The sequence below is a fragment of the Cohnella sp. GCM10012308 genome (assembly GCF_042649185.1).
Taxonomy (GTDB): domain Bacteria; phylum Bacillota; class Bacilli; order Paenibacillales; family Paenibacillaceae; genus Cohnella.
This window is the reverse complement of sequence record NZ_JBHRYU010000050.1, coordinates 1-43064: the sequence shown is the minus strand read 5'-3', so window position 1 is coordinate 43064 and position 43064 is coordinate 1. Positions and strand designations below refer to the sequence as shown.

Here is a 43064-nt window from a genome sequence, read left to right as displayed (position 1 = left end):
AACCTACACACCTCTACAATAGGAGATTTTTTCATGCCTATCCACGAAAAAAGTAACACGAAATAGAAAATATAGTAATTTATTGATTAAAAATTTAATGCGTTAGTTTTAATGCAACACTAGTGACCGTACAGCCGCTATCGAGAGGAATGGCAGGCCAAATAGCCGAATTCGATTGAAGTAACGGATCGTGTGTCCGGAATAGCCGACTATTTGCGGTTCTTGGGTGGAATAACGGATTCTGTGTCCGAAAAAATCCAACTATTCGCCGTTCCCGGATCTCATGTCCAACTTAATGCCCTGCCCCGCCACGCAACGTCCCGCCACCCAACGTCCCGCCACCCAACGTTCCGCCACCTAACGTCCCGCCACCCAACGTTCCGCCACGCAACGTCCCGCCACCTAACGCCCATCAACTAACGCCCGCCACCCAACGCCCCGCCACTCAACGCTTCCCCACGGTTGACCCTATCAACTTAAATCGTTACGTTATATCTAACGTATTGGACGACTTTACGCGGCGGGAGATGATCGCATGTTTTTGCGCAGTCTGACGATGATGACCGGTGCAGGCGGGTCGGATCAGGAAGGCTACCCGTTCGATATACCGGCGATTCGCGGGCTTGCGTCGCTCGCATTCGAATCCAACGTGACCTTTTTTGTCGGAGAAAACGGGTCGGGCAAATCGACGCTTCTGGAAGCGATCGCTTACCAGTGCGGGTTCAACGAAGCGGGCGGCGGCAGAAACAACCAGTATGAGGTGGAGGCTTCCGGCTCGGCGCTCGGAGACGCGATTCGGCTGTCCTGGATGCCCAAGGTGACCAACGGCTTTTTCTTGCGTGCCGAGACGTTCTACCAGTTTGCCTCGCATCTGGATACGGTACCGGAGAGTTACAATGCCTATGGCGGAAGGTCGCTGCACCGGCAATCGCATGGCGAGGCTTTTCTGTCGTTGTTCAAGCACAGGTTCGGCAAAAGAGCGCTCTATTTGCTGGACGAGCCCGAGGCGGCGCTCTCTCCCGCCAGACAGTTGGCGCTTATGCGAGTCATTAAGGATCTGGAGAAGGACGCGCAGTTTATCGTCGCTACGCACTCGCCGATCCTGCTCGGCTATCCGGGAGCGCGTATCCTGAATTTCGACGAAGCGCCGATCCGGGAGATCCGGTACGAGGATACGCTTCACTATATCGTGACCATGCGTTTTTTGGACAACCGGCACAAGGTGCTGGACGAGCTGTTCGACGACGGGGAGAACGATCGATAGGGAGAGGAGAGGCAGCGCATGTCGTATGAAGTTCACGACCAGCTTCGCGTCACCGTGTTGAACGTGACGAAGGTACAGTACAAATCCAGGATCATTTTCGACTACGTCCAATCCTGTTATACCGTCTCTTATATTCAAAAGGGAGAAGTCATCACGACCCTCGAGGACAAGGAGTTCGTGGCCAAGACAGGCGATGTCATGATTCACCGGCCGCACAAACCGTTTAATGTCATCTCCCAAACAGACGGCGTGCATTACCTGTTTAACGTCGATATCAAGGTCAAGGGGGAACAAGACTTTTTCGACGTATTCCCGCTCGGCAAGGTGGTCAAGGTGCGCGATCCCGGCCTCTATGAAAAAAAGTTCGACGAGCTTCGAAGCCTGTGGCTGCAGGAGGACGACGACTTTCGAACCGTGCAGACCGGCTTTCTCGCCTTTTTCCTGCTGCATGAGATCCTGGAGAGCACGAAGCTCGGGGAACGGCGGTCCTCGCGGGACCCGATTATCACGGACCGCTTCAACAACGCGCTGCATTATATCGAGAACGGGCTCGAAGAAGACATCTCCCGCGAGGAGCTCGCCCAGATTTATCATATGAACCCGGTCTACTTCAGCCGCGCGTTCCAGAAAATCTACGGGATCACGCCCATGAAGATGCTGAAAAAGATGCGGCTGCAAAAAGCCAGGCAGATGCTCGAAAATACGGAGCACACAATCGACCATATCGCCCAGCAAAGCGGTCATTACGACGCGGCGCACTTCAGCCGGGCGTTTCAGAAGGCATTCGGACAATCGCCGACCGATTATCGCAAAAGTATCAAAATTACAAGAAGAAGCATCGTCCCTACATGGCTCGATTATCAAATCTAAATTAACATGAACTTCAAGAACGCTTGCTGTAAGCGCCTGCAATCGCTGAGAGCAAGGGAATCTTGAAGTTTTTTGTTCTGCGGATCCAACCAAATCAGAGGGGGATTATCGTTGAGAATGAAATGGAAGCATGCAGGAGCGCTCATGTCTATAGCGCTAATCGTACAAGTGATGTCAGCTTGCTCGGGGTCTTCGAACAACGGGCCGAGCAGCGAATCGGCAAGCTCGCCGTCCGCATCCGCCGACACGTCCGCCAGCCCTTCTTCCTCGTCCTCGGCCGCAGCGCCGTCCTCATCGTCGGGCGAGCAGGTCACGCTCCGAATCATGGACTGGGCCGACAGCGAAAAGTCCTACCGCGAACAATTCATCAAAGACTTCGAAGCGAAATACCCGAACATCAAGATCGAATACACGCTGCTGACGGTCGACCAATTCCAAAATACGATCCTGACCGCCATCAAATCGGGCGACGCGCCCGACCTGTTCCCGATCCCCGCTACGATGAAGCTGAGTACGGCGGTGAAGGAAGGCTGGTACCAGCCGCTCGACGCCTATATCGACGACGCGTTCAAGAGCAGCTTCGTGGACGGGGCGTTCACCGAAGGCACGACGATGCTGGACGGCAAGATCTATTCGATTCCCGCGCTCACCGGCGTACCCAGCACGCTCGTCTTTTACAACAAGAAGCTCTTCCAGGAAGCCGGCCTCGACTCGAGCAATCCGCCTAAGACATATAGCGAATTCCGCGAGGCTGCTAAGAAAATCACCGCAGCCGGCAAAGGCAAGTACTACGGCATCATCGAAGGCGGCAAGCAGATCGGCCGCTGGAAGCTCGCCGCGACCGAATGGTCGGCGCTCGCCGGCAGCGGCTTCGCCTCCGAGTCGCCGGTCAGCCTGAAGGACGGACAGGCATCCTACGATTCCGAAGCGATGATCGGGGTGTTCGACCTGTTCAAGGGGCTGAAGCAGGACGGCAGCTATCACCCGAAGACGATGAGCCTCTCCGCGCCGGAAGCCCGCGCCCTGTTCGCCGAGGGACAGGCCGGATTCATCGTTCAGGGCGAATGGAACGTCGGCACCTGGACGAAGAACAATCCGGATCTCGACTTCGGCGTCATGGCTCCGCCGGTGCCGGACGCCGGCCAGAAGGGGTATCTGCCGCGCTCGACTTATGGGCCTTGGATCGGCATGTCCGCCGCCACCAAGCACCCGAAGGAAGCCGCGATCTACCTGAAGGAATATTTCAGCAAGGACTATCAATCCGTCCTCGTCCAGAACGGCGACCGCTTCTCGATTCTGAAGGACGTGAACGAGTCGGCCGCGGAAATCCCGCAGTTCAAGCAGTACTACGAGATCGTGCAGCAGTACTCGCGCCTCGTGCCGAGCGTCGCGGTGCGCAACCCCGGAGCTTCGGCCGTCATGGCTAGCTTCAAGGACCCGAAGCCGGGCCTCGGCGATATTCTCCAAGGCGTCGTCGCCGGATCGCTCAAGGATCCCGCGGCGCCGCTTGCGCAGCTGTCGGGCCAGATCGACAAGGCGCTGGATGCGGCGATCGAGCAGGCCAAGGCAGGGGGCGCGAAGGTCGAGCGCAGCGATTTCTCCTTCTCGAATTGGAGCATGGACAAGGATTTTTCAGCCGAAGACTATCAAGCGCTGAAGTGACGACCGCTCAGCAGATGTGGAGGACAACATGGGACGGACTGGAGAAACCAAGAAGTCGCGCCGGAAGACGCAGGCCTGGTGCTGGCTGTTTCTAACGCCCACGCTGCTGTTATTCCTGGCGTTCCAGGCCTGGCCGATCTTGGCCGGCATCTACTACGCCATGCTGGACTGGTCGGGTCTGACGTCGGACTCGACCTTCGTGGGCACGGATAACTTCGTTAGCGTGGCGAACGATTATTACTTCTGGAACGCGTTCAAAAACAGCTTCAAGTTCATGCTTGGCGTCGTGCCGCTTCACCTGATCGTACCGCTCATCCTCGCCGTCATCCTGAACCGCCCCGGGCTCAGGGGCGCGAGCTTCTATCGCACCTTGATTTTTCTGCCCGTCGTCACGACGACGTCGATCGTCGGGATTATCATGGTGTTCATCTGGGGCAGCGACGGCGCGGTGAACGGCGCGCTGCACGGCATCGGCCTGCTCGACGAACCGATCGACTGGCTGGGCGATCCGAGCTGGTCGATGTTCACGGTCGTCATCGTGTCGGTATGGAAAAACCTCGGCATCAACATGGTGTATTGGCTGGCCGGGCTGCAGAGCATCCCGAAGGAGCTCTACGAGGCGGCGGAGATGGACGGCGCGCGCGGTTCGAAGCTGTTCTTCCGCATCACCGTGCCGCTGCTCTTGCCCATAGGGGCGGTCATCCTGCTGCTGAACGTCGTCAACTCGCTGAAGGCGTTCGACCTGATCAAGACGATGACCAACGGAGGGCCGTTCTTCGCCACGGACGTCGTATCGACTTACATTTACCGCTATGCGTTCTCCAGCGAGATGGGGCTGCCGCAGCTCGGCTACGCCGCCGCCGCGGGCATCTTCTTCGCCGTCACGATCTGCGTGCTGGCCGTCGCGCAGAACGTGATCACCAAGCGGATAAAGGGGCGATCGTCGCTATGAGGCAGCTAAGAAAATCGCTATTTCACCTGATCATGGTCGCGTTCTGCTTCATTTGGATCTACCCGTTCCTGTGGATGCTGTCCGCCGCCTTCAAGACGGATGGAGAGTTTTTCTCGAACGGCCTCAAGCTGATACCGGACCGCTTCAAGCTGGATAACTTCAAGCGCGCCTGGGAAGGGGCGAACTTCGACACCTACTTCCTGAACAGCGTCGTCATCTCCGCAAGCACGATCCTCCTGGTTCTCTTCGCGACGGCGACCTGCGGCTACATCATGGGCAGGCATTCGTTCCGCGGCAAAAAGCTCGTGTTCGCGCTTCTGGTGGCCAGCTTGTTCGTGCCGATGGAATTCGCGATCATCCCGATCTTCGACCTGATCAAAAATCTCGGGCTCATGAACAATCTGCTCGGGGTCATCCTGGCGGAGGCGGGCGGCAACCATATCATTTTCATCCTGCTGTTCGCTACGTTTTTCCGCGAGATTCCGAACGAACTGGAGGAAGCGGCCGTCATGGACGGCAGCGGGTTCTTCCGGACGTTCGCGCAGGTCATGCTGCCGCTGGCCAAGCCGGTCGCCGGGAGCGTGACGATCATGCAGTTCATCTGGTCGTGGAACTCCTTCATGCTGCCGCTCATTCTAACGCTCAGCAAGCCCGACCTGCGTCCGCTCGCCGTCGGCCTCTATGCGCTCCAAGGCGAGAACGTCGTAGACTGGACCGGCATCGCGGCGGGCGGCGCGATCGCGATCCTCCCGATCGTCGTCATCTTCCTGCTGCTTCAGCGCTTCTTCGTAGACGGGGTCGCCGGAGCGGTCAAAGGCTAAAATCAGCAAAGGCAGGTACCGCATAATGAGAATTTTATATCTCGATCTTGACTCGCTACGTCCCGATCATCTGGGCTGCTACGGCTACCATCGCGACACGTCGCCGAACATCGACGCGATCGCGGGGGAAGGCGTGCGCTTTACGAATTACTATTGCTCCGACGCGCCTTGCTTGCCTTCGCGCTCGGCCTTGATGTCCGGCCGGTTCGGCATTCACAATGGCATCGTCGGACACGGCGGCACCGCGGCGGACATGCGCCGGGACGGCGAGACGCGCGGCTTCAACGACAGGCTCGCGATAGAGAGCCTGCCTGCCGTCCTGCGTCAAGCGGCGATGAAGACGGCGTCTATCAGCACGTTTTCGGAGCGGCACTCGGCCTGGACGTTCAACGCCGGCTTCAACGAAGTGTTCAACGTCGGCGGCAAGGGCGGGGAGTCGGCAGAGCAGGTGCTGCCGGTCGCGCTCAAGTGGCTGGAGGACAACGGAGCGCAGGACGATTGGTTCCTGCACCTGAACTTCTGGGATCCGCATACGCCGTACCGCGCGCCGGAGGACTACGGCAGCCCGTTCGCGGACGATCCGTTGCCGGACTGGCTGACCGAGGATGTATTCGAGCGTCATCTGGCGAAGAAGGGCCAGCACAGCATCGAGGATATGAACGCGCTCGCCAAGTCGCATTATTACCGTCATCCTCGGCACGGCAAACCGATCGAGAAGCGGGAGGACCTGCGGGAGATCCTCGACAACTACGACGCCGCGATCCGCTACATGGACGAGCATGTCGGCAGGGTGCTGGCCAAGCTCGGCAGTCTCGGCGTGCTGGAGGATACGGCCATCCTGATCAGCGCCGATCACGGGGAAAATATGGGCGAGCTCGGCATCTACTCCGAGCACGGGACTGCGGACCAGGCGACGTGCCGCATTCCGATGATCGTCCGCTGGCCGGGCGGCGCGCGGGGCGCTGTCGACGAGGGACTGCATTATCATCTCGACCTGGGACCGACGCTGGCCGGACTCCTCGGTATCCCGGGTGCGCCGTCTTGGGACGGAGAGAGCTACGCCAACGCAGTGCTGCAGGGCGAATCCGAAGGGCGCGAGTACCTCGTCGTCTCGCAGTGCGCGCACGTGTGCCAGCGCAGCGTCCGCTTCGGGGACTGGCTGTACATTCGCACCTATCACGACGGCCATCACGACTTCCCGCGGGAGATGCTGTTCGATCTGAAAAACGATCCGTTCGAGCAGCATAATCTGGCCGGAGAGCGCCGCGAGATTTGCAAGGAGGCCGTCTATCTGCTGAACGAGTGGCACGACGGCATGATGGCTTCAATGCCGCACGACACGGATCCGCTGTGGACGGTCATGCGCGAGGGCGGGCCGTATCATGCGAAGGATTATGCGAAGAAGTAGAGAGATGGAATCGCCAAGAAGCCGCCCGGATCGCCGGGCGGCTTAAAACATTTTGCCGCCAAGCGTTAGTGGCGGTACTTTCCCGTACGATTGCCTTTGCCGGACGAAACGCAAACGGATCCGGGCTGCCGAAAGGGGCAATTTGCGCTTTAAAAAGATTCATCCGGAAGACACGCTGAGCAACCATTATATCGTCTATACTTGGGGAAGCAGCGATTTCTCGCTAAGCGACTTTGATTTGCGAGAGCATTAAACCAACCGAAGACGCTCAGGATTGAATCGGATGAACGGCATCATGAACGGCAAACCGAGTGAATGGAGAGGAAGGCTTTTATGAGAAAAATCAATTCTTTCGCGGAAGCGGAAAGCTTCGCAGGGGAAGGGATCGAGGCGATCCTGCATGCGTCGCTCGTGTCCCCGGAAGCGGCCGGCATCGCATCGGCCGGCGATAAGCCGGAGAAGGAGGCATCCATTACCGCCTACGTTCGGGAAGGCCGGGAGACATCGGCGCATTATGTGCTAGACTGCCGCTCCGTCGACGGACAATCGTATTTACTTTGCGTTCATGTAGGAAACGGGCCATCGGTGCAGCACTTTAACGAGGACGATTGGCTGTCCTTTCAAGAAGCTTGCGAGGATGAAAAGATCGCGTTGCATGGCAAGCCGGTGCTGGCCTATACGTTTAAAGGTTTAGTGAGGGTGCTATAATGGCCGGATTCGCCATTTTGCTCGCCTTTAATTTGCTGGGATTGGTTGCTGAGCACGTATTGCATATGCCGATCCCGGGCAATGTCATCGGCCTTATTCTGTTCACTGCCGCCTTGTTTCTGCGTATCGTCAAGCTGGAGTGGGTGGAGCGCTCCGCCGAGCTGCTGACGCGGCATATGATGCTGTTCTTCGTGCCGTATATCGTCGGTACGATCGCCTTCCTGCCGGTGCTGAGGGAGAACGGGCTCGCGATTGTCGTCAGTCTCGTGGGCAGCACGTTGATCGTCATGCTGGCTGCCGGGAGCGTCGCCGCCCGGGTCGGCCGCAAGGCGTCGCCGGCGCCCGAGTCCGAGCAGGGAAAGGCGAGCGCCGGCTTATGAATTTGCAAGAGATCTATGAGCACCCTTTGTTCGGCGTGACGGTTACCGTCGGCGCTTATGTAATCGCCCTGAAGGTGCAGGGCAAGTGGAAGTCGATCCATCCGCTGTTCGTCTGCTCGGGCGCGATCATCGCGCTGCTGCTTATGCTTGATATTCCCTATGGCGATTACCGGGCAGGCGGCGATCTGATCACCTTCTTCCTGGGACCCGCGACCGTGGCGCTGGGCGTCCCGCTCTACAAGCAGCGGCACTTTCTGCGTCGTTACTTCGCCGCGATCCTATCCGGGGTTACGATCGGATCGGTGAGCGGCATCGCCGGCGCCGGGCTGCTCGTCTGGCTGATGGGCGGGACGCGGGAGCTTATGGCGACCATGATGCCCAAGTCCGTCTCCAGCGCGATCTCGGTCGAGATCGCCCGCCAGGCCGGCGGCATACCGGAGCTCGCCGCCGTTTTGACGGTCCTGACCGGACTGCTCGGCAGCATGGTGGGCCCCGCGCTGCTGCGCCGGGCGGGCATCTCCGGCGATATGCCGATCGGCGTCGCCATCGGCACCTCCTCCCACGGCATCGGCACCGGCCGCGTGATCCGTGATTCCGAGCTGCAGGGCAGCGTCAGCGGCGTGTCCATGGCGCTGGCCGGCATCGTGACGTCGCTGCTATTTATTCCGTTGTACAGCTGGTTCCATTAACGCGAACGGCGAGAACTGCCTTTGCGGCGGGCGCCGCGGCGGTCAGTCTCGTCGCTCGGATGGCCTCATCCTGCGCCGCACGCACAGCCTTATTCTTGGCGGTTCAGACGGCCTCATCCCCGGACCGCGCATCGGCCCCATCCGCCCGGCGCCCCGCCAGCGTCAGCACGACCTTCGTCCCGCGTCCGGGCTCGCTCTCCAGCCGGACGCCGCAGGGCTCGCCGTATCTGAGCCACAGCCGGTTGTGCACGTTGCGGACGCCGATATGGCCGCTCGCCTCCGCATTCTTGCTCGCGAGCGACGCCATCATGAGCGCCAAGCGATCCGGCTCGATGCCCACGCCGTTGTCCTCGACGGCGATCTCAAGCCGTCCGTCCGCGTTTTCCGCGGCGCAGATGAGCAGGACGCCGCCACGGCCGCGGGGCTCCAACCCGTGTCCGAGGGCATTCTCGACGATCGGCTGGACGATCATCCGCGGCACGACGATGTCCCGAAGCCCCTCCGGGCAGATGAGTCTGAACGTCAGCCTGCCGGGGAACCGGCCCTGGTGGATCTTGACGCAGGCTTCCGCGATTTTCAGCTCGTCCGCAAGACGCACCTCGTCTTTGCCCTTAATGCTGTAGCGCAGCATCGAGCTGAGCGCCGTCGTCATCTCGAAGATGTCCCGGTTCCCTCTGACGATGGCGATGCCTTTGATCGAATCCAACGTGTTGCTCAGGAAGTGCGGATTGATCTGGCTCTGCAGGTAGGCGTATTCGGCCCGCTGCTTCTCCAGATCCACCCGGTAAAGCTTCGACGTCGCGTCTACCAGCTGCCCCGTCAGATCGTTGATGCGCGTCATCATCGTGTTGAATTCGCTCGAGATGACCTCGATCTCCGCATAACCCTTCAGGTCAACTTTATCGTGGAGCACTTCCAGATTGCCGCCCTTCAGCCGCTTCATGAACCGCATGAGCCGGGTCAGCGGCCTTAAGATATTCACCATGAGCATCGCGTAAGGGACCGAGACGACCAGCAGCGTGACGGCTAGCAGCCAATAGCTGGTCTGGCGCAGACGCTCGAGCTCCTTCATCAGATTGTGGATCGGGACGGCCGTCACGATCTTGCCCGAGATCTCCGGCAGCGCGAACGTCTGAACGGCGTATTTCTTGCCGCCGATCTTCCGGACGGACGATTTGCCCGCTTCCGCTGTTTGTACCTTTTCGCCCTCATCGTCAATCCCCATACTGCCCAGCATGCGCTCCCATTCGCTGCCGTTCGCGTAGATGACGCCTTTGTCGTCCATCATGAAGAAATTCGTGCCCGCCAGCCGAGGATAACCCTCGAACGCCGAATGAATGGACTGGATGTCGAGGATAACCAGGATGTAGCCGATCTTCTCGCCGTAGAATTGGGTATCGTCCGAAGCGAAGATGTTCATGCCGAACAGCAGCTTGCCTTTATCGAGTACCTTGTCGGGCGGGCTATACCCGCGATAATGGACGGTGCCGTCCCCGTCCGCCGTCGCCATCAGCTCCTGAATATGCTGGGTTCGGCCCGCCAAAGACGTATACGAGCCTGAACGTCCGACCGCCACGATGTCGAGAATATCCTGGTTCGTATTTCGCGCGATGCTCATCAGGCTCTCGACCTTCTGCGACAGATCGTACAGCTTGAGCTTGTCGGTCTCGAGGAGGAACTTCTGAAGGGTCCCGTCGTAGCCGAGATTCATCATAAGCGCCGACACGTTGGCATAGTTGGCCGATACCCGTTGCTTGAGGATGGAGACGAGCTCCGTGTTGTATTCCGTGTTCTGGTCGATGATTGTCGCGCTGGACTGCTGGTAGACGCGCACGATGACGAAGGGGATGATGGCGACGATAAGGGCGCCGATCAGGAGCACCTGCGTGCGGATGGACAATCTGCCGAAGGACTTCATGACCGCTCCCGGTATTGTGTCGGCGTCATTTTACGGTATCTTTTGAAGATTCGGGTGAAATAGAAGTAGTCTTGGAATCCGCACTTTTCCCCTACCTGATAGATGGATAAATCGGTCTCCTCCAGCAGCTTGCAGGCGTATTCAATGCGCTGCCGCGAGATGTGCTCCACGATCGTCTCGCCGACCTCCCGCTTGAATAGCTGGCATAGATAATTCGGGCTTAAATAGAACTGCTCCGCCAGGCTTTGAATGGAGAGCTCCTGATTGAAGCGGTTGCGGATGTAGAGGACGATCTCCTTCACCTTCTTGTGGGAGATCCGGCTTTCCGCCGTTTCGACGCTCTCGGCGAACGAGTCGAGCGTCATCGTCGTCAGGTCGTCCACCATCGCCTCCGCGGTTCCGTACCGATAATAGAGCTGCTCGTAGCCTTCGAAAAAGCGTCCGCTCGGCCTGGAGCCCTCCCGCGGGAACAGATACAGCACCGACGTATAGAGCACGTACGCTTCCTTGATCGTGAAGGCGCCGTTGCGGAATCCCGCCTTGGCCGACTCCATGGCCGCGATGAAGCCCAGCCTGTCCTTGCGTTCGAGCGTCCTGGCGATCTCCCTGAGCTGCTCCTCGATCGGGCGTTCCGAGGCGGACGCCGGATAGATGCCGGGCCGCCCCGTCGCGAACATGCCGTAGGCCGCAAGCGAGGCAGCCTCGAGGGCTGCGTCCAGCTCCGCGACGTCCGAGAGGGATGGACCGACGCCAACGCCGAATTCGACAGACCGTCCGCCGCCGCTCATCCCCTGGAGGAATGCCGCCTTGCGGCGCTCCTCCATTAAATAACCGTGCCGCCTGCTGCTCATGGGAAACGACAGGCATACGCCCCCCGGCACGGCGGGCGGCGTATGCTGGCCCTGCACCACGACCGGGACGAGAGGCGTCCCAATCGATACCGGCATGCCGCTCTTGTCCAGGAGCCGGCCGATCCGGTCCAGATCGCCCGCGCAGACGGCCTCGTAGAGCTCGTAGGAATGGGCGGGCGTCGCCTTCTTTTCGCTCGATTCGAGATGCTGCGCGATCCGCGCGAGCATCCCGTGGATCTCGTCGATCTCGAAGGGCTTCAGGCAGTAGCCGAAGGTGCCGTAGTTGATCGCCTTTTGCGCGTATGCGAACTCCGCGTGTCCGCTGAGCACGACGAACAGCGTGTCCGGAGAGACGGCTTTGCCCCGCTGGATCAGCTCCAGGCCGTTCATTGCCGGCATCTTGATGTCGGTGAAGACAAGCGTCGGGCGCAGCGCCTCGATCAGCGCCAGCGCCGCCTGTCCGTCCTCGGCGTCCCCGATCACCTCGAAGCCGAACTTGCCCCAGTCCACCGCCGCTTTGATGCCTTCCACGATCCATGGTTCGTCGTCGGCGATTATTGCTGTATGCATGCTCATGCTAGCCCTCCCGAATCGCTTTTTGCTCCCGCTTAAGGTTCATCCTATCGGCTCCCGCCAGGCACGGGTATGGACGATCTTACGTTCGCTATGTCCGATCCTCCGAACCTGCCGTCCCCTGCGCCGTCACGTATGTAAAGTCCACATCTGCGGATTGAATCCTCTATACTCGGCCGCTTTTGCGCTCCTTATAATTTAGCATATAAAACGCTTACTTGGCGCCAAAGACAACATGGAAGGCGGGGAGACGGTTGGCCGATCCGACGACGGCCCGGGCTCCGAAGCGGAGATTGGGCAAGACGATGCTGCAATACAAGTACTTCTATTTAATGGTGCTGCCGATTCTGGTCTGGTACGCGCTGTTCAGCTACGGACCGATGTACGGCGTGACGCTGGCGTTCAAAACCTTTAATTACAGCAAGGGCATATTGGGCAGCCCCTGGACGGGATTAGACAACTTCAAGGAGCTCCTGACGGACCCCGAATTCCGCACGGCCTTCTTCAACACGATCATCATCAGCGTCACGAAGCTGATCGTTCACTTCCCGATGCCTATCATTCTGGCGATCGTCCTGTACGAATTTTCCCGCAACAAAGCCAGGCGCTTCTTCCAGACGATCCTTACGTTTCCCCACTTCATCTCGTGGGTCGTGCTCGCGGGGATTATCACGAACATCCTGAGCAAGGACGGCATCTACAACCAGATCGTGATGCTGTTCGGCGGCGAATCGAGCTCGCCTCTCGTGGACGAGGGCGCATTCAGGCCGATTCTGTACATCACCCACATCTGGCGCGAGATTGGCTGGGACTCGATCATCTATCTGGCGGCGCTGGCCGGGATCAACCCCGAGCTGTTCGAGGCGGCCGAGGTGGACGGCGCGAACCGGTTCCGCAGGCTGCTGAACATCGCGTGGCCCGGCATCAAGAGCACGGTGGCCGTACTGCTCATCCTGCATGTCGGTCAGATGCTGACGCAGGGAGCCAGCTTCGAGCAGATCTTCAACCTGTACAGCTCGCCGGTCTATTCCGTGGCGGATACGATCGATACGTACATCTACCGGACGTCCTTCACCGTCGGCGGAGACTTCGGCTATATGACCGCGGTCGGCGTCGTCAAGTCCGTCATCAGCCTCGTGCTGCTGTGGGCCGCCAATACGTTCGCCAAGCGAATGGGAGAGCAGGGGCTCTATTGATGAAAACAACAGCGAAGGAGGACCGCCCATGAGCGCCCTGGCAGCCGTGAAAAAGAAAAAGTGGAGTCCGTTCGATATCGGGGCGTTTATCGTCCTGGGACTGCTGACCGTCGTTACGTTCTTTCCGTTCTACAATGTCCTGATCGTCTCGGTCGCTAGATTCGATGCGATCAGCAAAAGCGACTTTTACATTTTGCCGCTCTCGTTCGACCTGTCGGCCTACAAACTGCTGGTCGAGGACACGAAGTTCTGGACGTCGTTCCTGAACTCCGTCATCGTCACCGTCGCCGGCGTCGCCTTCAGCATGGCGATCTCCGTGGCGGGCGCCTACGCCTTGTCCAAGCGGGGCATGCCGGGTCGCAATGCCATGCTGAGCCTGATCTTGTTCACGATGTTTTTCAACGGCGGTCTCATTCCCTTCTATCTGATCGTGAAGGACCTGGGTCTGGTCAACAATATCCTGGTCATGATTATCCCGGCCGGCTTGAATACGTTCTACCTGATCATCATGAAAAACTATTTCGCCGGCATCCCGGAAAGCCTGGAGGAGTCGGCCAAGCTGGACGGGGCGAACGATCTGTACATTCTCTACAAGATCATCCTGCCGATCTCCGCCCCGTTCATGGCGACCTTCGCGCTGTTCTACGCGGTAGAGCGGTGGAACGAATGGTGGTACGCGCTCATCTTCATCAGCGACGCCTCCAAGGCTCCGCTGCAGATCTACCTGCGGGAGACGCTGATCACGTCCAATTCCATGCTGAGCCTGATGGCGCAGACGCTCGCGGAGCAGCAGCAGTCGGCCAAGGTGTATACGCCGGCGCTTCAGATGGCGGCGATCGTCCTCTCAAGCGTACCGATCATCGCGGTCTATCCGTTTTTGCAGAAGCACTTCGACAAGGGCATTATGGTCGGCTCGATCAAAGGCTAAGGGGATAAGAAATTTTTTAATTATATTAAATGATTATCCTATAATGATCAAAGGGAGGATTCATAAACATGGTCAAAAAATTCACGGCAGTCGCATCGAGCCTGGCCCTGTCCGCGGCATTGCTCGCCGGATGCGGCGGCAACGACAACAACAATCAAGCGTCTTCGGCGGCACCGAGCGCCGGGTCGTCCGCGGGTGCCTCGGCGGCGGCCGACAATCCGTACAAGGACCCGATGGAGATCTCCGTCGCGTTCTGGGACGCGGACGCCGAGATCGCCAAGATTGCCAAGGACCCGATCTCTCAGGAAGTGCTGAAGAAGTTCAACGTCACTCTCAAGCCGGTCAACACGACCTGGGACGACTACGCGCAAAAAATTCAGATGTGGGCGGCTTCTGACCAGCTGCCGGACATCTTCGCCATCGATGCGATCGGCACGCAGTATCAACGCAAATGGGTCGAGCAGGGCGTCGTCAAAGCGCTGCCTGATCTGTCCAAATATCCGAATCTCGCCGCATACTTCGAAGCGCCGGATATCAAGGGATTGAGCGTAGACGGCAAGTATTATACGGTGCCGCGGAGAATGTTCCCGAGCGTCGACTGGAGCGCGCTCGACCGCGTCGTCCTCTACCGTTGGGACCTCGCCCAAAAAGCCGGCATCACGAAGGAGCCCGAGACTTGGGAGGAGTTCGAGGCGATGCTCGAAGCGATCACGAAGGCGGATTCGGAAGGCAAGCATATCGCCGGTCTGACGACGACGCAGACGAAGCTGCTCGGCGGCCTGTTCTGGCTGTACGGCAACCCGGTCGCCACGAGCGACGGCAGCGGCAGCGACTTCAAGTGGATCGAAGAGGACGGCAAGCTCATCCCGGCGGTATTCTCCAAGAAAGCGCTGCCTGCGCTGCAAAATATGCGGGCGATGTACGACAAAGGCCTGATCGATCCGGACATCGCGCTCGCCAAGGGTGCCGATTCCTACGATAAATTCGTGTCCGGCAAAGCGGCGGCCCTGCTGAGCGGCGGCGGATTCGTCAATTTTAACGGCGATATCTACGAGAAGCGATGGAAGACGGCCTATCCGGATACGGACATCACGCAGAGCGTTAAGGTGCTGAAGCCGCTCGTCGGCCCGGACGGCGAACGCACGCATGCGATCTTCAAGACGTACTGGTCGGAAAGCTACTTCAGCAGCAAGGTCGACGACAAGAAGATGGATCGCATCATGGCGCTGTACGACTATATTCTGTCTCCCGAAGGCAAGGATCTGTTGATCTACGGCAAGGAAGGCGTCGACTATAAGGTCGAGGGCGGCAAAAAGGTCATGATCGAAACGGGCTCGCTGAACGAGAAGTATCCGGCCCGCAACTTCCTGCGGCAGCTGGTCGCCTACGAGACGTCCGACAGCTACGACATGAACAACCCGCTGATCGCCAACGAGTCGATTCGCAAGGAAGGCGTCGACTACATCGACTGGGTTCTCAAAAACACGAAGGTGCCGGACTACGACATCCGTCTCACCTATATGTCCACGCCGACCAAGGATAAGTTCACCGTCCTCGACCAGGATGACCTGCTGAAGGTCATGCTGTCCAAAGAGCCGGTCGAGCAGGCGTGGAACGACATTCTGAAGAGCTACAAGGCCAAGGGCCTAGACAAGATGATCGAGGAAGTGAACGCGAAGGCCAAAGAAGAGGGCATTCAGTAATACCGTCTTGACCGCAGGGACTAAGCCCCATCGGGCTTGATCCGATTCGAACAGCTTCCGGGGTCCCGCTTGCGAGAGTAGGTCGTCCGGAGGCTGTTCGTCTCTATAGCACCGAATCCAAAGGAGGAATATTCATGAAAGCGCAACATTGGATGTACGGCTTCGTCATTCTTTTGGCATGTCTCTTCGTGAACGGAACGGCGCATGCGGACAACCAGACGTATTACGTAGACGCGACGGCGGGCAGCGACAGCAATACCGGGCTCTCGCAGACGGCCGCATGGAAGACGCTGGCCAAGGTAAATGCGACGACCTTCGGCCCGGGCGACAAGATTCTGCTGAAGGCAGGAGGGACGTGGACCGGCACGCTGCAGCCGCAAGGCTCGGGCGCGGCCGGCAACCGGATCGTGGTGGACCGGTACGGCACGGGCGCGGATCCGCGGATCGACGGCCAGGGGGCGAACGCGGTCGTGAGGCTTTACAATCAACAGTATTGGAGCATCGGCCATCTCGAGATCACGAACCAGACCGCGACGCAGGGAACGACGGCCCGCAGCGGCGTGCTCGTCGTCGGCGAGGACTATCAGGCGGGTTCGACGAGCGATATTGTCAACGTCGCCGTACTGCACGACATCCACCTGCACGACCTGTACATCCACGACGTCAACGGCTTGCATACCAAGTCGGTCAACGGCAGCGCAGGCATCAACGTCGTCGTGCGGGCCCGGTCCGACGGCTCGCCGAACCGCGTCACCAAGTTCGATCAGGTGCTGATCGAGAACAACAAGATCGAGCGCGTCACCCGCACCGGGATCATGGTCAACTCCGAATGGTACGACCGCGACCAGCAGGGCGGCGTTCGCAACGCGAACCGGCCGTGGACGCCGGCGACCGGCGTCGTCATCCGGGGCAACGAGGTGCTCCATGTCAGCGGCGACGGCATCGTCCCGCACGTATCGACCGGCGCGCTCGTCGAGCACAACCGGGTGGACGGTTACAACGAGGCGCAGGTCGATTACAACGCGGGCATGTGGACGTACAACGGCGACTATACGGTGTATCAGTACAACGAAGTATCCGGCGGCAAGACGATCAAGGACGGCATGTCCTTCGATTTCGACAACGGCACGAAGGGCCTCGTCTTCCAGTACAACTACAGCCACGACAACGAGGGCGGCACGGCGCTGATCTGCCAGAACGAGACGGGCGGCTCGGTGACGGACGGCATCTTCCGCTACAACATCAGCCAGAACGACAAGTATCAGATGATTACGGTGTGCAGCGGCGCGAATTACAGCAACATGCAGTTTTACAACAATGTCTTCTACGTCGGCAGCGGCCTCGCGAACAATCTGCTGGTGAACCAAGGCGGCAACGGCGGCGCCTCGTTCAAGAACAACATCTTCTACAATCTGGGCACGGGCGGCTATACGAAAAAGACGACCTGGACGTACGACGGCAACGTGTTCTACGGCAACAACGTGCCGACGACGGCCGTCATTCCCGACGCCTATATGCTCACGTCCAATCCGCTGTTCGTGAGCCCCGGGACCGGGACGGGAATCGGCGCGCTGGACGGCTACAAGCTGCAGGCCGCCTCGCCGGCGATCGACCGCGGGGTCGCGATCGCGGCCAACGGAGGCAAGGACTTTTGGGGCAATGCGCTCTACGTCCAGAAGCCCGATCGCGGCGCGTTCGAGCATCCGTCGGTCGTGAACGCGGCGGCTGGCAAGACGCCGACCTCGGGCAGCTTCGTCAATAATGCCGCCTATGCGACGGACGGCGCGACCGGGGACAAGAATTTGTACGCGGGACTGGATCAGGGATTGCAGTACCTGCAGCTCGACCTGGGCGCGAGCTACGCCGTGAACCGCCTGAAGCTGTGGCGCTTTTACGACAACCGGATCTACAGAGACGTCATCGTGCAGCTATCGACGACGGCCGACTTCTCCTCGGGCGTGACGACGGTGTTCAACAACGACGCGAACAACAGCGCCGGCAAGGGCGCGGGCACGGACGCCGAGTATGCCGAGACGGCGGCGGGCAAGGAGATCGTCTTCAATCCCGTGACGGCAAGGTACGTGCGGATCTGGTCGAACGGCAGCAGCGTCAACGCGTGGAATCACTACGTGGAGACGCAAGTGTACGGCGTTCCGCTCTAAGCGCGGGAATGAGAAGAACGGGCGCATGCCGCAGCGGTCGAATGAGCGGGCAAAGAACCTGATCGATGCAGGATGCGAAAATAAATAAGCGGCAGTCCAGGACGCGTTTTTCTCGTCTTGGGCTGCCGTTTATTTTGTCCTGCGGACTGACTTAGGATCGCCGGGCGCGGACATCCCCTCCGTCTACCAATTCGCCTGCCGCACGGGGAGGGGGTCTTGGTCCCGGATCATGCGCTGCACGAGCAGCTCCATCATCCGGCGGCGGAGCTCGCGGCTGTCCGGGTCATCGAACAGGTTGCGGTTCTCGCCCGGATCTTCCTGCAGATCGTACAGCTCGCCGTATGCCTCTCCGGCGAAAACGACGAGCTTGTAGCGCGGAGTGCGCAGGCACTTTGCGCTTATGCCGCGGTCATGGGCGTCATAGGCCGTCATGGCCGAGTTCCGAACGCCGGCCGAGCTTCCGCGGAGCGACGCCATGAGCGATACGCCCTGCAAGCCGGAGGCGCGTTCGAGACCGACGGCGTCCAGCAAGGTCGGCACGATGTCGACGTGCTCCATCAGCGCGGACACGCGTTGTCCGGGAACGATGCCCGGTCCGCGAACGATCATCGGAACGCGGGTCAGCCCTTCGTAAAACCAGGGCCCCTTGTACAGTAACCCGTGATCGCCGAGGAGCTCGCCGTGGTCGCTGGTGAACAGGACGAGCAGCTCCTCGTCCATGCCCTTCAGGCGCCAAGCCTGGCGGATGCGGCCGATCTGTTCGTCGACGAAGGTGATCATCGCGTAATAGTTGCGGATCAGCCGCCGCATCTGCGCTTCGGCGAGCGCGTGTTCCTCGCCTCCGCCGGGCCAATAGCCGCGCTTGCCTTTGCGCAACAGGTGCTCCGGACGCCGTCTCAAGTCGTCCGGACCGACGGCAGGCAGCGGCATATCGACGCCCTCGTACAGCTCCGCGTAGGCCTTCGGCGGATCGAACGGGTGATGCGGATCGACGAAGCTCGTCCAGAGGAACAGCGGCCGGTCAGCGTCGTGAGAGAGAATCGCCTCGATGCTCCGATCGGCTGTCCAGTACGTCTGGTGCAGCTCCGGCGGGAGCTCGCTCTCCCACACGTCGCCGTCCGCATCGGCGGAGGCATAGCGATCCCGTTCGAATCGTTCGGCGACGGCGGGCGCTTTCGCCCGCAGCCAATCCAGATATTCGCCGGTCGCGTTGTCCTCGGTCACGCGGCGCTCGTCGAAGCCGAAGTAAGTGCCGTCCGACGTCCGGCCCTTGTCGCGGAAGAGCGGATCCTCCGGCTCGTAGGAGAAGCCCGGCTTGCATTGCGGGCGAAAATGCATCTTTCCGATGCCGACCGTCCGGTAGCCTGCCGTCTTCAGAAGGTCGGCCAGCGTAATTTCGTCTTCCTTTAACGACAGCCCGATATTCCATGCGCCGTGAACGTGCGGATACCGGCCGGTGAAGATCGAGGCGCGCGAGGGCGTGCATACGGGGCTCGCGCAATAGGCGCCCTCGACGACGGCGCCTTCGGCAGCCAGCGCGTCAAGGGACGGCGTGCGCACGGCCGAATTTACGATACCCAGCGCATCCGCCCGCATCTGATCCGCGGTAATCAGCCAGATATGCGTCTTCTTTGCCATCCGATTTCCCTCCTCAGCGCGATCGCGCGACGCGAAACCCGCAGTTGCCGCCGGAGCTGTCCGGCGTATTCGAGCTGCGCGCGGCGACCCGATACCGGTTGCAATAAGAGCGGTGGCACAAGTAAGAACCGCCTCGCATCGACCGCTTGTCCGTCGGCTGGTCGAATCTTGGATTCGACGCGGCGGTAACCGTATGATAGGCAGGCGTGAACCAGTCCGCGCACCATTCCCACACATTGCCGGCCATATTGTAGAGGCCGTAGCCGTTCGGCTCGTAGGCATGCACGGGCGCGGTGCCCGCATAGCCGTCGCTCTCGCTGTTTTTCACCGGAAACTTGCCCTGCCAGATGTTGCAGCGATGCTCGCCGCCCTCCTTCAGCAAATCCCCCCAAGGATAAGTCTTGCGTGCGAGGCCGCCCCTGGCCGCATACTCCCACTCCGCTTCGGTCGGCAGCCGTCCGCCTGCCCAACTGCAGTAAGCGGCGGCGTCGTGCCAAGTCACATGAACGACCGGATGGTCCATCCGGCCTTCAATGCCGGAGTCCGGTCCTTCGGGCATGTCCCAGCGCGCGCCGTTCACGACGTACCACCAAGGCGTCGATTGCGGCACGATGCGGACATCCTGTCTGACGGCTTCGGAGACGAACAAGTGGAAAACGTAGGACCAGCCGAAGCGCTCCGCCTCGGTGACGTACCCCGAATCCTCGACGAACGCTTGGAATTGCGCGTTCGTCACCGCATGGGCCGACAGGTAAAAGCCGTCGACCTGAACGGAACGGGGCGGGCCTTCTCCGTCCGCGGGGAAGCCGTCGGCCGCATCCGTTCCCATCACGAACTCGCCGCCCGGAAGCCAAACCATATTCGCTTCAAGCTCGGGCCTTGGAGGCTTAACGCCGTCGATACTTGCGACGGATTCAAGCGAGGGGGCGGGTGAGCCGGCCATATCCGCTTGCACGGAAGCTCTGCGCGCAGCGCAGCAGGGAGGGACTTGTTCTTCCAAATGGGTTCGCTCCATTCGCTTGGGAATCAAAAATTGTCGGATAAGCCCCGGCTAACCGTAGAGCGCGATGCCAACCAATCCGGATAATAGGATTACGACAAACGGATGCTTGTGCAAATAAATCAGCGCGAACAAAGAGCCGGCGAATATGGCGAGCTGGCACCAGGTCCGCCAGTCCGGCGCCGCCGTCCACATGCCGGCATGCTGCGCGAACGATACGGCTGCGTACGCGATCAGTCCGACGACGACCGCCCGCAGACCGTAAAATGCCGCTGAAACCCGGCGATGATCGCGATAGCGGAGAAAAAGCTTGCCTGCCGCCAGAATCAGCGCGAACGAAGGCAGCACGACCGCGATCGCCGCCACGGCGGCCCCGAGCAAGCCGGCTTTTTGATAGCCGACGGCGACCGCGATGTTGGTGGCGATCGGACCGGGCGACATGCCCGCGACCGCTACGATGTCCGCGAGTTGTCCGGCCCCCATCCATTGATGGCGATTCAGGATCTCTTCCTGAATGAGCGGGATCATCGCGTAGCCGCCTCCGAAGGAGACGAGCCCGACGAGGAAGAACATGGCGAACAGGGGGATCAGCATGTCTAAAACCTCATTTGCTCAAATTATATCATGTAATCGAAAACAGGCTCTTTTTCCCTTCCCTTCGGTCGTTTGCCCGTGATCACGCGGAACTGTACCAGGAGGATGCCCGCGGTTGCGCCCAGCGCGACGACCCACAACGGATGGATGCCGGTAAAAAGCAAGAGCGCAGCCGCCGCGGCGAGCGCGCCGGAGGCGAAGTCCACGATGGAGGACCGGGCGATCTTGATCGCCGCGAAGGCGATGAGCGCGGCGACCGTGGCGCGTATGGCGGTAAAGGCCGCTTCGACCTTCGGATTGTCCTTGAATTGAACGTAGAAGATCGACAAGACGATCATGAGCGCGAAGGTCGGCAGACAGATGCCGAGCAGCGCGGCGATCGCGCCGGACACGCCGGCGATCCGGTAACCGATGAAGGCGGCCGAGTTCACGGCGACCGCGCCGGGCACGGTACCCGATACGGCGAATAAATCGGCGATTTCCTCTTCTTGCAGCCAGCGTTTATTTTCGACGACTTCGCGTTCGATCGCCGGTATCAGCGCATATCCGCCGCCGAACGTAAGGGGGCTCATTTTCAAGAATGCGAGGAAGAGCGAGAGATGAAGCTTTCTTTTATCGGTCATGGCGATGCCTCCCGTCTCCATTAGTATAACATCTTTATTCCAAAATGGTATTAAGTGTTCGATCTTCAGGCTATAATAAGTTTTTATGGCCCATATAAAAGATATACTTAAATTTATTTTGGAATTAAACCGGGCGGAAGACGGGGTATAGATCGTCCAGGGGCGTTTCGATATAATGAAAAGAATGATTGAAGCCGAACGTACAAGCGAGCGAGGAAGTGCCCGTCCATGAATCGCGAGAATCGCGTGCCCACGTCCAAAGAATTGATCTATCATCATATCGCCGAGCAGGGCTTCGTTTCCAAGGCCGAGCTGCTGGATCGCTTCCGGATTCCGAGCAGCACGCTTACGCGCACGCTCGAAGAGATGACCGCGGACCGGCTGATCCAGGCTTCGGGCCTTGGTCCGTCCAGCGGGGGCAGAAGGCCGATCGTGTACGAGACGAACCCGGCGTACGGGTATTTTTTCGGTCTTGAGATTTCCCGGTTCCATGCCTCGCTCGGCTTCTTCGACATCCGCATGAACCCGATGTCGTTCACGCGCTGGCGCATGGACGAAGCGATGACGCCGGACAAGCTGATCGCGCATGCGGAGAAAACGGTCAAGGCCATACTGTTTGATCATAAGATCGAGCCAAGCCAGGTAAAGGGGTTCGGCATCGGCGCCGTCGGACCGCTGGACCGCGAGCGCGGCGTCGTGCTTCGGCCGCTTCACTTCGCGGCGCCGGGCTGGCAGGACGTGCCGATCTGCCGAATGGCCGAGGAGGCGACCGGCTTCAAGTCGCGCCTCGAGAACGGCGCGAACGCAGCGCTCATGGGCGAGCGCTGGGCGCTCAGGCAGTCCAATCCGCAGCATCTGCTGTATATGCATGCGGGCGTGGGGCTGCGTTCCGCGATGATGTCCAACGGCCGCATCGTCCACGGCTCGATCGACTTGGAGGGCGCGGTCGGACAGATGATCATCCAGGCGGACGGCACGCGGCTGCACGACGGAGGGAACTTTGGCGCCCTGGAGGCTTACGCCTCCATACAGGCGCTGGAAAAGCAGGCGCAAGCGCAGGCCAAGCTCGGCCGCGGAGGCTGGACGGAGCTGCTGCGGCTCGCGCCGGAGATGATCCGCTACGAGGACTTGCTGCAGGCGCTCAGGCAGGAGCATCCGCCGGCGGTCGAGCTGTTCGAAGGCGCTGCCGTGTATCTGGGCATCGGCCTCGCCAACATGATCAACATGTTCCACCCGGAGACCGTCATTCTGGGCGGATCGCTCATCTACTCCGACGAGCGATTCTATAGAAAGGCCATCGATACAGCGCGTCAGAACGTCTATTACTTTCCCTCGTATCAGCCGGTCTTCACCAAAGGCGAGCTGCGCGAGGACGCCGTCGCCACCGGCGCGGCGCTCATGATGTGGAGAGGCTTGGAGATCTAGAGGGGCCGGTTCCTCAGGGAGCCGGCTTTTTTGCGCCAATTCGCGTCTTTATCCTAATCCAGTCCAGAAAAATACGAACGCAGTCCTGTCTGCTTGCCCGCCGATGGCGTTAGAATCGAAAGAAAACAGGTCGGTAACGGCGTTCAAGCAGAAGATAAATTCGATAAGGAATTTGAAAGCGCTTAAATTAAAATAACGGAGACCTTCTCGTTCTCCGCTTACATAGATTCCATTCCTCACGAAAGGGCGGGAACCCGTGACAACACTGATGGAAAAGATGAAAAGAGGCGAGCGATGGCGCGCCAAAGGCTGGCTGGCGCTGCTGCCGGCCGTGCTGGCGCTATTCGCTTACGGCGGCAGATCGGAGGCGCTGAGCGAATGGCAGTTGATGAAAACGGAAGGCTTCGAGGACGGCTATTGGAGCACGTCGGCGTCCGGTTCCGGCAGCGCGGTTTACGATACAAGCGTCAAATCGGAAGGGACGCGAAGCCTGCATCTGAACGGATCGGCCGTCAGCAGCAAAGCGTATGCGGAAAAGGCGATCGCGATCGCTTCGGGCCAATACCGGGTCAGCGTCGACGTATACCCTGTCTCGATCACGGGGGAGATGGTGGTGGCGTTTGCCAAGGATGCGGGCTTCACCGAGGAATTTTTTTATTTTATCGTCGATCAGAACCGAAAGTTCAAGGTGCGCTACTTCGACACGTCCGGCGGCATTCACGATACGACGACCTCGGGTACGCTGAACGCCAATCAATGGAACACGCTGGAACTGACGGTCAATTGGGTGGACGGCGTCATTACGCCCAAGCTGAACGGAACGGCATTGAGCGCCATAACGGCGACCGGCATCCGGCAAGGGGCGATCGTAAAAAGCCGGATCGGCGACTGGTGGGACGGAGGGAATTACGGCAATATCTACTTCGACAATCTGAAAATCACGACTTACGCGGATACGTCCAAGACGCCGCTTCAAAAGGCGGAAGCGGCCGCGGAGCTTTACCGGCAGCGGGCCCAGCAGCCGTCCAAGCTATGGTCGAGCGGCACGGTTCCCGGAACGGCCAAGGATAACTTGCTTGAGATGGGGCAGCGCTACGACCTGCTCGGCCTCAATTCCATCTACCTGCTCAACGGCAATGCAACGTTCAAGCAGGCTTACAACGACTACGTGTCGGCCGCCTACACGGACGGCGTCGGCATCCACGTCCGCAGCGGCGGCACCCGCTATTCCTTCACGACCGCATACGAAGGCACGCCTATCGTGCACAAATGGCTGCAGCCCGCCCCCAACGACGTAGTCATGCTGCAGCGGCCGGGCGACTACGCGGCGCTCTGGAACCGCGCTTATGCGGACCGCACGACGCAGAGCAACTACTGGGGCACGCATTACTGGATGCCGTATTCGTACTTCTGGGAAAATATCGTGGACTTGAACACCTACGCGTACCAATTGAATTTTAACGAGATGGGGGACAGCGGCGCGAGGTCCTTCGCCAACCTGTGGTTCCTGTACCAGTCGACCGGAGACGCGAAGTGGAAGGCGCAATTCGACAACATCCTGGATACGGCCTGGCGCGAACGAAGCGACCTGACGAATCTGATGCCGAACTACAACAGCGCGGGCGGGCGCAGCGGCCATCCGTTCGGCGACAGCTTCGACGTGTACGGTCTGGACGTCGGCGCGTTCGATCTCTATAACTTTTTGCTGAGCCTTTACGATCTGTACGGCGAGCAGAAGTATTACGACATCGTCAAGACGCAGGCGGACAGCTGGATCAAATACGGCTGGCAGAAGGACCCGATCGGGGGCGGCTGGTTCGGCCGTAACGGCTCGCCCGATTCGGGCAGCGCTTTTACCGCGCCGTGGCACTTCTTCGAATGGCAGGCCGGCGTCGTCATGGCGCGGCTGGCCGAAACGATGGGAGATTTGCGTTATCGTCAGTACGCGACGGACATCCTCGCTTATTTGCGCAACCAGAAATGGCGGATGGAGGACAAATCGATTCTGTTGTCCGCGCAGCTGGCTGGTTACCTGTACATGCAAACCCGAGACACGGCCTACTGGGACATCTACAACGAGTTCATCGATTATTTCGAGCATGCTTACGTCGCGAACGACTGGATCTACACGACCTCCTACATCGATACGTACGAGGGCGGCGGCGGACCGGACATCAACAATATCGGCAACGGCAGCACCCATTTCTGGACGGTGGGCATGTACATCCACAGCAAGCTCATGCAGGACGAGATGAAGTCGATGCTGGCGCCGAACCCGTTTCAGATGATGTATCCGGTCGCGGTCAATTCTCCGATTCTGCCTCCGGCCGACAAGTTCAGCGCGCTTACGATCACGGGCGCGAACAAAAATGTCATCCAGGCCACGCGAACCGAAACTTCCGCCCAAAACGTGTTCATCTCCGTCGGCGGCCTGGTGGCGAACGGCTATACGAACTTCGCGGTACAAGACGGCAGCAACGCGGCGCTGAGCTTCAGCTTGATCGACGTGAGCGGCTATTGGTACATCAAAGTACCGTCCACCACCGCTCAGATCATCAGGGTGACAGGTTCGGCGGATACGACGGCGCCTGGACAGACGACCGGGTTGGGCGTCGCGAACATCAGCGACACGAAGCTTGCGCTGAGCTGGACGGCGAGCACGGCGACCGACCTTCGCTATTACGAAGTGTACCGGGGGACGACCGGCGGCTTTACGCCGGGAGCGGGCAACCTGATCGCCATTCCGCAGTCGAACAAATGGCTGGATACGAATCTGCTGCCCGGCCAGACCTATTATTACAAGGTGCTGGCGGTAGATAAGGCGGGCAACAAGGGCGCCGTATCGAGTCAGGGAAGCGGCACGGCGACGACGGTGCAGACGGCGAAACTGATCGACGACATGAACAACTTTGCGAAAATGTACAGCCATACGGCGGGCCTGAGCTTCGATGCCACTTCTCCATCCGGCTTCGAAGACGATACGAGCCGACTGATGCGCACCGCGAATACCGCGGAGTCGATCGTTTACAACCAGAGCGGCATGGACAGCGTGAAGCTGTTCGCTTATTGGTCGGATACCGATACGACGATCAATCATTTCAAATTCTATATCTCGTCCACCGACAGCAATTATCGGGAGATTACGCCGCTGACGATCGAGGACAAGGGCGGGACGAAAAGAAGAATCGTATATACGCTGCCGGAGCTGCCGGCTGACACGAATTTCCTGAAGATCGTTTACGCGGAAGCCGACTCGCCAGTCGCTTATCCGCAATTGGGCCGAATCGAGATCGGCTACCGCACGGGAACGACGCAGACGGATTATGCGCTGAAGGATCCGTTGGACAACTCGACCCTGATGTACAGCATGGATGCGGGCCTGGATTTCGACTACAGCAGCGTTCCTTCTTTTGAAGGAGACCGAAGCAGGCTGAAGCGCAAGACGCTCAGCTTCAATACCGTGACTTATTACGCGAACAACATCAAAGGCTTCGAGATGAACGCCTATTGGTGGGAGGGAGATACGACAGTCACGCATTTCAAGTTTTACGGTTCGGCCGACGGCGTCGCCTTTAGCGAGATTACGCCGGTCATCGCGGATCTGGGCGGCACGTGGAAAAAGATCAAATATACGAAAAGCGGACTGACCAACGTCAACTTCCTGAAAATTGAATTCCGGGATATGGACTCGTATGCCTGGGCTTCGCAAATCGCAAACGTGGACCTGACGTACGGCGGCAAGATGCTCGTCGATAACCTCGACGACCTGAAATGGACGAAGAGCGCGACCAACACAATCATTCTGGATTCTTCCGCTTGGGCGAACTTTGGCGGCGACCGGAGCCGGGTGTCCCGCACGGCCAACGCGGCGGATCAACTGGTGTATCAGGTGACGGGGATGACCGGCTTCACGGTGCGCGCGCATTGGTGGGAATCGGACACGACGGTCGACCATTTCAAGTTCTACACCTCCGCGGACGGCGTCAATTATGCGCAAGTGACGCCCGCGGTCAGCGATCAAGGAGGCGTATGGAGAAGAGTGATGTACTTTAAATCCGGTCTTAGCGGTGTCAATTACCTGAAGATCGAATTCGCGGACACGGACACCGGGCAGATCTTCACGCCGCAGCTCGGCAGCGTCTGGATTTCCTATTAAGCGTTAAGCGCGGCGGTGTCGGGGATAAGGCGGCTTCTTCTCCGGGAGAAGCCGCTTTTGCCGTCATATCTCTATGAAAGGCGACAGCGTTCTGGGATAATAGATGAATCCGCTTGCAAAGTGAGGGATACCCAAGTGCAGGACATACTGGTGGTAGACGACGAGCCCCTCATTCGGCTGGGCCTGAAAAAAATTATCGATAATGCGCGCGCGGGCTTCCAGGTCCGGGGAGAAGCCGGGAACGGCAACGAAGGCCTGGAGAAGCTGGCCGCGCATCGGTTCCATACGGTCATTACGGACATCAAAATGCCGGGGATGAACGGCGTCGAATTCGTCAAATCCATTTTCAGCCGGCATCCCGGGGTTCGCGTCATCGTGCTCAGCGGCTATGCGGAATTCGAATTCGTGCGGGAGACGATGAAGTACGGCGCGGTGGATTATTTGCTGAAGCCGGTGGACAACCAGGATCTGCTCGATCTGCTGTCCGAGATCGGCCGGAAGCCGGGGGCCGCAGGCAGCGAGCCGGACGCATCAACCGCCCCTCCCGCCTCCAAGAACGATCCCGTCAGCCGCGCGAAAGCCTACATCGCGGAGCATTACCGGCACAATATTTCCTTGAACGAAATCGCGGGTATCGTGCATTTGAACGCGATCTACTTTTCGCAGCTGTTCAAGAAGGAAATGGGGGAAAACTTCTCCGGCTATCTGATCCGCTGCCGGATCGAGCAGGCGCAGCGGCTGCTGGAGGATCCGCACAACCGGATCGCCGAGATCTCGCTTGAGGTCGGATACGAGGATCCGAACTATTTCAGCCGGATCTTCAAACGCATGACCGGCCTGTCGCCGCAGGAGTATCGCGCGCAGCGCGGAGGCCGCAATGCGTAGACGGCAATGGAGGCGGCTGCGGCTCCGGTTCGGACGGGCCGTCAGCCTGAGCCGGCGCAGCCTGACGTTCAAGCTGATCGGCGGCTTCGTCGTGCTCATTTTTATTCCGATGCTGGCCATTATCCTGATCTCTTCCTACGTATACAACTACAATCAGAAATCCAACTATATCAGCTCGCTGAACGTGATGGTCAATCAGGCGGCGGATCAGCTGTCGATGTATATCAAGGACATGAAGTATTTGTCCGAAATTCCGCTGAACGATGCCGAGATTATGCAGGAGCTTCACGACAACGCCATCCTTAATACGAACTATTACTTCGATCTGCGTACGCAGGGCATTTTAATGAGCTTTATGGAATCGACGCTCTTTTACAAGAAAGAGATTTCTTCCGTGGTCATCTTCGACATGGCCGGCCGCAGCATCAACAAGCTGAGAGATACGGACATCAATCTGGACGCGGACTTCAATCCCGTCGGCGAGCGCTGGTATCCGGCCTTGATCGCGGCGGACGGCGAGAGCGTGCTGTTGCCCCGTCACCGGCTGAAGCTGGTCGGAGAGGAGCGCTTCATGGACGTCATCTCCGTCGGCAAGGCGCTGCGCGATTACAACGGCTCGTTCGAGCCGGTCGCCGGCATTTTAATCAGCCTGAAGGTCGAGGAGCTGGCCCCGTTGTTCCAGGCGCTGAACGTCGTGAATCGGCAGCGGACGATCGTGGTCGACGAGGAAGGACAATTCATCTACGATTCCGGCGGAGCCGCGGACCAAAGCAGCCTGATCGCTGCGCAGGTGCTGGACGACAGCGGGGAGGGTGCGGCCGATCAACTGACGATCAGGGGCGAGTCTTACGTTCGGACGAGAACGGCGGTGTCGGAGACCGACTGGTCGGTCATTTCCTTTTTTCCAAAAAAAGAGCTGAACGTCTCGAACACGACGACGACGATCTATGCGCTGCTGCTCATGTCGGGCTGCGTGCTGATCGCGCTGATCGTGTCCGTCTGGTTCGCGGTCCGGCTGACGCTGCCGATCAAGCGTCTCAGCGCGACCATGAAGCGGGTGCAGCAGGGCAATTTGCATATGAAGCTGCGCAAGGGCGACAAAAACGAAATTTTTCAGATCAGCCACGAGTTCAACAAAATGATCAAAAAAATCAACGGCCTGATCCGGATGCTGTTCGTCGCGCAGCTGAAGCAGAAGGAGGCGGAGCTGCACGCGCTCAAGCTGCAGATTCATCCGCATTTTCTGTTCAACACGCTGGAGTCGATCCACATGATGGCCGAGCTGAACGACGACGCGGACACGTCGCGGATGGCGCGCATGCTCGGGAAGTTTTACCGTTATTACATTACCGAGAACGCGGACGAGACCGTGTCGCTGAAGCAGGAGCTGGACCATCTGACCAGCTACGTCGAGCTGCAGAAAATCCGGTTCGGCAACCGCTTCGCATGGGAGGTGCAGTTCGACGAGCGGCTGTACGCTTGCGAGATTCTCAAATTCGTCTTCCAGCCGATCGTGGAAAACGCGATCGTACACGGCTTTGCCGATACGCCGGCAGGCGGACTGCTGAGCTTGTCGGGGACGGCGAACGGCCAGACGGCGCAGTTCCGGATTCGCGACAACGGCTGCGGAATGAATGCGCAGCAGCTTGCGGAGCTTCAGGCGAAGCTGGAGAGAGGCGCGGCGGCCATGCGGTCGGGCGCTGCATCGGCAGGTACGGCGATGGCGGCTGCGGGGACGATGGCAGCGGAGACGGGGAGTGCGGCAATGACAGCAAAAACAGAGACTGCGGCCCATGATCGGGATTTCCAGGCGGCGGAGGTCGGCGGACTCGGCATGGGGAACGTCAACGAGCGCCTCAAGCTCTACTACGGCGACGCCTATGGCCTAAGCGTGGAGAGCAAGGAAGGGGCGGGCACCTGCGTGACGCTGACCCTTCCGCTGCAGGCGAAGGACGGCGCGTTCGCGCTTGAGCTGCTGCGCAAGTAGACCGCCAGTGCGGTTGCCGACGGTTCAGGGAATTCGGCGGGCTGGTGAAGATAGGAACGGCGGACGTTCTTCGAAGGGGAGAGCTCTCTCTCTTTGGCGGTTGTGTCGGGAGAAAAACCTGCATTTGTACATCTATTTTCTACCGAACGACGACGCTAGATGAAATTGATGCAAAAGTGCAGTTCATTTAAAAGAATACGTCGGAATTCTCGCTAAATGAGGTAAATACATGATATTGCATCTTTTCGTTCTAAAATGCACGATTCGGGAGTAAGAGATGTATTTTTGCAGTTATATATCGGCTAGAGAGGAACGCAGGGGAGCGAAGCAGAGCGCAGGAGAGCGATGCAGAGCGCAGCACCGCCCGGACACGAAATATGTGCCAAAACAAAACCCAAAAAACCCAAAAAGGACCGTCAGGGCGAGCTCTGCCGGTTTTTCTTATGCATCCGGCGCGCCGGACAAAGGCCTTAATTCAATCCAGATAAACATAAATCGAGTCCATTATAAGAATCTTGCAAGCGCTTTACAATAATCTTGCGGCACAACAACTAGCGGGGGGACTTGAACAATGAAAAAAAGCAAAATCGTATCGCTCGCGCTCGCCATGACGCTGACCGGCTTGCTCGCGGGCTGCGGCGGCAGCAAGGACAACGCGCCGGGCGGCAGCGCAAGCGCGCCGGCCTCGTCCGGACAAGCGACCGGGCAGGCCTCCGGCTCGCCGGAGCAGCCGGCTATTACGGGCAAGCTTACCTTTCTGACGTGGGAAACGAATATCGTCGACACGAAGCTGAAGGATATGGCCGACCGGTTCATGGCGGATTATCCGGGCGTCGAGCTGAAGATCGAGGGCTTCACGGACAATCAGACGATCAAGATCAGAGCCGCGTCCAACAGCTTGCCGGACATCGTCAACGTGACGGATACGCACCTGAGCCGGGATCAGTGGTCCAAGTTTTTTGTGCCGCTCAACGACCTGCCCATCGCCGGCAAGCTGATCGGCATGGATTCGCTGGTCGCGCCGGACGGCAAAAACTATACGGTGCCGCGCGGTTTGATGCTGACGCCGGTCGTCTGGTACAACAAGGATATTTTCGCGGAGCTCGGACTGGAAGTGCCGAAGACGTACTCGGCGTTTCTGGAAGTGAGCCAGAAGATCAAGGACAGCGGCAAGTACATCCCATTGTCGTCCGGCGCCAAAGACGCGTGGCCGCTGGATCCGTACCAGCAGCTCGCTCCGATTATCGGCAACGATACGAACATCTACAACGCGTTCGCCGAGCAGGAGGAACCGTTCACCGCGGACAGCGGCTACGTCAAGAGCTTCGGCATTTTGAAGGATTTGGTGGACAAGGGCTATTTCGAAAAGGATCCGCTGTCCGTCGGGTTCGACGCCGCCTCCAACGATTTCGGCTCGGGCAAGTCGGCGATGATGCTGATGGGCACGTGGCTGTATCAGAATCTGAGCGAAAAAGGCGTGGACATGACCCACTTCGCGATCTTCCCGTTCCCGGTATCCGACACGCCCGCCGATACGACCATGCTGACGGCTTCGCCGGACCTGCCGATGGCGATCAACAAGAACACCAAGAGCATGGATGCGGCGCTCGCATTTCTGGACTGGTACTACAGCAAGTACGATTCGGAATTCATGACCTACAGCGGGATGCTCTCCCCGCTCAAGGATGCGGACAATTCCTCTATTCCGTGGGCCGGCTTCGTGAAGGACTATCGATTGAACATCGTGACGCTTGCGCCGCAGCAAGAAAAAGCGATCAAAGTATGGAACAACTCCGGCATCACGCTGTACAAATCGCTGCAGGAGCTGGTCGCCGGCAGAACGGTGGACCAGGTGGCCAAGGATCTGAACGGCAAATTCAAGAAAGCCGTCGCTTCGGCCAAATAATCGCAAAAGCCCCGGTCGGTCCGGAGGTCGGGAAAGCCTGCGCTGTCCCGCCCTCGGCTTGATCGGGAGGAGCAGGAGTGAGCCCGATGAGTTTGCAGATGAAAAAAAGGGTGTTCGTGTCGTCGTTTCTGCTCGTGCCGCTCGCCTTGTACGCCATGTTCGTCCTGTATCCGACGTTCAAGCTCTTCCAACTGAGCTTTACGGATTGGAACGGCCTGGACGGCGCGAGGTGGATCGGCTTGGACAACTACCGCGAGGTCGTGCAATCCAAGGAAGTGTGGGTGTCGCTGCGCAACAACCTGATCTACTTCCTGACCGGTCTCGTCGGCGTCGCGTTCTCGTTGTTCCTGGCGGTGCTGCTCACCGGCAAGCTCAGGTTTGCCAAGGGCTTCCGCTCGATCGTTTTCGCACCGTTTATTTTGAACGCCACCGCCGTTTCCTTTATGTTCGGCTTCCTGTACGAGACCGAATCGGGAGCGATCAATGTCGCCCTGCGCGCGCTCGGGCTCGGATTTTTGGAGCAGCGCTGGCTGAGCGACCCTTCCGTGGTCAATGTCTCGCTGGCGCTGATCGTCGTCTGGAAAACGGTCGGTTTCTATATGGTCATCCTGATCGCCGCCTTGCAATCGATACCCGACGATCTGTACGAAGCGGCCGTCATCGACGGCGCGGGAAAGTGGCAATCGTTCCGGTTCATCACGCTGCCGTGCATCAGCGATATCGTGAAGCTGTCGGTATTCCTGGTGTTCACCGGCAGCGTGCAGACGTTCGAGCAGCCGTTCCTGCTGACCGGACAGGGCGGTCCGGGATACGCGAGCATGACCTTTGCGCTGTACTCGGTGCACGAGGCGTTCCAGTTCAGCCGCTACGGGCTGGCTTCCGCAATGGCGGTCGTACTGATCGCGATCGTGCTGGTCGTGCAGCTGACGCAGCATATTCTAGTAAGGGAAAAGGGCGACAAGCATGAAGATTTTAAATAAAACGTTGATCTACGCCCTGATGGGGTTGGTGAGCCTGCTCTTTATCGCGCCGATTCTGATCGTTCTCTTCACCTCCTTCAAGTCCAACGAAGAGCTGCTGCTGAACCGGCCGTTCGCGTTGCCCGACAGCTTCCTGCACCTGTCCAATTACGCCTACTTCTTTCAGGTCGGCAACGTCGGTACGGCGTTCGGCAATTCCCTCGTGCTGATCGCGGTGAGCGTCGTCGGCAACATACTGCTCGGCTCGATGGTGGCTTATGTGCTGGGCCGATTCCGCTTCAAGGCCAAGCCGCTGATCTTGTTTGTGTATATGATCGCCCTGATCGTACCCGGCATCACGACCGAGGTCGCCAGATTCTCGCTGGTGAACCAGCTTGGCGTTTACGATACGCTGCTGGCGCCAACGCTGCTCTACGTGGGCACGGACATCATTCAAATTTACATGTTCCTGCAGTTTTCCCGGACGCTCCCCTACAGCCTGGACGAAGCCGCGATGATCGAAGGGGCTTCGTATTTTAAAATCTATTACCGCATTTTCCTCCCGCTGCTGGCGCCGGCGACCGCGACCGTGGCCATCCTGAAAATCATCGGCGTCTTTAACGATATGTACATTCCGTATTTGTACATGCCGTCCGCGCATTTGCGTACGGTGGCCACGCTGCTGATCGGATTCACCGGCGACCGGATGGTGCTGTGGAATTACATGTCGGCGGGCATTCTGGTCATTACCGTGCCTTCCGTGCTGGTCTATCTAATCTTTCAACGCTGGATCTTCTCCGGCATTGCGATGGGAGCGGTCAAATGAAGCGGCAGTCGTTAAACGAAGCGTGGCGGGTGAAAGCCTGCGAGCTGCATGTGGGAGCCGACGAGCTGGAGCGGGTGCTTCTGGACAATGACGGATGGCTGGCGGCAGATTTGCCGTGCGATGTCCGCATGCCGCTGATCCGCGAAGGGATTATCGAGGAGCCGTTGACCGCCAATCATTGCTTCGACAGCGAATGGGTGGAACGGCGATCGTGGTGGTTCAGAAAAAGCTTCCGCGTGGACGAAGCCGATCTGGCGGATGCTTGCGTGGCGGAGCTTGCGCTGGAATCGCTCGATTGCGAAGCGGACCTTTTTTTGAACGGCCGCCGTCTGGGGCATCACCGCAGCGCGTTCTATCCTTTTAGCCGCGATGTGAAGGCATGGCTGCGCGCCGGGGACAACGAGCTCGTCGTGCGCCTGACGACGGGCAGCGAGCTGCACAGCGAAGCCGATGTCGCCAAGCTGAAAAACACGATCGGCATGGAAGGCTTTAACGGCCGCGGAGAAGCGGGAAGAATTATGCTGCGCAAGCCGCAGTATGTGTTCGGCTGGGATTGGGGGCCTCGCTTGGCCAGCTGCGGCATCATGGGGAATGCGGCTTTGCGCTTCCACCGGCTTGCGGCGATTCGCTCGGTCGCGGTCGATACGCGCGTCGAAGGGAACGACGGCTGCGTTGCGGTCACGGTGGAAGCGGATCAGTTTCATTCTTATGCGACCCGCGAGGCTCGGTTCGAGATCGGTCTCTATGACGGGGAGGCGCTGATCGAGACGATGATTGCGGAAGTGCCGCTGGCTTCCGGCCTGAATTACATCCGGCTGGACGGACGGATTCCCGGGGTCAAGCTGTGGTGGCCGAGCGGCATGGGCGAGCAGCGGCTGTACGCCGTCCGGGTCGCCATGATCGTCGAGGATGAGCGGGCAGAGCACCCGCCGGTTGCGTTCGGCGTGCGGACGATCCGGTTGAACCAGGAGCGGATCGGCTGCGGGGCGGAGCGCAGATTCGCGATCGAGATCAACGGCGTCGCGTTATACGGCAAAGGCGCCAACTGGATTCCGCCGGATTCCATCTACGCGAGGGTCGGTCGCGCCGCATACGAGAAGCTGCTCGGCGAAGCCGCGCAAGCGAATTTTAACCTGATCCGCGTATGGGGCGGCGGGCGCTACGAGCCGGATTGTTTTTATGAGCTGTGCGACCGCTTGGGATTGTTGGTCTGGCAGGACTTTATGTTCGCCTGCGCCGGGTATCCGGATCGGCTGGCATGGTTCCGCGGCGAAGTGGAGCGGGAAATGGATTACCAGACGCGGCGGCTGCGCAACCATGCTTCGCTGGCTTTGTGGTGCGGCAGCAACGAAAACCATTGGGCTTTCGACGAGTGGTGGACCGGGGAAAAGCAGGCGGAATATTTCGGAGGCGCGTTCTGCTACAACTATATCGCGCCGGCCGTCGTGCGCAGGAATTGCCCGCATATTCCGTATTGGAACAGCTCGCCTTACGGCGGCGCGCACCCCAACGGCAGCGAGGCGGGGGACCGCCATCACTGGTTCGAATGCACGATGAACGAACAGATGGAGAAGCGGATCGCGCCGGAGGAATACGACAAGCTGAGCGGCAAATTCATCTCCGAATACGGCTATATCGGCCCGCCGGGCCTCGCGTCGATCCGTCAATACTTCGGATCGCACGCGCCGGACCGATCGTGCGCGATCTGGGACAACCATACGAACGTGCACGAGAAGAAAACGGTGCCGGCCGGCATTATCAAGCACTACGCAGATCCGGAAAAGCTGGACTTGGACGGCTATCTGCATTACGCGGGGCTGACGCAAGGGCTGATGCTGCAATATTCGCTGGAGGCGATCCGGCGGAAGGAGGATTGCTCGGGCAGCCTTTTCTGGATGTACAACGATTGCTGGGGAGAGGTCGGCTGGTCTATTGTCGATTACTATCACCGGCGGAAAATCGCTTATTATTTCGTGAAGCGGGCGTTTGCGCCGGTCCGGTTTATTTTGCGTGAAGCGGGCGGAGAAGTGGAGGTCACCGGCTGCAACGATACGGCAGCCGAGGTCGAGCTTCGTGTGGAATACGGCTATCGATCATTCGACGGGACCGTTAAAAACGCGGAAACGACAGCGGTCGTTTTAAAGCCGTTTTCCCGCTGTAAGGCTCTTCGTTTCCCCAAAGGCGCGTTCGACAATCTGGCAGGCGTCCGCTACGTTCTTCCGCTGTCAACGGAGATCGCCGAGCCGGCTTGGCTGCGGACGAATACGTACAGGGAAATGCGGCTGCCGATGCCAAGGTTAAGGCTCGCACCGGTCTCGACGGAAAACGGACAATGGACAGTGGAGGTCTCGACGGACGTATTCGCGCACGCGGTTCATTTCGATTTTGGCCCTGGGAACGATGCGGTCCCGTCCGACAATTATTTTGATTTGCTGCCCGGACAGCGGAGAATCGTGAAGATTGCCGGCCTGGACCCGCTTCTCCATGCGCAAGTGTCGGTGCGGTCGGGGTTGGAGCGATGAGCGGCATGAAGAACGGGAAGAACGAGACGAACGAGACGAACGAGACGAACGAGACGAACGAGACGAACGAGACGAACGAGACGAACGAGACGAACGAAACGAACGAAACAAACGAGACGAACGAAACAAACGAGACGAACGAAACGAACGAAACAAACGAAACAATCGAAACAAACGAAACAATCGACATGAACCTGAATCGGCCGGTCGGCCTTGCGGTCGGACCATTGACGGAGACGGGAGCCGTTCGCTCGAATACGCCCTTGTTCCGCTGGACGATCGAAGGCAGCCGCGAAGAGCGCGCTTTTCGGCTTCTGGTGGCATCGCGCCCCAAGCTGCTGCTGCCGGGAGCGGCCGACCTATGGGATACTGGCATCGTCATGCAGTGGGGCGACCCGGACAAATGCGCGCGCGGCAAAGTGCGGTATGCGGGGCCGGCGCTGCTGGCCGGGCTTACCTACTATTGGAAGGTGCAGATCGGGAACGGCGAGGCGGAGATGTCCGCCTTCTCCGAAGCTGCCGCGTTCCAGATGACGGACGATCTGCCCGATGCGAAAACGGCGGCTGCGCGCCGGGTGTTCGGCGAAAGCAACGAAGCGATCTACCGGACCACGCTGGACAGTCTTTATAGCCGAACGACGCCCGACGGGTACGTGCCGACTTCCGTCACCGGCGCTTATCCGGGACAATTCGTGAGAGACACCGCCGCGCATCTGTTCGCTTTGCTCGTACTGCCGGATTTCTCCGAAGCGCGCAAAGTGCTCGTGTCGCTGCTGGACCGGATCGACTCCTTGGGGGTAGAGCGGGCGCCGCAGATTTTGTTCACGGACGGAAGTCCGCCGGTCATGCTTGACCAACCGGACGGCCATTATCAGCTTTTGATGGCCTGGGCGGATTATGTGCAGCTGGCGGATGACAGGGAGACGGAACGCAAGTATTACCCGCTCATACGCGGATTCGCTCTTTATTACTTGAAGGCGCCGTATTTTGATCCGGAGCTGAACCTGCTCTGGAACCCGGCCTACGAGCATGCCCGCGAGAACGTGCATATGAGCGTGTACGATCTGATCACCAATCAGTTTGCCGTGCAGGCGTTGACCAAGGTTGCGGGCGTTGCCCGGCGGCTGGCGGACCGCGATACGGCTTCGGCGCTGGAGGCGCATGCGGCGGCGCTGCAGACGGGAATTGACGGGCGATTGTCGGCGGTTGACGAGGAGCGTCGCTCCGTTTTTGGAGAGCTGCGCGGCCGGGACGGCGCGGATCGGCTGCTGCAAGGCTATTCCTTCGTGAATCTGGCGCCGATTCCGGCCGCCGTGCCGGGCGCAGGGGTGAAGATGCGCAATACGTTGCAGGCCTATGAACGCCGAGGCTCGTTTATGTGGGGCGAATTCCGCATGCTTCATACTTACATCACGCCGAATACGGCGAATGCCGGCGCGCAGGTCATCGGCAAAGGGTTGGCGTGGGCTTGTTATTTCTATGCCGCGAGCGGCGATTGGAATCGGCTGTCCCTCTTGCAAGAATGGTTGGAAACGTACAACACGGCTCCGCTGTTCGGGGAAGCGTTCAACTTCCTTCCGTTTTCCCGCGGAGAAGCCTACATCCAGGACGGAGGCAACCAGGAGCAGGCAAGCTGGTTCATCTGGGCGCAAGCGCAGATTCGCAGGCTGGCAACAGATTAAGGAAGGACGCTTAAACGGCCTTGGGGGCTGTTTTGGCGTCCTTTTTGTTGCTAGATCAGCAATTAAAAATTTGGCGGCGATTCGTAACAGGTAAACGCGTCTTCAGTGCCAGGGAGTTTTGATGTATTGCGGATCGAAAAACCTGCATTCGTACATGTATTTTCTACCGACTCGCAACACGTGATCAAATGCCTGCAAATGTGCAGGTAAATTTAAAGCACAAGCCGGAAATGGGGCTCAGGGAGGAAAATACCTGCGGATCTGCATCTTTTCTTCTCGAAAGGATAGCGATCGGCGAAAAAAGATGTATATTTGCAGGCATTACGGCGACAGGACAACGCGGGCGTGCATCACGAAGGATAACGAATGAGCGTAATATAGGTAATGACCTGGTCGGTATTGTTCCGGTAGGCGTGCGGCTGATCTGCAGAAAAGCGCACGGCGTTGCCCGCGCCGATGGCGTACGTCTCGCCGCCGACCTCGACGTCGAGCGAGCCCTCCGTCACGACGATGTACTCCTCGACCTCTTCGTTGTGCGGTTCCGATTCGTGGCTGCACCCCGGATCCATGCGGACCGCGTAAATCTCGAAGCCTTTGCGCTGGTCGTAGGGAAACATCGGGAACGAGCGGTAAGCGCCGTCCTCCTCTAAAAAAGGCTCGATCTCGCCAATATCGACGACCGTGACTTCTGCTTTCGTCTCTTCGATGAGCGACGTAAACGAAATTTTCAGTCCGTTGACGATTTTCCACAGCACGGAGATCGTCGGATTGGAGTCGCCCCGCTCGATCTGGCCGATCATCGCCTTGCTGACGCCCGTCAGCTCGGCCACCTGATCCAGGCTGAGGCCGCGCGATTTGCGCACGGCTTGCAGGTTCTTGCCGACTTTCTTATGAATCGCGTCCATCGTATCCACCTAAGTCCATTTATTTTCTCTCCATTATACCGGACGCATGACGAATATAAACCCTATATAATTTTATTGTACAATATATAATACGAATGTATAATATGTTGTACAAAGCGAATTTTACTCGATACGAGGGTGATGACCATGCGGGAGAAAACGATGCTTGGCCTGGTAAAAGCGAACCGGGGGCCGGGCGCGGCGCTGTTGGAGGTTCCTGTGCCCGTCCCGGGGCCGGAGGAAATCCTGGTCCAAGTGAAAGCGTCTTCTATATGCGGCACGGATATTCATATTTACAATTGGGATGCCTGGGCCGAGAGCGCTGTCGTCACGCCGAACGTTTTCGGGCACGAATTCGCCGGCGTCGTCGAGGCGGTCGGAGAGCGGGTCGCCAACGTCAAGGTCGGGGACCGCGTCTCGGGCGAAGGGCACATCGTATGCGGCCACTGCAAAGCTTGCCGGACGGGGAACGGGCATGTCTGCGCCAACACGCGCAGCTTCGGCATCTCGGCGCCGGGGTGCTTCGCCAAGTATGCGGTGCTGCCGGCAAGCAATGTCATTCACAATCGGCCGGAGATGCCGTTTGAGCTCGCGTGCTTGCAGGATCCGCTCGGCAATGCCGTGCAGACCGTCCTCGCCGGCGATATCGTCGGCAGATCCGTTGCCGTCATCGGCACGGGCGCCATCGGCTTGATGGCGATCGCGGTGGCGCGCGCGTGCGGCGCGGGCAAGATCATTGCCGTCGACGTCCGCGCCAACCGGCTGGAGATGGCCAGGCGGATGGGCGCCGATGCGCTTGTCAACAGCGCGGAGAAGCCGATGGCGGAAGCGGTTCGCGCGCTGACCGACGGCGAAGGCGCCGAGGTCGTGCTCGAGATGTCGGGCCACCCTGCAGCCATCCGCGGCGGATTCGAGGCGGCTGCGAACGCGGGCCGCATCTCGCTGCTCGGCATCCCGACGGACGACGTCCCGCTCGACCTGGCGCGTCACCTTATTTTCAAAGGCATCAGCGTTCACGGCATTACCGGCCGCCGCATGTACGAGACATGGTACCAAATGAAGGGGCTGCTCGATTCGGGAGCGCTGCGGCTGGATGGGCTGGTCACGCATACGTTCACGCTGGACCGCTATGAAGAGGCGTTCGAGCTGGTGAAGTCCGGCAATTGCGGCAAGGTAGTATTTACGCATAGTTAATCATAAAAGCGAACGATGGAAGGAGTCGACGAATCAACGATGGCAAACCTGGACTTTTTATCGAAGGAGCTCGAGCAGCTCCGGGCCGACGGCAGATACCGGAAGCTTACGGAATGGGAGGGCGGATCGGGCAGCTGGATGACGCTCGGCGGACGCCGGGTGCTGCAGATGTCCTCCAACAACTACCTGGGCTTGACCGCGCATCCGGAGCTGAAGCGCGCCGCGATCGAAGCGATCGAAAAATACGGCGTCGGCAGCGGCTCCGTCCGTACGATCGCCGGCACGCTCGACATTCATGGTGAGCTCGAACGCGAGCTGGCCGCGTTTAAGGGCACGGAGGCAACGCTTGTTTTCCAATCCGGATTTACGACGAATCAGGGTATTCTCGGGTCGATCCTGGGTCCCGACGACGTCGTCATCAGCGACGAGCTCAACCATGCCAGCATCATCGACGGCATCCGGCTGACCAAGGCGACCCGCAAGGTGTTCGCGCACAAGAATCTCGATCAGCTGGAGCAGGCGCTGAAGGAGAGCGCGTCCTACCGCGCCCGCGTCGTCGTTACCGACGGCGTGTTCAGCATGGACGGCGACATCGCGCCGCTGCCGGCCATCGTCGAGCTCGCGGAGCGATACGATGCCGTCGTCTATGTCGACGACGCGCATGCGAGCGGCGTCCTCGGACGCAACGGCAAAGGCTCGACCGACCACTTCGGCCTGCACGGCCGCGTTCATATCCAGGTCGGAACGCTGTCCAAGGCGATCGGCGTATCGGGCGGGTACATGGCGGGCTCCGCGCTGCTCAAGGATTATTTGATCCACAAGGCGCGTTCGTTTCTGTTCAGCACGTCGCAGACGCCGGCCGTCGCAGCTTCGTGCCTGGCCGCGGTGAAGGTGCTCGGACGCAGTCCGAAGCTGATCGAGCGGCTGTGGAGCAACGCAAATTATTGCAGGGAGAAGCTGCTCGCGCTCGGCTTCGACTGCGGCATGAGCGAGACGCCGATCATCCCGATCATCGTCGGATCGCCGGCGGACACGATGCGTTTCTCCGACGCGCTGCTCGCCGAAGGCGTCTATGCGCAGGGCATCGTCTTCCCGACCGTAGCGATGGACAAGGGGAGAGTCAGGCTGATCGTGACGGCTTCCCATACGCGGGAGGACCTGGATTTCGCGCTGGACGTGCTTGCTCGGACGGGGCGAGTGGCGGGGCTGATCTGATCGAGCCGCAGAGGGCGTGCATGCTTAGGACTGCGGTTGACGGCTGTTGACTGCAGTAGAGTGAGACAGATGATAGCATCCGTTAGCTTTTAAACGAGAGAAAACCCTTGTCTTTCCGGCTTGCAGCCGGGAGGCAAGGGCTTTTTTGCGCTGATTGCCGGAATTGGCTGCCGAGGAGATTGCCTTATCTCGTCGATCGTTGAGGCGGTTGAGTTGCCGGTCCTGATCGCTATACTGAAAGAGTAGCTGAGACTGCGACCTGGGAGCGTGAGCGAATTGAAAGAAAATAAATACGACGACGACGGTTTCTTTGAAAATTACAGCCGGATGCCGAGGTCCGTCGGCGGCCTGGAGGCGGCAGGAGAATGGTCGGAGCTTCGATCGATGCTTCCGGAGCTGGCGGGCAAGCGCGTGCTGGACCTCGGCTGCGGTTACGGCTGGCATTGCAGGTACGCGCGCGAGCAGGGAGCGCGATCCGTCATCGGCGTCGATCTGTCGGAAAAGATGCTGGCGCAGGCGCGGGAGATGACAGACGACTCGGCAATCTCTTATGTGCGAAGCGGCATCGAGGACTTTGAATACGCGGAAGGCGCGTTCGACGTCGTGCTCAGCTCGCTGGCGCTCCACTACGTGGCGGACTTCGGCGAGATCTGCCGGGACGTGCACCGCAGCCTGTCGACGGGCGGAGCGTTCGCGTTTACCGTCGAGCATCCGACCTTTACGGCGGTGGAGGCACAGGATTGGCATTACGGTCCGGGCGGGGAAAAGCTGCACTGGCCGCTCGATCGCTACCACGAGGAGGGGCAGCGGCTTGCGAGATTTCTTGGGCATGACGTCGTGAAGTACCACCGGACCGTCGCCGGCTATCTGAATCCGCTGATCGAAGCGGGCTTCCACGTCGACAAACTGTCCGAGCTCAAACCGTCGCCCGACATGCTGACGCAGCATCCTGAATGGGCGGACGAGGTGCGCCGCCCGATGTTCCTCCTCGTCGCGGCGACCAAAGCGTAATGCGCCATCGTTCGCAACCAACCTTTAATCGACCGCCGACCGCCGACCGCCGACGGCCAACAGCCAAGAGTCTACGGCCAGCCTGCTACACGCGGGGGGCATAACCTCGTGACGCCTCGGCCGGCCGGACACAGGAGGCGCTATTTTGTTGAGCTCGCGCGATAATCCGTCTGTTACGGACCACAGATCCGTTAACCTCACAAGTAACCCCGGAAATTCGCTCCAATTGCCGCGATAACGCACTCTATGGACCTCTGTCAAGAAAGTGGACAGTACTTTAACGAATTTTAGCTTATCTCTCTTACAGAAAATTGTGCACGAAATTGAGCCGGCGACAGGTATCCCAGCGAGCTATGGATTCGTTTGCGGTTGTAGAATAGCTCGATGTACTCGAAAATCTCTTGCCGGGCTTGTTCCTTCGTTCGAAACTTCGTGCAGTAAATCAGCTCTT

General features: G+C 59.2%; 33 protein-coding genes. 25 read left to right on the top strand and 8 right to left on the bottom strand.

Annotated elements, in window-relative coordinates:
• Positions 1-535 precede the first annotated feature (535 nt).
• The 9 genes from ACFOTD_RS32305 to ACFOTD_RS32265 all read left to right on the top strand — a co-directional run bounded on the left by ACFOTD_RS32305 (position 536) and on the right by ACFOTD_RS32265 (position 8754).
• On the top strand, positions 536-1264 hold the full coding sequence (locus tag ACFOTD_RS32305) for an AAA family ATPase (RefSeq protein WP_378124101.1): 729 nt from the start codon (positions 536-538) through the stop codon (positions 1262-1264).
• 18 nt (positions 1265-1282) lie between these two features.
• The gene (locus ACFOTD_RS32300) at positions 1283-2134 is read left to right on the top strand and encodes a helix-turn-helix domain-containing protein (RefSeq protein ID WP_378124100.1); all 852 of its coding nucleotides are present in this window, start codon (positions 1283-1285) and stop codon (positions 2132-2134) included.
• Positions 2135-2251: 117 nt separating this feature from the next.
• The gene (locus ACFOTD_RS32295) at positions 2252-3796 is read left to right on the top strand and encodes an ABC transporter substrate-binding protein (RefSeq protein ID WP_378124102.1); all 1545 of its coding nucleotides are present in this window, start codon (positions 2252-2254) and stop codon (positions 3794-3796) included.
• 28 nt (positions 3797-3824) lie between these two features.
• Positions 3825-4748: a carbohydrate ABC transporter permease gene (locus ACFOTD_RS32290; protein ID WP_378124099.1), complete on the top strand. Its 924-nt coding sequence runs from the start codon at positions 3825-3827 to the stop codon at positions 4746-4748.
• Positions 4745-5569 carry a carbohydrate ABC transporter permease gene (locus ACFOTD_RS32285; protein ID WP_378124098.1) on the top strand — a complete coding sequence of 275 codons (825 nt, stop codon included), beginning with the start codon at positions 4745-4747 and terminating at the stop codon, positions 5567-5569. The genes ACFOTD_RS32290 and ACFOTD_RS32285 overlap by 4 nt, the downstream gene beginning before the upstream one ends.
• A 25-nt stretch (positions 5570-5594) precedes the next feature.
• Positions 5595-6977 (top strand): sulfatase family protein, encoded by a 1383-nt coding sequence (locus ACFOTD_RS32280; protein ID WP_378124096.1) that lies wholly within the window; start codon positions 5595-5597, stop codon positions 6975-6977.
• Positions 6978-7310: 333 nt separating this feature from the next.
• A complete protein-coding gene (locus ACFOTD_RS32275) occupies positions 7311-7685 on the top strand; it encodes a hypothetical protein (protein WP_378124095.1) in 375 nt (124 codons plus the stop codon).
• Complete coding sequence (locus tag ACFOTD_RS32270; protein ID WP_378124094.1) at positions 7685-8065, top strand: CidA/LrgA family protein; 381 nt, start codon at positions 7685-7687, stop codon at positions 8063-8065. The genes ACFOTD_RS32275 and ACFOTD_RS32270 overlap by 1 nt, the downstream gene beginning before the upstream one ends.
• The gene (locus ACFOTD_RS32265; protein WP_378124093.1) at positions 8062-8754 is read left to right on the top strand and encodes an LrgB family protein; all 693 of its coding nucleotides are present in this window, start codon (positions 8062-8064) and stop codon (positions 8752-8754) included. The genes ACFOTD_RS32270 and ACFOTD_RS32265 overlap by 4 nt, the downstream gene beginning before the upstream one ends.
• Positions 8755-8857: 103 nt before the next feature.
• Here ACFOTD_RS32265 and ACFOTD_RS32260 read toward each other — a convergent pair whose 3' ends face one another.
• Both ACFOTD_RS32260 and ACFOTD_RS32255 read right to left on the bottom strand, forming a co-directional pair.
• Complete coding sequence (locus ACFOTD_RS32260; protein WP_378124092.1) at positions 8858-10672, bottom strand: sensor histidine kinase; 1815 nt, start codon at positions 10670-10672, stop codon at positions 8858-8860.
• Positions 10669-12099 carry a response regulator transcription factor gene (locus tag ACFOTD_RS32255; protein ID WP_378124091.1) on the bottom strand — a complete coding sequence of 477 codons (1431 nt, stop codon included), beginning with the start codon at positions 12097-12099 and terminating at the stop codon, positions 10669-10671. Before ACFOTD_RS32255 ends, ACFOTD_RS32260 begins: the two co-directional genes overlap by 4 nt.
• A gap of 251 nt (positions 12100-12350) precedes the next feature.
• On the opposite strand from ACFOTD_RS32255, the gene ACFOTD_RS32250 reads away from it, so the two are divergent.
• From ACFOTD_RS32250 to ACFOTD_RS32235, 4 genes are all read left to right on the top strand, one after another.
• Entirely contained in the window at positions 12351-13292 is a 942-nt protein-coding gene (locus tag ACFOTD_RS32250; protein ID WP_378124090.1) for an ABC transporter permease, read from the top strand.
• 28 nt (positions 13293-13320) lie between these two features.
• Complete coding sequence (locus ACFOTD_RS32245; RefSeq protein ID WP_378124089.1) at positions 13321-14220, top strand: carbohydrate ABC transporter permease; 900 nt, start codon at positions 13321-13323, stop codon at positions 14218-14220.
• A gap of 68 nt (positions 14221-14288) precedes the next feature.
• Positions 14289-15923: an extracellular solute-binding protein gene (locus tag ACFOTD_RS32240; RefSeq protein WP_378124088.1), complete on the top strand. Its 1635-nt coding sequence runs from the start codon at positions 14289-14291 to the stop codon at positions 15921-15923.
• Between the two features lie 134 nt (positions 15924-16057).
• Complete coding sequence (locus ACFOTD_RS32235; protein ID WP_378124087.1) at positions 16058-18085, top strand: right-handed parallel beta-helix repeat-containing protein; 2028 nt, start codon at positions 16058-16060, stop codon at positions 18083-18085.
• A 183-nt stretch (positions 18086-18268) separates the two neighbouring features.
• Here ACFOTD_RS32235 and ACFOTD_RS32230 read toward each other — a convergent pair whose 3' ends face one another.
• The 4 genes from ACFOTD_RS32230 to ACFOTD_RS32215 are packed head-to-tail and all read right to left on the bottom strand — an operon-like array spanning position 18269 to position 21940.
• Positions 18269-19723, bottom strand: a complete 1455-nt coding sequence (locus tag ACFOTD_RS32230; protein WP_378124086.1) for a sulfatase family protein — start codon at positions 19721-19723, stop codon at positions 18269-18271.
• Between the two features lie 13 nt (positions 19724-19736).
• The gene (locus tag ACFOTD_RS32225; protein WP_378124085.1) at positions 19737-20738 is read right to left on the bottom strand and encodes a formylglycine-generating enzyme family protein; all 1002 of its coding nucleotides are present in this window, start codon (positions 20736-20738) and stop codon (positions 19737-19739) included.
• A 36-nt stretch (positions 20739-20774) separates the two neighbouring features.
• Positions 20775-21317, bottom strand: a complete 543-nt coding sequence (locus ACFOTD_RS32220) for a chromate transporter (RefSeq protein WP_378124084.1) — start codon at positions 21315-21317, stop codon at positions 20775-20777.
• Between the two features lie 23 nt (positions 21318-21340).
• The gene (locus tag ACFOTD_RS32215) at positions 21341-21940 is read right to left on the bottom strand and encodes a chromate transporter (RefSeq protein ID WP_378124083.1); all 600 of its coding nucleotides are present in this window, start codon (positions 21938-21940) and stop codon (positions 21341-21343) included.
• 228 nt (positions 21941-22168) lie between these two features.
• Here ACFOTD_RS32215 and ACFOTD_RS32210 point away from each other — a divergent pair, with 228 nt between their 5' ends.
• From ACFOTD_RS32210 to ACFOTD_RS32170, 9 genes are all read left to right on the top strand, one after another.
• Positions 22169-23365, top strand: a complete 1197-nt coding sequence (locus tag ACFOTD_RS32210; RefSeq protein ID WP_378124082.1) for an ROK family protein — start codon at positions 22169-22171, stop codon at positions 23363-23365.
• 256 nt (positions 23366-23621) lie between these two features.
• The gene (locus ACFOTD_RS32205; protein ID WP_378124081.1) at positions 23622-27521 is read left to right on the top strand and encodes a fibronectin type III domain-containing protein; all 3900 of its coding nucleotides are present in this window, start codon (positions 23622-23624) and stop codon (positions 27519-27521) included.
• A gap of 135 nt (positions 27522-27656) precedes the next feature.
• Positions 27657-28406: a response regulator transcription factor gene (locus tag ACFOTD_RS32200; RefSeq protein WP_378124080.1), complete on the top strand. Its 750-nt coding sequence runs from the start codon at positions 27657-27659 to the stop codon at positions 28404-28406.
• A complete protein-coding gene (locus tag ACFOTD_RS32195; protein ID WP_378124079.1) occupies positions 28399-30393 on the top strand; it encodes a cache domain-containing sensor histidine kinase in 1995 nt (664 codons plus the stop codon). The genes ACFOTD_RS32200 and ACFOTD_RS32195 overlap by 8 nt, the downstream gene beginning before the upstream one ends.
• Positions 30394-30964: 571 nt before the next feature.
• Complete coding sequence (locus tag ACFOTD_RS32190) at positions 30965-32299, top strand: ABC transporter substrate-binding protein (protein WP_378124078.1); 1335 nt, start codon at positions 30965-30967, stop codon at positions 32297-32299.
• Between the two features lie 86 nt (positions 32300-32385).
• On the top strand, positions 32386-33279 hold the full coding sequence (locus tag ACFOTD_RS32185; protein WP_378124077.1) for a carbohydrate ABC transporter permease: 894 nt from the start codon (positions 32386-32388) through the stop codon (positions 33277-33279).
• Positions 33263-34084, top strand: a complete 822-nt coding sequence (locus ACFOTD_RS32180) for a carbohydrate ABC transporter permease (RefSeq protein ID WP_378124076.1) — start codon at positions 33263-33265, stop codon at positions 34082-34084. Before ACFOTD_RS32185 ends, ACFOTD_RS32180 begins: the two co-directional genes overlap by 17 nt.
• Positions 34081-36606, top strand: coding sequence for a beta-mannosidase (locus tag ACFOTD_RS32175; protein ID WP_378124075.1), 2526 nt, complete (start codon positions 34081-34083; stop codon positions 36604-36606). Before ACFOTD_RS32180 ends, ACFOTD_RS32175 begins: the two co-directional genes overlap by 4 nt.
• A gap of 5 nt (positions 36607-36611) precedes the next feature.
• Complete coding sequence (locus tag ACFOTD_RS32170; RefSeq protein ID WP_378124074.1) at positions 36612-38288, top strand: glycoside hydrolase family 78 protein; 1677 nt, start codon at positions 36612-36614, stop codon at positions 38286-38288.
• 350 nt (positions 38289-38638) lie between these two features.
• Here ACFOTD_RS32170 and ACFOTD_RS32165 read toward each other — a convergent pair whose 3' ends face one another.
• Entirely contained in the window at positions 38639-39193 is a 555-nt protein-coding gene (locus ACFOTD_RS32165) for a helix-turn-helix domain-containing protein (RefSeq protein ID WP_378124073.1), read from the bottom strand.
• A 147-nt stretch (positions 39194-39340) separates the two neighbouring features.
• On the opposite strand from ACFOTD_RS32165, the gene tdh reads away from it, so the two are divergent.
• The 3 genes from tdh (at position 39341) to ACFOTD_RS32150 (ending at position 42613) form a co-directional block, all read left to right on the top strand.
• Positions 39341-40387: an L-threonine 3-dehydrogenase gene (gene tdh, locus ACFOTD_RS32160; RefSeq protein WP_378124072.1), complete on the top strand. Its 1047-nt coding sequence runs from the start codon at positions 39341-39343 to the stop codon at positions 40385-40387.
• Positions 40388-40426: 39 nt separating this feature from the next.
• Positions 40427-41602: a glycine C-acetyltransferase gene (locus ACFOTD_RS32155; protein WP_378124071.1), complete on the top strand. Its 1176-nt coding sequence runs from the start codon at positions 40427-40429 to the stop codon at positions 41600-41602.
• 276 nt (positions 41603-41878) lie between these two features.
• Positions 41879-42613, top strand: coding sequence for a class I SAM-dependent methyltransferase (locus ACFOTD_RS32150; RefSeq protein ID WP_378124070.1), 735 nt, complete (start codon positions 41879-41881; stop codon positions 42611-42613).
• 287 nt (positions 42614-42900) lie between these two features.
• Here ACFOTD_RS32150 and ACFOTD_RS32145 read toward each other — a convergent pair.
• On the bottom strand, positions 42901-43064 hold a 164-nt coding region (locus ACFOTD_RS32145; RefSeq protein WP_378120094.1), incomplete at its 5' end, for an IS3 family transposase.

What these genes read in the sequence shown, in the direction of transcription:
- ACFOTD_RS32235 (WP_378124087.1), top strand. Translation starts at nt 16,058, where the DNA reads ATGAAAGCGCAACATTGGATGTACGGCTTCGTCATTCTTTTGGCATGT.
- ACFOTD_RS32255 (WP_378124091.1), bottom strand. Translation starts at nt 12,099, where the DNA reads ATGAGCATGCATACAGCAATAATCGCCGACGACGAACCATGGATCGTG.
- ACFOTD_RS32225 (WP_378124085.1), bottom strand. Translation starts at nt 20,738, where the DNA reads ATGGAGCGAACCCATTTGGAAGAACAAGTCCCTCCCTGCTGCGCTGCG.
- ACFOTD_RS32240 (WP_378124088.1), top strand. Translation starts at nt 14,289, where the DNA reads ATGGTCAAAAAATTCACGGCAGTCGCATCGAGCCTGGCCCTGTCCGCG.
- ACFOTD_RS32170 (WP_378124074.1), top strand. Translation starts at nt 36,612, where the DNA reads ATGAAGAACGGGAAGAACGAGACGAACGAGACGAACGAGACGAACGAG.
- ACFOTD_RS32165 (WP_378124073.1), bottom strand. Translation starts at nt 39,193, where the DNA reads ATGGACGCGATTCATAAGAAAGTCGGCAAGAACCTGCAAGCCGTGCGC.
- ACFOTD_RS32290 (WP_378124099.1), top strand. Translation starts at nt 3,825, where the DNA reads ATGGGACGGACTGGAGAAACCAAGAAGTCGCGCCGGAAGACGCAGGCC.
- ACFOTD_RS32185 (WP_378124077.1), top strand. Translation starts at nt 32,386, where the DNA reads ATGAGTTTGCAGATGAAAAAAAGGGTGTTCGTGTCGTCGTTTCTGCTC.
- ACFOTD_RS32230 (WP_378124086.1), bottom strand. Translation starts at nt 19,723, where the DNA reads ATGGCAAAGAAGACGCATATCTGGCTGATTACCGCGGATCAGATGCGG.
- ACFOTD_RS32215 (WP_378124083.1), bottom strand. Translation starts at nt 21,940, where the DNA reads ATGACCGATAAAAGAAAGCTTCATCTCTCGCTCTTCCTCGCATTCTTG.
- ACFOTD_RS32270 (WP_378124094.1), top strand. Translation starts at nt 7,685, where the DNA reads ATGGCCGGATTCGCCATTTTGCTCGCCTTTAATTTGCTGGGATTGGTT.
- ACFOTD_RS32210 (WP_378124082.1), top strand. Translation starts at nt 22,169, where the DNA reads ATGAATCGCGAGAATCGCGTGCCCACGTCCAAAGAATTGATCTATCAT.
- ACFOTD_RS32245 (WP_378124089.1), top strand. Translation starts at nt 13,321, where the DNA reads ATGAGCGCCCTGGCAGCCGTGAAAAAGAAAAAGTGGAGTCCGTTCGAT.
- ACFOTD_RS32275 (WP_378124095.1), top strand. Translation starts at nt 7,311, where the DNA reads ATGAGAAAAATCAATTCTTTCGCGGAAGCGGAAAGCTTCGCAGGGGAA.
- ACFOTD_RS32295 (WP_378124102.1), top strand. Translation starts at nt 2,252, where the DNA reads ATGAAATGGAAGCATGCAGGAGCGCTCATGTCTATAGCGCTAATCGTA.
- ACFOTD_RS32280 (WP_378124096.1), top strand. Translation starts at nt 5,595, where the DNA reads ATGAGAATTTTATATCTCGATCTTGACTCGCTACGTCCCGATCATCTG.
- ACFOTD_RS32300 (WP_378124100.1), top strand. Translation starts at nt 1,283, where the DNA reads ATGTCGTATGAAGTTCACGACCAGCTTCGCGTCACCGTGTTGAACGTG.
- tdh (WP_378124072.1), top strand. Translation starts at nt 39,341, where the DNA reads ATGCGGGAGAAAACGATGCTTGGCCTGGTAAAAGCGAACCGGGGGCCG.
- ACFOTD_RS32180 (WP_378124076.1), top strand. Translation starts at nt 33,263, where the DNA reads ATGAAGATTTTAAATAAAACGTTGATCTACGCCCTGATGGGGTTGGTG.
- ACFOTD_RS32175 (WP_378124075.1), top strand. Translation starts at nt 34,081, where the DNA reads ATGAAGCGGCAGTCGTTAAACGAAGCGTGGCGGGTGAAAGCCTGCGAG.
- ACFOTD_RS32260 (WP_378124092.1), bottom strand. Translation starts at nt 10,672, where the DNA reads ATGAAGTCCTTCGGCAGATTGTCCATCCGCACGCAGGTGCTCCTGATC.
- ACFOTD_RS32285 (WP_378124098.1), top strand. Translation starts at nt 4,745, where the DNA reads ATGAGGCAGCTAAGAAAATCGCTATTTCACCTGATCATGGTCGCGTTC.
- ACFOTD_RS32195 (WP_378124079.1), top strand. Translation starts at nt 28,399, where the DNA reads ATGCGTAGACGGCAATGGAGGCGGCTGCGGCTCCGGTTCGGACGGGCC.
- ACFOTD_RS32155 (WP_378124071.1), top strand. Translation starts at nt 40,427, where the DNA reads ATGGCAAACCTGGACTTTTTATCGAAGGAGCTCGAGCAGCTCCGGGCC.
- ACFOTD_RS32190 (WP_378124078.1), top strand. Translation starts at nt 30,965, where the DNA reads ATGAAAAAAAGCAAAATCGTATCGCTCGCGCTCGCCATGACGCTGACC.
- ACFOTD_RS32220 (WP_378124084.1), bottom strand. Translation starts at nt 21,317, where the DNA reads ATGCTGATCCCCCTGTTCGCCATGTTCTTCCTCGTCGGGCTCGTCTCC.
- ACFOTD_RS32305 (WP_378124101.1), top strand. Translation starts at nt 536, where the DNA reads ATGTTTTTGCGCAGTCTGACGATGATGACCGGTGCAGGCGGGTCGGAT.
- ACFOTD_RS32265 (WP_378124093.1), top strand. Translation starts at nt 8,062, where the DNA reads ATGAATTTGCAAGAGATCTATGAGCACCCTTTGTTCGGCGTGACGGTT.